Annotated in this window: 53 protein-coding genes and 1 tRNA gene (1 of these 54 running past the window's edge); 17 read left to right on the forward strand and 37 right to left on the reverse strand. The window is 69.8% G+C overall.

The window, feature by feature from the left end:
* On the forward strand, window positions 1-399 hold the end of the coding sequence (gene cysC / locus AUL34_RS02765; protein ID WP_156420750.1) for an adenylyl-sulfate kinase. 1272 nt of this gene lie to the left of the window's left edge; the window shows 399 of its 1671 coding nt (coding positions 1273-1671); its start codon lies beyond the left edge, outside the window; its stop codon occupies window positions 397-399.
* A 7-nt stretch (window positions 400-406) separates the two neighbouring features.
* Here cysC and AUL34_RS02770 read toward each other — a convergent pair whose 3' ends face one another.
* The 6 genes from AUL34_RS02770 to AUL34_RS02790 form a co-directional block, all read right to left on the reverse strand.
* Window positions 407-589, reverse strand: a complete 183-nt coding sequence (locus AUL34_RS02770) for a hypothetical protein (protein ID WP_061930853.1) — start codon at window positions 587-589, stop codon at window positions 407-409.
* A 54-nt stretch (window positions 590-643) separates the two neighbouring features.
* Window positions 644-1345, reverse strand: a complete 702-nt coding sequence (gene trmD / locus AUL34_RS02775) for a tRNA (guanosine(37)-N1)-methyltransferase TrmD (RefSeq protein ID WP_061930856.1) — start codon at window positions 1343-1345, stop codon at window positions 644-646.
* A gap of 16 nt (window positions 1346-1361) precedes the next feature.
* The gene (locus AUL34_RS02780) at window positions 1362-1664 is read right to left on the reverse strand and encodes a putative quinol monooxygenase (protein ID WP_061930994.1); all 303 of its coding nucleotides are present in this window, start codon (window positions 1662-1664) and stop codon (window positions 1362-1364) included.
* A gap of 110 nt (window positions 1665-1774) precedes the next feature.
* Window positions 1775-1930 carry a hypothetical protein gene (locus AUL34_RS22125; protein WP_156420751.1) on the reverse strand — a complete coding sequence of 52 codons (156 nt, stop codon included), beginning with the start codon at window positions 1928-1930 and terminating at the stop codon, window positions 1775-1777.
* A gap of 124 nt (window positions 1931-2054) precedes the next feature.
* On the reverse strand, window positions 2055-2645 hold the full coding sequence (locus AUL34_RS02785; protein ID WP_061930859.1) for a hypothetical protein: 591 nt from the start codon (window positions 2643-2645) through the stop codon (window positions 2055-2057).
* A 36-nt stretch (window positions 2646-2681) separates the two neighbouring features.
* The gene (locus tag AUL34_RS02790; protein ID WP_061930861.1) at window positions 2682-3518 is read right to left on the reverse strand and encodes a PhzF family phenazine biosynthesis protein; all 837 of its coding nucleotides are present in this window, start codon (window positions 3516-3518) and stop codon (window positions 2682-2684) included.
* Window positions 3519-3714: 196 nt separating this feature from the next.
* On the opposite strand from AUL34_RS02790, the gene AUL34_RS02795 reads away from it, so the two are divergent.
* Window positions 3715-5637 (forward strand): methyl-accepting chemotaxis protein, encoded by a 1923-nt coding sequence (locus tag AUL34_RS02795; protein WP_061930863.1) that lies wholly within the window; start codon window positions 3715-3717, stop codon window positions 5635-5637.
* 18 nt (window positions 5638-5655) lie between these two features.
* On the opposite strand, the gene AUL34_RS02800 is transcribed toward AUL34_RS02795, so the two are convergent.
* Complete coding sequence (locus tag AUL34_RS02800) at window positions 5656-6102, reverse strand: cupin domain-containing protein (protein WP_061930866.1); 447 nt, start codon at window positions 6100-6102, stop codon at window positions 5656-5658.
* The gene (gene gloB / locus AUL34_RS02805) at window positions 6099-6869 is read right to left on the reverse strand and encodes a hydroxyacylglutathione hydrolase (protein WP_061930869.1); all 771 of its coding nucleotides are present in this window, start codon (window positions 6867-6869) and stop codon (window positions 6099-6101) included. The genes AUL34_RS02800 and gloB overlap by 4 nt, the downstream gene beginning before the upstream one ends.
* 74 nt (window positions 6870-6943) lie before the next feature.
* On the opposite strand from gloB, the gene AUL34_RS02810 reads away from it, so the two are divergent.
* Both AUL34_RS02810 and AUL34_RS02815 read left to right on the forward strand, forming a co-directional pair.
* Window positions 6944-7714, forward strand: coding sequence for a methyltransferase domain-containing protein (locus tag AUL34_RS02810; RefSeq protein WP_061930997.1), 771 nt, complete (start codon window positions 6944-6946; stop codon window positions 7712-7714).
* Between the two features lie 33 nt (window positions 7715-7747).
* A complete protein-coding gene (locus tag AUL34_RS02815) occupies window positions 7748-8731 on the forward strand; it encodes an aldo/keto reductase (RefSeq protein ID WP_061930872.1) in 984 nt (327 codons plus the stop codon).
* A gap of 22 nt (window positions 8732-8753) precedes the next feature.
* Here the strand turns inward: AUL34_RS02815 and metW are convergent, their stop codons facing one another.
* Complete coding sequence (gene metW, locus AUL34_RS02820; protein ID WP_156420752.1) at window positions 8754-9416, reverse strand: methionine biosynthesis protein MetW; 663 nt, start codon at window positions 9414-9416, stop codon at window positions 8754-8756.
* Window positions 9413-10594: a homoserine O-acetyltransferase gene (locus AUL34_RS02825; RefSeq protein ID WP_061930875.1), complete on the reverse strand. Its 1182-nt coding sequence runs from the start codon at window positions 10592-10594 to the stop codon at window positions 9413-9415. The genes metW and AUL34_RS02825 overlap by 4 nt, the downstream gene beginning before the upstream one ends.
* A gap of 137 nt (window positions 10595-10731) precedes the next feature.
* Here AUL34_RS02825 and hisC point away from each other — a divergent pair, with 137 nt between their 5' ends.
* Window positions 10732-11835, forward strand: a complete 1104-nt coding sequence (gene hisC, locus AUL34_RS02830; protein WP_061930878.1) for a histidinol-phosphate transaminase — start codon at window positions 10732-10734, stop codon at window positions 11833-11835.
* The gene (locus AUL34_RS02835) at window positions 11832-12785 is read left to right on the forward strand and encodes a prephenate/arogenate dehydrogenase family protein (RefSeq protein ID WP_061930881.1); all 954 of its coding nucleotides are present in this window, start codon (window positions 11832-11834) and stop codon (window positions 12783-12785) included. Before hisC ends, AUL34_RS02835 begins: the two co-directional genes overlap by 4 nt.
* Before the next feature lie 3 nt (window positions 12786-12788).
* On the opposite strand, the gene AUL34_RS02840 is transcribed toward AUL34_RS02835, so the two are convergent.
* Entirely contained in the window at window positions 12789-13823 is a 1035-nt protein-coding gene (locus tag AUL34_RS02840) for a DUF2125 domain-containing protein (RefSeq protein ID WP_061930884.1), read from the reverse strand.
* A gap of 69 nt (window positions 13824-13892) precedes the next feature.
* Between AUL34_RS02840 and AUL34_RS02845 the strand changes: the two genes are divergently transcribed.
* The gene (locus AUL34_RS02845; RefSeq protein WP_061930887.1) at window positions 13893-14405 is read left to right on the forward strand and encodes a gamma-glutamylcyclotransferase; all 513 of its coding nucleotides are present in this window, start codon (window positions 13893-13895) and stop codon (window positions 14403-14405) included.
* A gap of 4 nt (window positions 14406-14409) precedes the next feature.
* Here AUL34_RS02845 and AUL34_RS02850 read toward each other — a convergent pair whose 3' ends face one another.
* The 4 genes from AUL34_RS02850 to ftsE form a co-directional block, all read right to left on the reverse strand.
* Window positions 14410-15234 (reverse strand): 1-acyl-sn-glycerol-3-phosphate acyltransferase, encoded by an 825-nt coding sequence (locus tag AUL34_RS02850; RefSeq protein WP_061930890.1) that lies wholly within the window; start codon window positions 15232-15234, stop codon window positions 14410-14412.
* An 89-nt stretch (window positions 15235-15323) separates the two neighbouring features.
* Window positions 15324-16028, reverse strand: coding sequence for a YdcF family protein (locus tag AUL34_RS02855; RefSeq protein ID WP_082653119.1), 705 nt, complete (start codon window positions 16026-16028; stop codon window positions 15324-15326).
* Between the two features lie 2 nt (window positions 16029-16030).
* Window positions 16031-16996, reverse strand: a complete 966-nt coding sequence (locus AUL34_RS02860) for an ABC transporter permease (protein ID WP_061930893.1) — start codon at window positions 16994-16996, stop codon at window positions 16031-16033.
* The gene (gene ftsE, locus AUL34_RS02865) at window positions 16989-17648 is read right to left on the reverse strand and encodes a cell division ATP-binding protein FtsE (protein ID WP_061930896.1); all 660 of its coding nucleotides are present in this window, start codon (window positions 17646-17648) and stop codon (window positions 16989-16991) included. The genes AUL34_RS02860 and ftsE overlap by 8 nt, the downstream gene beginning before the upstream one ends.
* A gap of 207 nt (window positions 17649-17855) precedes the next feature.
* On the opposite strand from ftsE, the gene AUL34_RS02870 reads away from it, so the two are divergent.
* From AUL34_RS02870 to AUL34_RS02885, 4 genes are all read left to right on the forward strand, one after another.
* Complete coding sequence (locus tag AUL34_RS02870; protein WP_156420753.1) at window positions 17856-18191, forward strand: hypothetical protein; 336 nt, start codon at window positions 17856-17858, stop codon at window positions 18189-18191.
* A complete protein-coding gene (gene hpt, locus AUL34_RS02875) occupies window positions 18188-18724 on the forward strand; it encodes a hypoxanthine phosphoribosyltransferase (protein WP_061930902.1) in 537 nt (178 codons plus the stop codon). Before AUL34_RS02870 ends, hpt begins: the two co-directional genes overlap by 4 nt.
* 99 nt (window positions 18725-18823) lie before the next feature.
* Window positions 18824-19954 carry a L,D-transpeptidase gene (locus tag AUL34_RS02880; protein ID WP_192845679.1) on the forward strand — a complete coding sequence of 377 codons (1131 nt, stop codon included), beginning with the start codon at window positions 18824-18826 and terminating at the stop codon, window positions 19952-19954.
* Between the two features lie 196 nt (window positions 19955-20150).
* Complete coding sequence (locus AUL34_RS02885; RefSeq protein ID WP_061930906.1) at window positions 20151-20561, forward strand: response regulator; 411 nt, start codon at window positions 20151-20153, stop codon at window positions 20559-20561.
* 4 nt (window positions 20562-20565) lie between these two features.
* Here AUL34_RS02885 and tam read toward each other — a convergent pair whose 3' ends face one another.
* The 5 genes from tam to argH all read right to left on the reverse strand — a co-directional run bounded on the left by tam (window position 20566) and on the right by argH (window position 27267).
* On the reverse strand, window positions 20566-21354 hold the full coding sequence (tam, locus tag AUL34_RS02890; protein ID WP_061930908.1) for a trans-aconitate 2-methyltransferase: 789 nt from the start codon (window positions 21352-21354) through the stop codon (window positions 20566-20568).
* 143 nt (window positions 21355-21497) lie between these two features.
* Window positions 21498-24113: a TIGR02302 family protein gene (locus AUL34_RS02895; protein WP_061930911.1), complete on the reverse strand. Its 2616-nt coding sequence runs from the start codon at window positions 24111-24113 to the stop codon at window positions 21498-21500.
* A 169-nt stretch (window positions 24114-24282) separates the two neighbouring features.
* Entirely contained in the window at window positions 24283-25548 is a 1266-nt protein-coding gene (gene lysA / locus AUL34_RS02900) for a diaminopimelate decarboxylase (RefSeq protein WP_061930914.1), read from the reverse strand.
* A 3-nt stretch (window positions 25549-25551) separates the two neighbouring features.
* Window positions 25552-25809: a hypothetical protein gene (locus AUL34_RS02905; RefSeq protein ID WP_156420754.1), complete on the reverse strand. Its 258-nt coding sequence runs from the start codon at window positions 25807-25809 to the stop codon at window positions 25552-25554.
* Window positions 25810-25890: 81 nt separating this feature from the next.
* Window positions 25891-27267, reverse strand: coding sequence for an argininosuccinate lyase (argH, locus tag AUL34_RS02910; protein ID WP_061931006.1), 1377 nt, complete (start codon window positions 27265-27267; stop codon window positions 25891-25893).
* 43 nt (window positions 27268-27310) lie between these two features.
* Between argH and AUL34_RS02915 the strand changes: the two genes are divergently transcribed.
* Window positions 27311-27988 carry a TlpA disulfide reductase family protein gene (locus tag AUL34_RS02915; protein ID WP_061930921.1) on the forward strand — a complete coding sequence of 226 codons (678 nt, stop codon included), beginning with the start codon at window positions 27311-27313 and terminating at the stop codon, window positions 27986-27988.
* Between the two features lie 18 nt (window positions 27989-28006).
* On the opposite strand, the gene AUL34_RS02920 is transcribed toward AUL34_RS02915, so the two are convergent.
* From AUL34_RS02920 to AUL34_RS02945, 6 genes are all read right to left on the reverse strand, one after another.
* Window positions 28007-28885 (reverse strand): 3-hydroxybutyryl-CoA dehydrogenase, encoded by an 879-nt coding sequence (locus AUL34_RS02920; RefSeq protein ID WP_061930924.1) that lies wholly within the window; start codon window positions 28883-28885, stop codon window positions 28007-28009.
* Window positions 28886-28906: 21 nt separating this feature from the next.
* Window positions 28907-29836 carry an electron transfer flavoprotein subunit alpha/FixB family protein gene (locus AUL34_RS02925; protein WP_061930927.1) on the reverse strand — a complete coding sequence of 310 codons (930 nt, stop codon included), beginning with the start codon at window positions 29834-29836 and terminating at the stop codon, window positions 28907-28909.
* 49 nt (window positions 29837-29885) lie between these two features.
* Entirely contained in the window at window positions 29886-30632 is a 747-nt protein-coding gene (locus AUL34_RS02930; protein ID WP_061930929.1) for an electron transfer flavoprotein subunit beta/FixA family protein, read from the reverse strand.
* A gap of 173 nt (window positions 30633-30805) precedes the next feature.
* Window positions 30806-31378: a cob(I)yrinic acid a,c-diamide adenosyltransferase gene (locus AUL34_RS02935; protein WP_061931009.1), complete on the reverse strand. Its 573-nt coding sequence runs from the start codon at window positions 31376-31378 to the stop codon at window positions 30806-30808.
* Window positions 31379-31447: 69 nt separating this feature from the next.
* Complete coding sequence (locus AUL34_RS02940; protein WP_061930932.1) at window positions 31448-31636, reverse strand: twin transmembrane helix small protein; 189 nt, start codon at window positions 31634-31636, stop codon at window positions 31448-31450.
* A 72-nt stretch (window positions 31637-31708) separates the two neighbouring features.
* Window positions 31709-32605, reverse strand: coding sequence for a DMT family transporter (locus tag AUL34_RS02945; RefSeq protein ID WP_244492420.1), 897 nt, complete (start codon window positions 32603-32605; stop codon window positions 31709-31711).
* A gap of 166 nt (window positions 32606-32771) precedes the next feature.
* Between AUL34_RS02945 and AUL34_RS02950 the strand changes: the two genes are divergently transcribed.
* Window positions 32772-33725 carry an AEC family transporter gene (locus AUL34_RS02950; RefSeq protein ID WP_061930934.1) on the forward strand — a complete coding sequence of 318 codons (954 nt, stop codon included), beginning with the start codon at window positions 32772-32774 and terminating at the stop codon, window positions 33723-33725.
* Here the strand turns inward: AUL34_RS02950 and gluQRS are convergent.
* Complete coding sequence (gene gluQRS, locus AUL34_RS02955) at window positions 33697-34596, reverse strand: tRNA glutamyl-Q(34) synthetase GluQRS (protein WP_061930938.1); 900 nt, start codon at window positions 34594-34596, stop codon at window positions 33697-33699. The two genes, AUL34_RS02950 and gluQRS, sit on opposite strands and share 29 nt — an antisense overlap.
* 44 nt (window positions 34597-34640) lie before the next feature.
* Here gluQRS and AUL34_RS02960 point away from each other — a divergent pair, with 44 nt between their 5' ends.
* Window positions 34641-35312, forward strand: a complete 672-nt coding sequence (locus tag AUL34_RS02960; RefSeq protein WP_061930941.1) for a DNA-3-methyladenine glycosylase — start codon at window positions 34641-34643, stop codon at window positions 35310-35312.
* A 165-nt stretch (window positions 35313-35477) separates the two neighbouring features.
* Entirely contained in the window at window positions 35478-36038 is a 561-nt protein-coding gene (locus AUL34_RS02965; RefSeq protein WP_061930944.1) for an HNH endonuclease, read from the forward strand.
* 37 nt (window positions 36039-36075) lie between these two features.
* Here AUL34_RS02965 and AUL34_RS02970 read toward each other — a convergent pair whose 3' ends face one another.
* Window positions 36076-36606, reverse strand: coding sequence for a disulfide bond formation protein B (locus AUL34_RS02970; protein ID WP_061930948.1), 531 nt, complete (start codon window positions 36604-36606; stop codon window positions 36076-36078).
* A gap of 115 nt (window positions 36607-36721) precedes the next feature.
* Between AUL34_RS02970 and AUL34_RS02975 the strand changes: the two genes are divergently transcribed.
* Window positions 36722-36808: transfer RNA gene (locus AUL34_RS02975), tRNA-Leu, on the forward strand.
* A 54-nt stretch (window positions 36809-36862) separates the two neighbouring features.
* Here AUL34_RS02975 and otnI read toward each other — a convergent pair.
* The 7 genes from otnI to AUL34_RS03010 form a co-directional block, all read right to left on the reverse strand.
* Window positions 36863-37639 (reverse strand): 2-oxo-tetronate isomerase, encoded by a 777-nt coding sequence (gene otnI / locus AUL34_RS02980; RefSeq protein ID WP_061930951.1) that lies wholly within the window; start codon window positions 37637-37639, stop codon window positions 36863-36865.
* A gap of 23 nt (window positions 37640-37662) precedes the next feature.
* On the reverse strand, window positions 37663-38313 hold the full coding sequence (otnC, locus tag AUL34_RS02985; protein WP_061930953.1) for a 3-oxo-tetronate 4-phosphate decarboxylase: 651 nt from the start codon (window positions 38311-38313) through the stop codon (window positions 37663-37665).
* Window positions 38310-39581 (reverse strand): 3-oxo-tetronate kinase, encoded by a 1272-nt coding sequence (gene otnK, locus AUL34_RS02990; protein WP_061930956.1) that lies wholly within the window; start codon window positions 39579-39581, stop codon window positions 38310-38312. Before otnK ends, otnC begins: the two co-directional genes overlap by 4 nt.
* 3 nt (window positions 39582-39584) lie before the next feature.
* The gene (ltnD, locus tag AUL34_RS02995; RefSeq protein WP_061930959.1) at window positions 39585-40493 is read right to left on the reverse strand and encodes an L-threonate dehydrogenase; all 909 of its coding nucleotides are present in this window, start codon (window positions 40491-40493) and stop codon (window positions 39585-39587) included.
* A gap of 115 nt (window positions 40494-40608) precedes the next feature.
* Entirely contained in the window at window positions 40609-41190 is a 582-nt protein-coding gene (locus AUL34_RS03000; RefSeq protein WP_061930962.1) for a DUF1349 domain-containing protein, read from the reverse strand.
* Window positions 41191-41384: 194 nt separating this feature from the next.
* Entirely contained in the window at window positions 41385-42698 is a 1314-nt protein-coding gene (locus AUL34_RS03005) for an MFS transporter (RefSeq protein ID WP_061931015.1), read from the reverse strand.
* A gap of 207 nt (window positions 42699-42905) precedes the next feature.
* A complete protein-coding gene (locus AUL34_RS03010) occupies window positions 42906-43487 on the reverse strand; it encodes a transglycosylase SLT domain-containing protein (RefSeq protein WP_061930966.1) in 582 nt (193 codons plus the stop codon).
* Between the two features lie 306 nt (window positions 43488-43793).
* Here AUL34_RS03010 and AUL34_RS03015 point away from each other — a divergent pair, with 306 nt between their 5' ends.
* On the forward strand, window positions 43794-43937 hold the full coding sequence (locus AUL34_RS03015; protein ID WP_082653122.1) for a DUF1127 domain-containing protein: 144 nt from the start codon (window positions 43794-43796) through the stop codon (window positions 43935-43937).
* Window positions 43938-44226: 289 nt separating this feature from the next.
* Here AUL34_RS03015 and AUL34_RS03020 read toward each other — a convergent pair whose 3' ends face one another.
* Together AUL34_RS03020 and AUL34_RS03025 are read right to left on the reverse strand one after the other, a co-directional pair.
* The gene (locus tag AUL34_RS03020; protein ID WP_061930972.1) at window positions 44227-44415 is read right to left on the reverse strand and encodes a hypothetical protein; all 189 of its coding nucleotides are present in this window, start codon (window positions 44413-44415) and stop codon (window positions 44227-44229) included.
* Between the two features lie 96 nt (window positions 44416-44511).
* A partial coding sequence (locus AUL34_RS03025; RefSeq protein WP_244492421.1) for a methyl-accepting chemotaxis protein occupies window positions 44512-45097 on the reverse strand: 586 nt, incomplete at its 5' end.

Consider the following 45097-nt stretch of genomic DNA (forward strand, 5'->3'; position numbering starts at 1 on the left):
GATCTCGGCTTCACAGCGGAGGATCGTGTGGAGAACATCCGGCGCGTCGCCGAAACGGCCAAGCTCATGGTGGATGCCGGGCTGATCACGCTCGCGTCGTTCATCTCGCCCTTTCGGGCCGAGCGGCGGCTGGCGCGCGACCTCCTGGCAGCGGGGGAGTTCATCGAGGTGTTCGTGGATGCGCCGCTCGGCGTCGCCGAGGCGCGGGATCCCAAGGGGCTCTATGCCCAGGCCCGGGCGGGCCGCATTCCGAACTTCACGGGCATCGACAGCCCCTACGAGGCCCCGGAAGCGCCGGAATTGCACCTGGAGACCGACCGACGGTCGGCCGAGGCGCTTGCCGACGAGGTCGTCGCCTATCTCGAGCGCGCCGGCTTCCTCGCCCCTGCGAGCGGTTGAGCGGCGCTCACGCCATCAACGCGAGATTGACGACGGTCAGCCAGAGGATCGCCGACAGCGCGAGGCCGACGGCCAGACCGCGCGCCGGGCGCAGGATATCAGGGCATTCCACGTAGGCCCTGGCGGCTGCCCGCCGCAGAAGGGCGGCGATTTCGAGCGATCCCGTCATGGCAAAGGGCCTCATCTTCATGTGTTCCGATCCGACCGTAGCCGAACGTCCGATCGCTGTCGCCTAAACTCGCGTTCAGGATTTGGTCACCCGCGCCTTGGCCCAAAGGTCGGGGCGTCGGTCCGCGGTGAGCCGCTCGGCTTCCTCCCGGCGCCAGCGCTCCACCGCGCCGTGATGGCCCGACAGGAGCACAGGGGGAATCTCGCGTCCCTCCCAGACGGTCGGACGCGTATAGTGCGGGTGCTCGAGAAGGCCGTTCTCGAAGCTTTCCGTCTGCCCCGACTGCGCGTTGCCCATGACGCCGGGCAGAAGACGCACGACGGCGTCGAGAAGCACGAGGGCCGCCATTTCGCCGCCCGACAGGATGTAGTCGCCGATCGAAACCTCTTCGAGCCGCCGCGCCTCGATCACGCGTTCGTCCACTCCCTCGAACCGACCGCAGACGAGAAGGACGCCCGGTCCAGCGGCGAGGTCACGCACTTGGGCTTGATCGAGCGGGCGGCCGCGCGGGCTCAGAAGCAGGCGCGGACGCCCGTCGTCCGGCGCGCTCGCCGCATCGATCGCCTCGGCAAGGACATCCGGCCTCAGCACCATGCCCGGCGAGCCGCCGGCCGGCGTGTCGTCCACGGTGCGATGACGACCGATCCCGTGGTCGCGGATCTGGCGCGCCTCGAGGCTCCAGTCGCCGCGCTCCAGAGCGCGGCCGGCGAGGGACACCCCGAGCGGACCGGGAAACATCTCGGGATAAAGGGTCAGCACGCTGGCGCGGAACGGCATCCGGCAGGCCTTCCCGTCAGGCGAAGGGTTCGACCGAAGCGGTCTCGACGAGCTTGAGGTCCAGGCCCTGGACCTCGACGGTCTTCAGGGCGTCGCGCCAGACGGTCATGTGCGGCGCACGGCCATGGGCGTCCAGCGCCTCGCGGCTTTCCCATTCCTCGTAGATGCGGATCAGGCCGGGCTCACGCAGATCCTCGGCGAAGGCGTAGACGATGCAGCCGGCCTCGGCATTGGTCGCCGTCACGGTGGCGCGCGCCACCTCGCGCACGGCGGCCAGCCCTTCGGGCGTCAGTCTCAAGGTTCCGGCAACGACGATCATTTGGCCCATCCCTTTTCCGGTCGAGGCTAAACTGCCTTCGGACCGTGCGGGTCTGGCCTATCGCGGCGGCAACGCCGGCGCAACGCCCGGCCTGGCCGGAACGATCGGTGTCAGCGCAGGAAAAACGCGCCGATGCTGGTCCAGAGCAGGGCGGACAGGCCGAGCCCGACCATGATGCCGCGTGCGGGATTGGTCGCATCCTGCTCACGGGACGTGGTGCGTGCGCGGCGGCGGGACGAGCGGGCGGGAATGGCGGTGACGGTCATGGCAGGTTCCCCGGTCGGATCTGCCGGGATCATGCGAGGGGTGCCCTAAGGATCCCCGAGGGGATTCCTTCGAATTCGAACGAACCCGCATTTTTCCGCCGGGGGGGAGCGATAAGCCTCGCCGTCAGCCGCCATCCGGCGCCATCGCGCCGAACCAGGCCAGCATGCGGGCGCGCCCCGCCGCCGACCAGAGCCCGTCCAGCTCCGGCCGGTCCCGTCCGCAGCGAAACAGCGGCGCGCGCCGGTCGGCGAACGCGGCGGCACGGTCGGGCGCCGAGCCCGACGGGCCGCCGGTATCCTCCACCGCGCCCACGAGGCACCCGGGTTCGTTGCCGCGCGCCGGCTTGAGAGCGAGAAGGACGTCCGCAGCGCCACCGGCGGCATCGGGAAAGCGATAGCGCAGGAGGGCGGCGACCGGTCGGTCGCCAAGGATGCGCCAGACCACGGAGCGACCGAGCCGGCCGCCGTCCGGGGGCGCCGGCAGAAAACCCTCGGGGCGCGCAAGCGCCAGTTCGCGCGCGTCCTCGGTTCCGCGAAGGAACACGTCGGTTCCCACAAGCCCGGCACAGCGCAGGACACCCTCGCCGCCGGCGCTCGCGTCCACGGGCCGGCAGAGGCTCGGCAGGAGCGGCGAGACCGCTCCCGTCGTCTCGGAAGCGGGCGGCGGGGCGGCGGGAGCCGAGAGCACGGCCAGAACCAGGAGAAAGGGATGCATCGGCGGTCCTCCGAAAGCCGGGTGCGGGCCTTGCGGCTACAGGGTGAGCGTTCCCTCGATCAGGATCGTCACGGCGCCGCCGATCAGGACGCGGCCTTCGCCGGCGGCCCGCACATGGACCCGTCCGAGCCGACCGATGGCCGTCCCCTGCGCCGCGACATAGGCCGAGGCCATGCGGCCTTCGCTTTCCATCCAGCGCGCCAGAGCGGCGTTGAGGGAGCCGGTGATGGGATCTTCCTTGAGGCTGTCGGAAATCGCCAGCATGCGCACCTCGACATCGGCCTCGCCGCCCGGCGCGTGGGGACCGATCAAGCCGATCCGTCGCTCGGGGGCAAAGCTCGCGCCGCGCGGATCGACGGCGAGCACCGCTGCCGCGCTTCGCAGTTCGATCGCATCCCATGTCGGACCGTTGTCGAGCCGGGCCGCGCGCACGACGTCGGCCGGGTCGATCCGCAGCGCCGACAGGGTCTCGGCAAGGCGATCGGGCTCCATAGGCGCGATGCGGGTCTGCGGCGCCACGAAGGCGGGAAGTGGACCGCTCCTGTCGATCTCGACGATCCCGATCGCGCATTCCTGGCGCACCGTGGACGCGTCCTGCGGAACACCGCCCGCATGAAGCCAGGCCGCGCAGCTACCCAGCGTCGGATGGCCGGCGAAGGGCAGCTCGCCCGCGGTGGTGAAGATGCGCACCCGGTAGTCGGCGGCGGGGTCGCTCGGCGGCAGCAGAAACGTCGTCTCGGCCAGGTTCGTCCATGTGGCGAAGCGCTGCATCGCCGCATCGTCCAGTCCCTTGCCGTCGAGAACGACCGCAAGCCCGTTGCCGCGCGTCGGCACGTCCGAGAACACGTCGCACTGGATGAACCGTCTACGCATCGCTGCACTCCCCTGTCGCCGCCAGGTTTATGCGCCGCCGGCCGGATCGCGTCCAGCCGAACCGTTGCCCCGAGCTTCGCCTCGTCAGGCGCTGCAAAGCCGCGGCCATCACGCGTCCGTCATCGTAAGACAGTCAGAGTATTAAGGGGCCGGGTCTAGGGTCGACGCCATCCACGTCAAGGGAAGCGTCCATTCCATGCGTCTTACGATCTCGCGCAAGCTCGCCATGCTCATCGCGCTGGCGGCTCTCGGCAGTCTTGCCGTGATGGCGGTGCAGCTCATGGAACTGCGCTCCAGCATCTGGGCGGATCGGCAGCACATGCTGCAGATGCAGGTCGAATCGGCGGTCTCGGTGATGAAGCACTTCGCCGGAGAAGCCGATGCCGGCCGAATGACGCAGGCCCAGGCGCAGACCGCCGCCCGCGAGGCGGTGCGCAACATGCGCTACGGCCAGGGCGAGTATATCTTCGCCTTCCTGCCGGACGGCACGCGCATGATCCACGGCGACAGCAAGCTCGAAGGCAAGAGTGGCTGGGACGAGCGGGACAACAACGGCCTATACCATATCCGGGCGCTCATCGCGAACGCGGCCGGCGGCGGCGGCTTCACGAGCTACTACCGCACGCGCGTCGGCGAGGATGTGGCGCAGCCCAAGCTGTCCTTCACCACGCAGTTCGCCCCCTGGAACTGGACGGTCGGCACCGGCGTCTATGTCGACGACCTCGACACCCTGTTTCGCCATTCGGTCTACCGCGCGGCCGGCTGGAGCACGGGCATCCTGATGGCTCTGTGCGCGGCGGCCTTCGCCATCGCGCGCTCGATCTCCAAGCCCGTGATCCGCCTCACGGCGGACATGCGCAAGCTGGCATCGGGCGACAAGACGGTCGAGGTGTCGGGCCTCGACCGACGCGACGAGATCGGCGCGATGGCCGAGACGGTTCAGGTCTTCAAGACCGCCGCGATCGAGAAGGAGCGCCTCGAGGCCGAGGCGGAGACCTCCCGCCTGGCGCAGGCCACCAGCCGCGAGCGGCAGGCTGCGATCGACAGCGCCCGCGCCGAGGACCTGCGCGCCTTCGTGCATCTCGTGGAGACGAGCTTCGAGCGTCTGTGCGCGGGTGACCTCACGGTGCGCATGGACACGAGCGTCGCGGCCGAGTTCGAGCCGATCCGCGAGACGTTCAACGCTTCGGTGGAGTCGCTGGAGACCACGATCGGCGCGGTGGTCGGCGCGATCGGCACGATCCGCCTCGGGCTTGGCGAGATCTCCAATGCGTCCAACGATCTCGCGCAGCGCACCGAACAGCAGGCCGCCAATCTCGAGGAGACCGTGGCGGCGCTGGGCGAGGTGACGCGTGCGGTCAACGGCACGGCCGAGGGCGCCGCCAAGGCGCAAGGGTCGGCTGCGTTGACGCAGAAGAACGCCGAGGCCGGCGGAACCGTGGTGGCGCGGGCCATGGAGGCCATGGCCGAGATCGAGGACTCATCGGGCAAGATCGGCCGCATCATCGGCGTCATCGACGAGATCGCCTTCCAGACCAACCTTCTTGCGCTGAACGCGGGCGTCGAGGCCGCGCGCGCCGGCGAGGCGGGCCGAGGCTTTGCGGTGGTGGCGCAGGAGGTGCGAGGCCTTGCCCAACGCTCGGCCGAGGCGGCGAAGGAGATCAAGACGCTGATCTCGGCATCGGGCACCCAGGTCGAGGCGGGCGTCGAGCTCGTCACCGCTTCGGGCCACAGCCTCGAGGAGATCGTCGGCCAGGTCTCGGAGATGAACCGGATCGTCGCCCGGATCGCGGGCTCGGCCAAGGAGCAGGCGGTGGCGTTGCGCGAAGTGTCGACGGCGGCCGACCAGATGGACAAGGTCACCCAGCAGAACGCGGCCATGGTGGAACAGACAACGGCCGCCGCGCAGGCGCTCACGGTGGAAACCGATCAGCTCGCCGCGCTCACGCGTCGCTTCCGCACCCGCGTCGGGGACACCAGCCAGCGCGCCGTGCCGATGCCGGCGACGCGTCGTCCGGCTGCCGCCGCACCCCGTCCGGTGGCGCAGCTGCGCACCGCCGGCCATGGCGGCGCAGCCCCTCGCCCTGCGTCCGTCGACGACAGCTGGGAAGAGTTCTGAGGCGTTCGTCCGCCAGCTCTATTGCGAGCGGGGCGGGCGCGGCGTCGGGCGCCAGTCGGGCGGCGCCATCTCGAAACTCTCGAAGCGAAAGCCCGGTGCGACCGTGCAGGTGACGAGCGTCCATTCGCCGAGGCTCGTCGCCGTCTGCCACCACCCGGCCGGCACGGTGAACTGCGGGACCTCGCCGGTCAGGACCCCGACGCCGAGACGCTGGGCCGACGCGTCATGGCCGTTCGGCGAAACGGTGATCACGAGCGGCGCCCCGGCGTGCCAGGCCCAGGTCTCGGCGGCATCCGTGACACGGTGCCATTTGGAGGTCTCGCCGAGGTCGAGGAGGTAGTAGATCGCGGTGGAGCGGGGCCGGCCGGTTTCGTCCACCGCGGTGTCGCGGAAGGTCTCGCGATACCAGCCGCCTTCGGGATGCGGTGCCAGCTTCAGGGCCGCGATGACGTCGTGCGATCTCAATAGCCGTTCCTCTTCTCGCGCAGCGCCGCGAAGACGGCGACCGGATCCTGTCCGGTCCTGTCGAAAGCCGCCTGGAGTTCGGGATCGTCCGCCCGCAGGAACGGGTTGGTCCGTTTCTCGCGACCGAGTTCGACGGGCAGCGTCGCCTCCCCTCGCACGCGCAGCCCCTCCACCTCCTTGACCCGCTCCTGCAAGAGGAGGTTGCCGGGATCGACATCGAGCGCGAAGCGGGCGTTGGTCGCCGTGTATTCGTGGCCGCAATAAAGCATCGTCTCGTCGGGAAGGACGCGCAGGCGCTGGAGGCTGTCCCACATCGTGGCGGCATCGCCCTCGAACAGGCGCCCGCACCCGAGCGAGAACAGCGCGTCCGCCGCAAACAGGGCGTTTGCGCCCGGCACGAAATAGGACACGTGGCCCGCCGTGTGGCCGGGCGTGTCGATCACCTCGATGGCGAGGCTGCCGATCGTGAAACGGTCGCCCCCTCGAACGCCCCGGTCGATGCCGGGAATGCGGGCGCGCTCGGCTTCCGGACCGATGATCTCGACCCCGAACCGGTCCTTGAGGGCAAGGTTCGCCGCGACGTGGTCGTCGTGGTGATGGGTCGTCAGGATATGCGTGAGGCGCCAGCCCTCGCGCTCCAGCGCTTGGAGGATGGGCGCCTCCTCCGGCGCGTCGATCGACAGGGTGTTGCCGGTGGCCGCGTCGTGCAGGAGCACGCCGAAATTGTCGCGGCGGCAGCCGAACTGCCGAATCGGATAGGATGTCATCGCAAACCTCGCGCCTTGGCCGTGACCGCGCTAACTAGAGCCCGAAGCCTTCGCCGGGAGAGCGGATGACCACCGTGAACGCCGACATCGTCGATCTGCGCGATTTCTACGCCTCGCGGCTCGGCGACGCCTGCGTTCGCTCGCTGGCGCCGGCGCTCGGCTCGGTGTGGAAGCCGATCCGCGACGAGCGTCTCGTCGGCCTCGGCTACGTCACGCCCTATCTCGACCGGTTGACGGGCGAGGCCGAGCGCACCCTCGCCTTCATGCCGGCGACGCAAGGGGCGGTGAACTGGCCGCTCGGGCGCCCTTCGCTCGCCGCCCTCGTCCACCCGACGGATCTGCCGCTCGGCGACGCCTCGGTCGACCGCATCCTGATGGTGCATGCCCTCGAGTTCGCCGAGGACCCGGCGGAGATGCTGGGAGAGGCCTGGCGCGTGCTGGCGCCCGGCGGGCGGCTCGTCATGGTGCTGCCGAGCCGGCGCGGCGTCTGGGCGCGGTTCGAGCATACGCCGTTCGGATCGGGGCGCCCCTGGTCCCGCCCGCAGGCGACGCGTCTCCTGCGCGACACGCAGTTCACGCCGGCCGGCTTCTCGGAAGCCCTGTTCTTCCCGCCGTTCCGCCGCGAGCGGCTTCTCAATCTCGCCGGGCCCTGGGACCGCGTGGGCCGGCGGTTCTGGCCGATGTTCGCCGGCGCCATCGTGATCGAGGCGGTGAAGCTCGTGTATCGCGGCATTCCCGTCACCAGCCGCGAGCGCAGCCGCATCCGCGCCATGCGCCCCGTCCTGGTGCCGCAAGGCGCGCCCTCCCCGGCCCTCAACCTCGAAAAGCCAGCGAGGGCGCCTTAACTCCAGCGCCTGTCCAACGATCAGGAGCGCCCCATGCAACAGCGCAAGCTCGGCCCAGACCTTTCCGTTTCCGCCCTCGGCCTCGGCTGCATGGGCATGTCCGAATTCTACGGCGAGGGGGACGAGGGTGAGTCGCTCTCGGTCATCCACCGCGCCCTCGACCTCGGCGTATCCTTTCTCGACACCGCCGACATGTACGGCGTCGGACGCAACGAGGAACTGGTCGGGCGCGCCTTGAAAGGTCGGCGCGACCGCGTGGTGCTCGCCACCAAGTTCGGCAACGTGCGCGGCCCCAACGGCGAGCGGCTCGGCATCAACGGCCGGCCGGACTACCTGCGGCGCGCCTGCGACGACAGCCTCAGGCGCTTGCGGAGCGACCACATCGATCTCTACTACCAGCACCGGGTCGATCCGAACGTGCCGATTGAGGAGACCGTCGGCGAAATGGGCCGCCTCGTGGACGAGGGCAAGGTCCGCTTCCTCGGCCTGTCGGAAGCGGGACCCGCCACGATCCGACGCGCCCATACCACGCATCCGATCGCAGCGCTCCAGACCGAGTATTCGCTCTGGAGCCGCGATCCGGAAGCGGAGATCCTGCCCACCTTGCGCGAGCTCGGCATCGGCTTCGTGCCCTATTCGCCGCTCGGCCGCGGCTTTCTCACCGGGCGGTTCCAGAAGCCGGAAGATTTGCCCGACGACGATTTCCGAAAGTCGAGCCCTCGCTTCTCCGGCGAGAACTTCGCCAAGAACCTGAAGCTCGTGGATACGGTGAAGGCCATCGCCAAGCGCCGGAACGCGACGCCCTCGCAGCTCGCGCTCGCCTGGGTGCTGGCGCAGGGGGACGACGTCGTGCCGATCCCCGGCACCAAGCGCATCCGCTATCTCGAGGAGAACGCCGAGGCCGTGCATGTCGAGCTGACCGCCGACGACCTCGCCGAGATCGACGAGGCCTTCCCGGCCGGGGTCGCGGCGGGCGAGCGTTATGCCGAGGGCGGCATGAAGACGGTGAATCTGTAGCGTCAAGCCGAGGCGGCGCGCCTCAGCGCCGCCTCAGCACGAACACGGCCTGCGCGCCGAGGAGGTTCCACACCGCCCAGGGCAGGCGCATCCCGACGCGCTGGCCGGCGGAATCCAGCGCGATGGCGCTTTCCACCTCGGCGCCGACCTCGCGCGTCAGTTCCACGAAGTCGCGAATGGTGCAGAAGTGGATGTTGGGCGTGTCGTACCAGGAGTAGGACAGGCTCTTCGTCACCGGCATGCGCCCCTTGAAGAACAGGGACGAGCGCACGGACCAGTGGCCGAAGTTGGGAAACGAGACCACCGCCCGGCGACCGATGCGCAGGAGTTCGGCGAGCACGAGCTTCGGGTTCTCCGTCGCCTGGATCGTCTGCGACAGGATCGCGTAGTCGAACGCGCCGTCGGGATAGTGGACGAGGTCGCGGTCGGCATCGCCCTGGATCACCGACAGGCCTCGGCGCACGCATTCGTTGACGCCGGGCTGGCTGAGCTCGATGCCGCGCGCGTCGACGCCGCGACGCGCCTGGAGGATCTCCATCAGCGAGCCGTCGCCGCAGCCGACGTCGAGAACGCGGGCGCCCGGTTCGACGAGATCGGCGATGGTGCGCAGGTCGACGCGCGCGCCGCCCTCCTCGACCGCGACCACGCTGCTGGTCGGCTTCGGTGCCGTCTCGATCGCGCTCACAGGAGCCCCCTCGCGCGTGCCGCCGAGGACAGGAAGCCCTGCACCGCGCCGGTGAACTCCGGCTCGTCGAGCAGGAAGGCGTCGTGGCCCTTGTCGGTCTCGATCTCGACGAAGGAGACGGAGGCGGCGTTGGCGTTCAGTGCATGCACCACGGCGCGGCTCTCCTGCGTCGGGAACAGCCAGTCGGAGGAGAAGGACACGAGGCAGAAGCGCGTCTTGGCGCCCCGGAAGGCCTCGGCGAGACGCCCGCCGTGCTCGGCCGCGATGTCGAAATAGTCCATGGCGCGCGTGAGGTAGAGATAGGCGTTGGCGTCGAAGCGGTCGACGAAGGTCATGCCCTGGTGGCGCAGGTAGCTCTCGATCTGGAAGTCCGCCTCGAAGCCGAAACCGAGCTTCTCGCGGTCCTGCAGGTTGCGGCCGAACTTGCGGTGGAGAGCGGCCTCCGAGAGATAGGTGACGTGCGCGGCCATGCGCGCGACGGCCAGCCCCTTGTGCGGCCGCGTGCCGTGCTGGAGATAGTGCCCGCCGCGCCAGTCGGGATCGGCCATCACCGCCTGCCGGCCGACCTCGTGGAAGGCGATGTTCTGCGAGGAGTGGCGCGCGCCGGTGGCGATCGGCAGCGCCGCGAAGACGCGCTCGGGATAGGCCACGGTCCATTGCAGGACCTGCATGCCGCCCATCGAGCCGCCGATCACGGCGAAGAGCTGGTCGATGCCGAGACGGTCGATCAGCATGGCCTGCGCCCGCACCATGTCTCCGATGGTCAGAACCGGCAGATCGAGCGCATAGGGGAGCCCCGTCGACAGATCCACCGAGGCCGGTCCCGTCGAGCCCATGCACGAGCCGATGACGTTGGAGCAGACGACGAAGAACCGGTCGGTGTCGACCGGTTTGCCGGGACCGATCAGGCTGGACCACCAGCCGGGCTTGCCCGTCACCGGGTTGGGGCTGGCGGCATACTGGTCGCCGGTCAGCGCGTGGCAGACGTAGATCGCATTGGATTTGTCGGCGTTGAGCTCGCCGTAGGTCTCGAAGGCGATGTGGAACGGCGACAGGGTGCGCCCGGCGTCGAGCCGCAACGGCTCGTCCTCGCCGAAGAAGGCGACCTTCGAGGACGGCTGGCGCGCCTCGCGCGCGCTCAAGGTTTCTTCGATGGCGGGATCTGCGATGATCGACATGGCTCGTGCTAGCCCCAAGCCTCCCGCAGCGCAACGGAATGTTGCGCCTTCCCTCGACAGCCACGGCGGCGAAGAGTATGCGCGGGCGCATGCTCCCTACCGGCAGCCCCCTTGCCCGCAGATTGCCAGGACCCGCCATGACCAGCCTTCCCGTGCGCCCCCAGCCCAAGCCCGGCGTCCTCGACATCGAGGCCTATGTGCCCGGCAAGAGCAAAGCACCGTCGGGCGTCACGCTGCACAAGCTCTCGTCGAACGAGACGCCCTTCGGCGCCTCGCCCGACGTGCAGGCGGCACTGCGGGACGTCGCGACCAGGCTGGAGCTCTATCCCGACGGCCAGGCGAACGCGCTGAAATCGGCGATCGCCGAGGTGCACGACCTGCCGGTCTCGCGCATTCTGTGCGGCAACGGGTCGGACGAACTCCTCGGGCTCCTGGCGCAAGCGTTCCTGTCGCCCGGCGACGAGGCGATCCACACCGAGCACGGCTTCCTCGTCTACGACATCTATATCCGCGCGGCCGGCGCGACGCCGGTGGTCGCCCGCGAGCGGGACGAGCGCGCCGAGGTCGACGCCGTTCTCGCCTGCGTCTCTGAGCGCACCAAGATCGTCTTCCTCGCCAATCCCAACAACCCGACCGGCACCTACCTGCCGGCCTCCGAGATCCGCCGCCTGCACGCGGCCCTGCCCCCGCACGTCCTCCTGGTGCTCGACGCCGCCTATGCCGAATATGTCCGGCGCGAGGACTACGAGGCGGGCGCGGCGCTGGTGGCTTCGAGCGACAACGTCGTGATGACGCGCACCTTCTCCAAGATCCATGGCCTTGCAGCGCTGCGCATCGGCTGGATGCTGGCGCCGGAAGCGATCGTCGACGCGCTCGACCGCATCCGCGGGCCGTTCAACCTCAACGCCATGGCGATCGCCGCCGGGGCGGCGGCGATCCGCGACCGGGCGCATGTCGAGAAGTCCGTTGCGCACAACGAGGCGTGGCTGGAGCGCCTCGGCCGTGAGTTGTCCGCGCTGTCGCTGCGCGTCACGCCGTCGGTCGGCAATTTCGTGCTGGTTCACTTCCCCGACGAGGCCGGCCGCACGGCGGCGGACGCCGACGCGTTCCTGACGCAGCGCGGCTTCATCCTGCGCCGCGTGACGGGCTACGGCTTCCCCAACGCGCTGCGGCTGACGGTCGGATCCGCAGAGGCCAACGAGGGCGTCCTTGCTGCCTTGAAGGACTTCCTCGCGAAATGACCGAGCCGCTCTTCGATAAGATCGCGCTGATCGGCATCGGCCTGATCGGCTCCTCCATCGCGATCAACATCCGCGACCGGGGCCTCGCACGCGAGGTGTCGATCGCCACACGCCGCGAAGCGACACTTGCCCGCGCGCAGGAACTGCGGCTCGGCACGAGCTACCATCTCGATCCGGCGGATGCGGTGCGCGACGCCGATCTCGTGATCCTGTGCCTGCCGGTCGGCTCCTGCGGCGCGGCGGCGGCTGCCATCGCGCCGCACCTCAAGGCCGGCGCCATCGTCTCCGACGTCGGATCGGTGAAGGGTGCGGTGGTCGACCAGATGCGCCCCCATCTTCCGGCGCATGTGCATTTCGTGCCCGGCCATCCGATCGCCGGCACCGAGCAGTCGGGCCCGGACGCCGGCTTCCTCGAACTCTTCGAAAACCGCTGGACGATCCTCACCCCGCTCCCCGAGACGGACGAGGCGGCGGTGGAAGCCTTGCGCGCCCTGTGGCTGGCCACCGGCGCGAACGTCGAGGTGATGACGCCCGAGCACCACGACCTCGTGCTCGCCATCGTCTCCCACGTGCCGCATCTCATCGCCTACAACATCGTGGGAACGGCCGCCGACCTCGAGACGGTCACGCAGTCCGAGGTCATCAAGTTCTCGGCGTCCGGTTTCCGCGACTTCACGCGCATCGCCGCGTCCGACCCGACCATGTGGCGCGACATCTTCCTGACCAACCGCGAGGCGGTGCTGGAAATGCTGGCGCGCTTCTCCGAGGATCTTGCATCGTTGCAGCGGGCCATCCGCTGGGGCGACGGCGATGCGCTCTTCGATCTCTTCACCCGCACCCGCACCATCCGCCGCTCCATCGTGCAGGCGGGGCAGGACACGGAGGAGGCCAATTTCGGCCGCCTCAAGCCGCGCAAGGACCCCTGGAACGAGAAGGCACCGGGGGAGTGAGCCTCAGATCCTCGGCAGCCGCCCGAGCGGGATGAAACCGAGCCGAGCCTCGCCGTCGCGCACCGCGACGTCGAGGACGGTCTGTCCGTTCTCCTGCCGTCCGACGAGGCCGATGCCCCCTGCGATCGCCGAGGCAACGCCGCCGCTGCCGGGAACGAGTACCGTGACGAGCGTGGCGATCGCCTGCGGGTTCTCGACGCCGAGCCGGAAGTCGCCGGAAATCTCGCCCGCCTCCGACACCCGGAACGGACCCGACACATCGACGCTCGCCCCCACCGAGGAGACGAGGCGCAGCGAGCGGATCATGCCCGCCTCACCCCGAAGGGCCGGCCCGACCTGCCCGCCCGGCACGCCGTCCTGCAGCCAGCCGGCGGCGCCGTCCACGGTGAGGTCGGCCGACAGGTCGAAGGCGGGAATGTCCCCGATCGGCGGGATCGTGGCGACGACGCCGGCATCCGACAGGGCGAAGTCGAGTGCCGCCCCGTTCTGGCGGGCATGCGTCTCCAGCCGAACCGAGCGGGCGAGAGGGGTCAGCGCCCCGGCTTCTCCGACGAGCGACAGGACCGCGTGGTCCACCGCGATCGACACGCGCTCCAGGCCCTCCGTCCAGAGGCTCGTCGAGGCTTGGGCCAGCGCCCAGTTCATCTCCAGCGGCGGCAGGTCCGGCACGGTGGCGCGCAAGGGCCCGCCAAGTTCGGCGACGATGTGCGAGGGCTGGTAGATCTGCGCCGCCGTGCGCAAGGACCCGGCGGAAAGACGGATGCCGTTCGCGGGCGCGTCGACGCCGACGGCATCGCAGGACAAGCCGATCCGGAACGGGTAGCCGAAGACCTCGCGCCCGTCGCAGGCGATCGCGGTGCCGCCGCCGCCCGCCGCATCGAGCGCCGAGACGACGCGGCGGTCGAGTTCTCCCGCCAGATAGTACCAGACGCCGGTGAGGGCCGCCGCCAGCACCACCACGAGGATCGCGACACCCGCGAAGACGCGGCCCGCCGCCGAACTGCGGCCCGTTTCGCCTTCCGCCCTTGACCTTGCCATGCGGGCATCCTTTCTGCGCAGCCGAACCGGCGCCTTCATGAAGCGCCGGAGACGGGAATGGCAAGAGCGATGGACGATTTGTGGGTCTTCGCCTACGGCTCGCTGATCTGGCGACCGGGGTTCGAATACGAGGAGCGGGCCAAGGCGCGGCTCGCGGGCTTCCACCGATCGCTCTGCATCTATTCGCACGTCCATCGCGGCACGCCCGAGCGGCCGGGCCTCGTGTTCGGCCTCGACCGGGGTGGCTCCTGCGTCGGCATGGCGTTTCGGGTGGCGGCGGAGAAGGCGGAGGCGACGACCGCCTATCTTCGCGCGCGCGAACTCGTCACCAGCGTCTATCTGGAAACGACGCTCCCCGTCCGCCTCCTCGATGGGCGACCGGTGCGCGCGCTCGCCTATGTCGTGGATCGCGGGCACACCCAGTATGCCGGCCGGCTATCCGTCGAGACGGCGGCTGCGCTCGTCGCCCGTTCGCACGGGCAGTCGGGCGCCAACCGGGACTACGTCCTGTCGGCGCTCGGGGAGATCCGCGCGCTCGGCCTCAGCGACCGCTGGCTGGAGAGCGTCGCCGCCCGGATCTGAGGCGTCAGAGGCCCTGCGTGCCCTCGGGCGCGCGCTCCTGCTCCACCGGATGCGGATCGGGATCGGCCAGCAGCTGTGCGACGAGCGCGCTCTTGGCCAGGTCCGGCCGTTCGGCATAGGCGGCCTTGACGAGACCGAGCGACCGCTCCTCGATCCGGTCGCGCAACTCGGCGATGAAGGGATCGCGCTCCAGGCCCGGCGGGATCGGCTCCAGGAACTCCGCCTGGATCGTACCGGGCTCGCGGCGCACCGCCTGGCGCGGCCAGAACAGGCCGGAGTTCAGCGCCACCGGCACGGTGGGTATCCTCAGCTCGGCATAGAGATAGTGGATGCCGGGGCGGTAGTTCGGCGCGGTGCCGGGCGCCGAGCGGGTGCCTTCGGGATAGATCACGATCTGGCGTCCCTCGGCCACCGCCTTGCGCGCCCCGGCAAGGAGCGACGGCAGGACGGCGGCGCGGCGCGAGCGGTCCACCGGGATCATGCCGAGCGTGCGGGCGTACCAGCCGAACACCGGAATGCCCATCAGCTCCTTCTTGAGGATGAAGGTCGGCCGCTCCACGACGAGGAGCAGCGCGATCACGTCCCAGAAGGACTGGTGCTTGGCGGCGACGATGCACGGGCCGGCGGGCACGCGGTCCGCATGCTCCACCACCGAGCCCGTCCCGGCGACGTGGCGCAGCAGCCAGAGGCTGTTGCGCGCCCATCCCTTGACGATGCGCCAGCGCGCCTCCTCGGAACGCAGGAAGAAGAACGGCAGGTTCAGGAGAAGCTGCCCGATCAGATGGACGTAGAATAGGACCTGGAACAGGACGGAGCGCAGGAGGATCATCGGGCGAACGGCTCGGACAGCTAGGCGGCCCTTCGGTGGGCCGGTTCCTCATACGGGGCCAAGGGCGGGAGGGGAAGGCGCAAGGCGCCCTACTCCTCGCGCCCGGCGACGCGATGGTGCCAGCCGCCGAAGGCCGACAGGTCGAACCCGGTCGCCAGCCGCGCCTTGACCGCCAGCACCTTGGCGTATTCCGTCACGAGGAGGCGCAGGCCGAGCCGCGTCGGCCAGCCGTCGCGCCGCCAGAGCTTGTCCGGCGAGACGGGATAGGGAACGATCGCCGGCGCGTCGGCGACCCCGCTCATTTCGAGGAGCGAACGGGGGATGTGGTAATCGCTGGTGACGAGCAGGAGACGGTCGAAGCCGTGCGCCTTGGCCCAGCGCGCCGTCGCCTCGGCGTTCCCGATCGTGTCCATCGCCTCGTAGTCGAGATCGACGCAGCAGTCGATCAACGCCATCTCGGTGCCGGTCGCACGCGCGATGGCGCCTGCGCTCGTGTCCCGGTTCACGCCGCTGATGAGGAGCCGGCGCCCCTCTCCCTCGCGCAGGAGCGCGATCGCCTTGCGCAGCCGCTGCTCGCCGCCGGTGAGCACCACGATGCCGTCGGCATGGGCCGCCTCGGGCGGTGCCGACAGGGCGGCGACATCGCTGGCGAAGCGCGCGAAGCCGCCGACGAGATAGGCCGCGCCCGCAAGCGCCGCGAAGAGGCCGACCCAGGCGATACGGCGCGGCCAGCGTCGACGCCTGCGCGCCTCGTACGGCGTCCCATCGCCGTCGCGGCGGCCATTCCGGTTCATTCTCATCCGTCCACCGGCGACAGCATGTCGATCGCGGCCAATTGGCTGGTGACCGTGATGCGGGACGTCAGCGCGGTCAAGACGCCGATGGCGACCACCAGCACCGCCGTTCCGACATAGCCCCATACACTGATGGCGAAGGAGCCGAAGAGGGCGCTGATCTGGTCGGCCTCGGGTGTCGCCTGGTTGGCCCTCGTCCATTGGCCGACGGCGAGGAACACCAGAAACGCGCAGGCGCCCCCCGTGAACGCGCCGATGAGGCCGAGCTTCAGGAAGTGGCGCTGGAACTCGCCGGCGATGAAGCCGCTGCGCGCGCCGACGAAATGCAGGACCTCGATGATGTGCCGGTTGCCCGTCATCGCGCCGCGCGTGGCGAAGACGACGGTGAGAACGGTGGCGATCATCACCAGTGCCAGGATCGCGATGCCGATCAGCACCGTGGCGTGCGCCATGGAGACGAGGCGGGAGACCCAGGCGCGGTGGTCGTCGAGGCTCGCCTGGGGCACGGCGGCACGCACCGCCTCGCGCAGGCGGGAGAAGTCGGGGGGCGAGCGCTCGTCGATCCCGACGATGACGAGGCGCGGCACCGGCAGTTCGTCGAGATCGAGCCCTTCGCCGAGCCAAGGCTCGAGGAGCCGACCGGTCGCAGCGTCGTCGAGCGGCACCGCCGACACGACCCCGGGCACCGCGGTCACCGTGGCGCGCACGGTTTCCAGCGCGGCCGCCATGTCCAGCCCCTCGTCCGGCCGGATCTGCACGGTCACCTCGCGCGCGATCTCGCTCTGCCAGTCGGCGGCCGTGTCGGCGACGAGGGTCACCGCGCCGAGCGTCAGGCTGGCGAGAAAGGTCATGATCGCGATCACGGTGAGAAGCGCTCGGCCCGCGACGTTGCCCGGGGGCACGATCGGATTGGGCCGCGCCTCTGCGCGCCTGCGCCACCAGTCGAGGAACGCGCGCGGATCAGTCATAGATCTCGAGCCGCCCGTCCGCGAGAATGAGACGCCGCGCCTCGACCTGGTCCATCAGGCCGAGATCGTGGGTGGCGATGACGACGGCGGTGCCGGTGCGGTTGAGTTCCATGAAGAGGCGCAAGAGGCGCCTGGCGAGCGGCGGGTCGACATTGCCCGTCGGCTCGTCGGCAAGGAGGATGTCCGGCCGGTCGATCAGCGCGCGCGCGATCGCCGCACGCTGCTTCTCGCCGCCGGAAAGGACCACGGGCGAGGCGTCGAGCCGTTCGCCGAGGCCGACCCACTTGATGAGGTCCTCCACGTCGCGCCGATAGCTCGCCTCCTCGCGACCGCGCACGCGAAGCGGCAGCGCGACGTTCTCATAGGTCGTGAGATGATCGAGCAGCCGAAAATCCTGGAACACGACGCCGATGCGCCGCCGGATGGCGGGCAGATCGGTCCGCTTCAGCGTCGAGGCATCCTTGCCGAGCACGGTGATCATGCCGCGCGTCGGCTTCAGCGCCAGGAAAAGCATGCGCAGGAGACTGGTCTTGCCCGCGCCCGACGGCCCGGTGAGGAACTGGAAGGACTTCGACCGGATCTCGAAGGTCAGGTCGCGCAGGACTTCCGGCCCCATGTCGTAACGCAGGCCCACGTTCTCGAACCGTATCAAGCCGCCTCGGCCTCCTTGATCCCCTGCGCCGTGCGACGCCAACTTCCGGACGCGCCCGGCAGCGCCGCACCTCGTCCCTGATCCATCATTCCGGCCGCATTCGGGCCGCCACCCGTATCCCACAAGCTTCCGTTAACCATAAGAGCTTACCGAATCCTGACCTTCGCGGTTTCCATGCCGCGATCCATCGATCGGAAGGAGGGCGGCATGGAGCCGAACCTTGGCCAGAGCCCGCGCAGCCGGCAGCACGACGTCTGGCGCGGCGCGCGCGGTCTCGTGATCGAAGGGCACGTCGTCGCACGCCGGACCGGGACCAGCCGTCCCGTGCAGGCGCCCATCGAGCCCCCGGCACCGCGCTGGGGCGCCGCGCTCGATGCGGCGGCGGCTCTTGCGCCGTCGAACCCGCATCTGGCGCGCATCGCCCTTCCGGCAGGCCTTGCGCTCGTGGCGTTCGTCGCCTTCGCCCTGTCGCCCGGCGGAGCGGAGCGCCACGGCGCGGCCGAGCCGACGGTGCGCGTGGCCGCCGCCCCGGTGATCCGATGATCTCGGTTCGCGGGCGCGAGCTCGAAACGCTGTTCTCCGAAGAGGAGATCGCGGGACAGGTCGACCGGATGGCGGCAGAAATCGCCGCCAAGAGGCCGGAGAACCTCCTCGTCGTCGCCGTCCTGAAGGGCTCCTTCGTCTTTGCCGCCGACCTCATCCGCGCGCTCCACCGCCATGGCGTCGCGCCGGAGATGGAGTTCATCTCGCTGTCCTCCTACGGCGCGGGAACGGTCGGCGGCGACGTGCGGATCGTGCGCGATGTGGAAGGGGCGATCGCGGGACGCAAGGTGCTGCTCGTCGACGATATCCTGGAATCGGGACGCACGCTCCTCTTCGCCCGCGACCTCATGCTGGCGCGCGGGGCGACCGGCGCCGAGATCGCCGTCCTTCTCGACAAGCGCATGAAGCGCGCCGCCGCGATCGAGGCCGACCATGTCGGCTTCGACTGCCCCGACGTCTTCGTGGTCGGCTACGGCATGGATGTCGGCCACGCCTTCCGCGAACTGCCCTTCGTCGGGCGCGTGGTGGATTGAAACGCCGCGCAAGATTTGGGGGCGCCGTCCCCTGAATCACCGGAGCCGCGGCGCCTTTCGCGCGTTCTTCCCTTCCTATCGTATCAGGGGAGTTAGACGATGACGAAGCCGTCCTGGATCACGCTGGCCCTGATCGTGACCGCGAGCGGGCCTGCGCTGGCCGCTTCCATGCCTGCCGACCTGTCGGAGACCGCGATCAACTCTGCGACGTTCGCCGATTGGACGGCACGGCAGGACGCGGCGGCGGACGCCGCGAGCGCGCCTGCGCAAGCCGCGCCCGAAGCGCCGGTCCAGGACGGCGACGAGCCGCCGCCCTCCGACGGCCAGACCCAGACGACGACTGATGACGCGGACACGCAGGCTGACGCGAAGTCGGAGGACAGCCCCGATCCCTTTCTGATCCGCGTCCAGGTCCTCCTCGACCGCGCCCATGCCTCGCCCGGCGTGATCGATGGACGGCCGGGCGGCAACACCGAGAAGGCGGTCCGCGCCTACGAGGAGGCGCACGACATGGCGGTCGACGGGGTGATCGACGACGCGCTCTGGACGGCGCTGTCGGCGGACGCCGGCCCGGCGATGAAGACCTACCGGCTGACGCGTGAAGACGTCGATCAGCGCTACGTCTCGAAGATCCCGTCGGACTATGGCGCCATGGCCAAGCTCGAATGCCTTTGCTACCGCGGCCCTTCCGAGATGCTCGCCGAGCGCTTCCACATGGACGAGAAGCTGCTTCTGGCCCTGAACCCCGGCGCCGACTTCCGGTCCGCCGATACCACGATCCTGGTCGCCGACCCGGGCGCCGGGCCCGAGGGTAAGGTCGACCACATCGTCATCGACAAGTCGAAAGGCGAGCTCTTCGCATTCGACGCCGAGGACCGCGTCCTGATGTCGGCGCCCGCCACCATCGGCTCCGACGACACGCCCTCCCCGAGCGGCACGATGAAGGTCAACGGCAGCGCCCCCGATCCGACCTACGAATACGATCCCGACAAGAACTTCCAGCAGGGCAAGAACCGCAAGAAGCTCACGATCCCGGCCGGCCCGAATGGTCCCGTCGGCTCGATGTGGATCGATCTGTCCAAGCCGACCTACGGCATCCACGGCGCGCCGGAGCCCTCGCAGATCGGCAAGACCGGCAGCCACGGCTGCGTTCGCCTGACCAACTGGGACGCCGAGGCGCTCGCCAAGCTCGTTCAGCCCGCCAAGACGACCGTGGAGTTCAAGGGTTGAGCGCGGCGGCGGCCTGACATGAAGGTGATCGCGGCGCGCACGGCCGGGTTCCGTGGGTGCCCGGTCGCTCCTTCACCAACGGTTAGCCCTGTTCGGTAAGGGTTCGCACAAGGATGGACCCGCATACTCCGTGCCACGGACCGGGCCTTGCCCTGTCCGGCCGGCACAGGCCGGCGTGTGCGAGGAGCAGGACACCATGGCCCGAATCTTGATCGCCGAGGACGACACCGGCATCCGGCTTCTGGTGGCGCGGGCTCTTCGCCTCGAAGGCCACGATGTGCTGGTCGCCGAGGACGGCGAGATGGCGGTGGACATCCTGGCCGAGGAGAACGGCGCCTTCGACCTTCTCCTGTCCGACATCCGCATGCCGGGGATGACGGGCATCGAGCTCGCCCATGCCGCCCACGCCACCTTTCCCGAACTGCCGATCCTGCTGATGACCGGCTATGCCGAGCAGAAGGAAGCGGCAGAGGACCTCTCCGCCTTCATTCTCGGCGTCGTCGAGAAGCCCTTCACCATCAGCGAGATCCGCCAGCGCGTCGCGCAGGCGCTCCGGGGCACCGCGGCCGGCGAAGCCGCCGTCGCGCCGCTTCGCCGCTACGCCTGATCCGTCAGGCCCGGCGCGCCACGAAGAACAGGCGCGGGAAGGCGAGAAGCCGTCGGCCGTCGGCGCGCGCGGGGTAGCGACGGTCCATTTCCTGCGTATATCGCGACCGGAAGAGCGCCCGGCCGTCCTCGTCCAGAGGATCCACGAACGGCTTCAACCCGGTCGACGAGAACCACTCCGTGATCGCCTCCGGCGAGGTCATCGGATGGTTGTAGATCGTGGTCCAGACGTCGACCTCGGAGGCCCCTGCCGCCGCCAGCCAGTCGTAGTAGGCCTCGCGCGCGGCGATCGGCTCGCGCGCTTCGTTCATGCGGTCGAGCGTTCGGGCAAACGGGTCCTCCCGCGCGATATCCTGCATCGCGACTTGCGACGGGTCGGCGAGATTATCGGGCACCTGCGCGGCCAGGAGCCCCCCCGGCCGCACATGCCGGAACAGCGCGGGGATCAGTTGCTCGTGGCCGAGAACCCATTGCAGCGCGGCGTTCGAGAAGACGAGGTCGAAGGGCTCCGCCGGATCCCACGTGCTGATATCGGCGCGTTCGAAACGCGCGCCCGGCAGCCGGGCCCGTGCCGCCTGCAGCATCGTCTCGGACGTGTCGAAGCCCGTGACCTCGGCCTGCGGAAATCGCTCCGCGAGAAGCGCCGTCGAGTTTCCCGGGCCGCAGCCGAGATCGGCGATGCGCAAGCCCTCCCCTTCGCCATCGCCGATCCGGCAGCGAGCCAGAAGATCACGCGCCGGCCGGGTGCGCTCGTCCTCGAAGCGGGAGTAGAGGGCTGGATTCCAGTCGGTCATCGCGGCGATCCTTACCGTGGGATGCCCGGCTTCTAGCGCATTTCCAGCGAAAGCCGAGCGGCTTTCCGCGATCGGACGATGCGCCGAACACGGACGTGCTCTGACCCCGCCACGCCGCTCCTGCCAGGGATGGATCCGAACGCTTACGGCGTGCGCAGCAACCGCTCGAGATACTCCCGTTCCTGCTCGGGCGAGAGCTGACGGCCGAGGCGGTCGCGGATCTGATCGAGGATGCGGCGAGCGCGCTGGATGTCGATTTCGTCGGGCACGCCGACATCCTGGCCGAAGTCGGGCCCCTGCGTCTGCCGCTCGCGGCCGAGCGGATCGCGGCCCGAGCGCTGCTGGCCGGGCCCCTGACCGAAGCGCCCGGGACCGCCGGGCTGCATGCCCTGGCCGGGCTGCTGCCCTTCGCCCCCGCCCTGCCCCTGCATGGCCTGCATCTGGTTCATCGCGTCCTGCGCGCCGCGCCGCAACGCGTTCATAGCCTCGCCCTGCTGGCCGACGGCCTCGCCGTCGTCGCCCTGCCCGATCGCCCCTTCGGCGCGACCCATGGATTCGCCGGCCTGGCCGAGATCGTCGCTCGGGTTGAGTCCCTGCCCCTTCATGGCCTCCTGGAGAGCCTGAAGGTCCTTCTGGAGCTGGCCCTGCTCTGCCTGGAGCCGCTCCTGCATGGCACGCAGCTCCTCCTCGGTCATGGGTTGGCGCTGGCCCTGACTGCCCTCCTGGCCTTGCTGCGCCTGCTCGGAAGGGTCGCCCCCCCGCTCGTTCTCCATCTGGCGCCGCATCTGCTGGCGGCCGAGCTCGAAGGTCTCGTCCATCAGCTTCTGCTGGCGCTGGAGCATTTCGCCGAGCTGGTTCATCTGCTGCTGCATCGGGCTCTGCTGGCCGGCCTGCTGCTGGCCTTGCTGGGGCCGCATCGCCTGGAGGCTGTCCATCATCTCGCGCAGCTCCGACAGGAGTTGCTGGGCGGCGTCCTTGGAGCCGGAGCGGGCCAGATCCTCGATCCGGTCGAGCATCCGGTCGAGGTCCTGCGGCCGGATCTCCTGGGTCTCTCCCATCTGCGACAGGCTCTGCGGCGGCATGTTGCGCATCGCCTCGGCCATCGCCTGCATGTATTCCTGCATGGCCTGGCGCAGCTCCTGCATGAGCTGGGCGATCTCCTCGTCGCTCGCCCCGTTCTCCAGCGCCTGGCTCAGCTGCTCCTGCAGATCGCGCAGCCGCCGCTCGGACGCGCCGAGGTCGCCGTCCTCGATGCCGAGGGCGATCTGCCAGAGGAAATCCACTGCCGAGAGCAGCGTCGCGTCGTCCGGCGCATGCGCGATGCGCTCGCGCACCGCCCGCAGGGCGAGATAGTGCGAGGGATTGGAAATGAACTCGTCGCCGCGCAGCGTGACGGCGTCGAGCATCGAGACGACCCGCGGCACGGCGTTGGCGTCGAGCGCCAGGATGCGCCGCTGCTCCACCACCGCGCGCGCCAGCGGGTCGACGAAGCGGCGCTCGGGCAGCGTCACCTCCAACGGCGGCGTTTCGCCGACCTGGCCGGCATCGTCGCGCACGCTCAACGTCAACGCCGCGCGCGTGCCGGCATAAGGGCTGTCGGCGAGCGCAAGGCTCGTGCGCCCCTCCGCGTCGCCGGCGCGTCTGCGCGGCAGAGTGAGCGAGGGCTCGGGTGGCGCGATCAGCGGCCGGGCACCGGGCGCCACGGGCTCGCGCGTCGCGAGCTTCGCTTCCCCGGCGGCCACGCCGTAATCGTCGCTCAGCCCGAACGCGAGGTCGAGCGAGCCGTTGCGGCCGGGCTTCGGCTCGCCGCGAAAAGCCACGGTGGGCGGGGTGTCAGGTGTCACCGCGAAGGTCCAGGCACCGAGGTTCCCGAACGTCGTGGCGATGCGCGCCGTGCCGCTCGCCTGGAGCGGCAGTTCGTATTCGCCCGCGACGGGGGCCTCCGCCTCCGCCTCTGCCACCGCGCCCTCGGTCGGCGCCTGCCCTTCGGGAACCGCGGGCGCGATTGGCGCGGCCTCGCCGCCGTCGGGCCGGAAGGTCACGTCGGCACCGCGCCGGTCGGACACGCGCAACGACAGAACCGTGCCCTGCGGCACCTCGATCGCTCCGGCCTGCGGCGCCTCGGCGGACAGGAGGATCGGGGCACGGCCGGTGTAGCCGGGGGGTGTCGCCCAGGCATCGACGCGCACGCCGGCGACAAGCTCGCCTTGGAGCGGCGCCAGCGCATCGGCGATCCGCCCGCCGCGCGGCCCGAAGGAATAGGCGAAGCCGGTGACGAGGAGGAGCGCAACGAGCGCGCGCAGGCCGTAGGGGTCGATCGCGTAGGTGCGCGTGCGCGGACCGGAAGCCTTGAGCCCGCGCAGCCGCTCGGCCATGCGTCGCTGGTGCTCGTGCCAGAGCGCGGCGGCGAAGTCGTCCGCCGCCGGCACGCGGTCCTCCTGCGCCTGCAGCGGTTGGTGGGCGAGCGCACTGTCGGCCTCGACGCGCCGCGCAACCTCCGCCCGCGTCGGCAGGCGAATGCGCCGCGCGCGCCAGAGGACCGCAAGCCCACCGACGCCAAGCACCACGAGAAGCGCAATGCGCAGCCAGTCGGACACGGCGGCGAAGACGCCGAACCAGGCGAGGATCAGAAAGAGGCCGAGGAGAGCTGCGAGCCGAACCAGAACCGGCCAGACCCGCTCCACGAGCAGGGCGGCGAAGGCCGCGCCGCGAACGGAGGCGGTGCGGGCCATGTCGAAGCCGGAGGTCTGGGGAACCATGAAGCCGCTTTCGGAACGGGCGGGCCGCGCCGCCGCCGGCTCGGGCTCCGCGCCTCATCGCGCGGGGCGCCGCCGATGGCCAGGCGCCCTTATGTCGTTGCGCAGACTAGCAGCTTTTGAGGCGAAGGCGAGGCGGTGACGCGGGCGTAATGCCGCGCCCTCTCGCGTGTCAGAGCCAGGGCGGCAACCGGTCGAGGGCGATGAGATCCTCGACGCCGACGCGCGGCCGCACCACGGCGAAGGCATCGTCGCGGACCAGCACCTCGGGCACGAGAGCCCGCGTGTTGTAGGTGCCGGACTGCACCGCCCCGTAGGCGCCGGCCGAGGCGACGGCGAGAAGGTCGCCCGCCTCGGCCACGGGGAGCGACCGGTCCTTGGCGAGAAAGTCGCCGCTCTCGCAGACCGGACCGACGACGTCGGCGGTCACGAAGTCGGTATCTCCCGTCGGCTCCACCACGGGACGGATCTCGTGCCAGGCCTCGTAGAGGGTCGGCCGGATGAGGTCGTTCATCGCCGCGTCCACGATCAGGAAGGTGCGCCCCCCCTCTTCCTTCCGGTAGATCACGGAGGTGACGAGGATGCCGGCATTGGCGGCGATCAGCCGGCCCGGCTCGAAGATCACCTTCGCGCCGAGATCGCGCACATGACGCTTCACGATTTCGGCATAGGCCGGCGGACCCGGCGGCAGCTCGTTGGATTGGCGATAGGGCACGCCGAGGCCGCCGCCGAGGTCGATATGGGTGATGTCGTGGCCCCGCGCCCGCAGGCGGCGCACCAGTTCGGCGAGCTTTGCGAAGGCGAGGTCGAAGGGCTCGAGCTCGACGATCTGCGAGCCGATATGCATGTCGATGCCCGACACCGCGATGCCCGGCAGCGTGGCGGCGAGATCGTAGACCTCTTCGGCCCGCTCGAAGGCGATGCCGAACTTGTCGGATTTCTTGCCCGTCGAGATCTTGGCATGGGTGCGCGCATCGACGTCCGGGTTGATACGGAACGAGACGTGGGCGGTGCGGCCGGACGCAGAGGCTCGGCCTGAGATAGCGTGGAGCTCGGGCTCGGACTCGACGTTGAAGCAGAAGATGCCGGCATCGAGGCCGGCGTCGATCTCGGCAGCCGTCTTGCCGACGCCGGAGAACATGATCCTGTCCGCCGGGATGCCGGCCGCAAGCGCCCGCGCGAGCTCGCCGCCCGACACGACGTCGGCGCCGGCGCCGAGCGAGGCCAGCGTCTTCAGCACCGCCTGGTTCGAGTTCGCCTTCATGGCGTAGCAGACCGTGGCGTCGATGTCGGCGAAGGCCTCGGCGAAGACGCGGTAGTGGCGCGTCAGCGTCGCGGTGGAATAGCAGTAGAACGGCGTGCCGACGGCGGATGCGATCTCGCTGATGTCGACGCCCTCGGCATGAAGGACGCCGTCCCGGTACTCGAAATGGTTCATGGCCTAGTTCAGGAGCTCGTCGAGCGCGAAACTCTTCTTGTCGGCGCCCGGGTTGGTGGTGATCTCGGTCGGCAGGACGGATCGGTCGTTGGCCAGCGGGGCGACCTTGGGCAGGCGCGCGGTGCCCAGCGCGTCGGGCACGACGGCGCGCGACACCTGTCCGTCGGCGCGCGTCGCCACGGGCACGGCCTTGCGCCCGCAGCCGGACAGCGCCAGGACGGCCACGAGGCCGAGACAGATCGCGTAAGCTGGTTTGGTCATCCTGTCCGGCATCCCGTCGTCCATCCGCCCGAGCGCGCGGGGCTCGGCTGCCTAGTGCTTACCCCGTCCGCGCGGCTTTCTCTAGCCTTCCGCGGCGAGCCGCTCGCGCCAGGCCTTCGCCTGCGCCCGCACGCCCTCCGGCGCGGTGCCGCCGAAGCTCGTGCGCGAGGCGACCGAAGCGTCCACCGACAGGACCGAATAGATCTCCTCGCCGATCAGCGCCTCGATCGACTGGAGATCGGCCAGCGCCAGATCCTCGAGCGCCACGCGCCGCTCCTCGGCCAGCGCCACCACACGGCCTGTCACGTGATGGGCCTCGCGGAAGGGCAGTCCGAGCTCGCGCACCAGCCAGTCGGCAAGGTCCGTCGCCGTCGAGAAGCCGGCGCCCGCCGCCGCGCGCATCTTGGCCGCGTTCACCTGGAGATCGCTCACCATGCCGGTCATGGCGGCGATCGCGAGAGCGAGGCTGTCGACCGCGTCGAAGACCTGCTCCTTGTCCTCCTGCATGTCCTTGGAATAGCTGAGCGGCAGGCCCTTCATGATCGTGAGGAGCGCCACCAGCGAGCCGGCGATGCGGCCCGTCTTGGCGCGCACAAGCTCGGCGGCGTCCGGGTTCTTCTTCTGCGGCATGATCGAGGAGCCGGTGGAGAAGGCGTCGGACAGGCGCACGAAGTCGAACTGCGGCGTCGACCAGATCACGATCTCTTCCGCGAGACGTGAGAGGTGCGTGGCGCAGATCGAGGCGGCGGCCAGGAACTCCAGCGCGTAGTCTCGGTCGGAGACCGAATCCAGGGAGTTGCGCGTCGGCTCGCGGAAGCCGAGCGCCTCGGCCGTGCGGTGGCGGTCGATCGGGAAGCCGGTGCCGGCGAGCGCAGCGGCGCCGAGCGGCGATTCGTCCATGCGCCGGATCGCGTCCTGCACACGGCCCCGGTCGCGTCCGGCCATCTCGACATAGGCAAGGCAATGGTGGCCGAAGGTCACGGGCTGGGCAGCCTGGAGATGGGTGAAGCCCGGCATCACGGTCGCCGCGTGCTCCTCGGCACGGGCGATGAGCGCCTCCTGCAGCGCCCGAAGCGCGCGGTCGAGGTCGCGCGCCGCGCCCTTGACGAACAGGCGGAAGTCCACCGCCACCTGATCGTTGCGCGAGCGCGCGGTGTGCAGGCGCCCGGCGGCCGGACCGATCAGCTCGGCGAGGCGCGCCTCGACGTTCATGTGGATGTCCTCGCGCGCCTTCGAGAAGGAGAAGCGGCCCTCCTCGATCTCGGCGCGGACGAGTTCGAGCCCCCGCCTGATTTCCGCCGCGTCGGCGGCCGAAATGATCCCTTGCGCGCCGAGCATCTCGGCATGGGCGATCGACCCGGCGATGTCTTCCCGGTAAAGGCGCTTGTCGAAGTCGATCGAGGCGTTGATCGCTTCCATGATCGCGCTGGGACCGGAGGCGAAGCGTCCGCCCCACATCTCGTTGCTCGTCGTCTTGTCCACGAAAAGGCCTTTCCTGCCGATGTCTGACCGCAAGCCCACCCCGCCCCCCGCCCCACGGCCGTGGGGCACCAAGCGGATCCTGAGCCTGGCGCTCGCCGGCGGACTGCTCGCCGGGGCCTTCGGCGTATACGTGATGGAAACGCGCTCTGGCAACGAAGCGGTGGCCTCCTGCCCGGCGGCGAAGGGCCTGGCATCGGCGCTGGATGCAGCCGCGCAGGGCGAGGTCGCCGCGATGCGCCCGCTCGACGCGCCGTTCGACGTCTCCACCCTCGCCTTCAAGGACGGCGGCGGCAAGGACACGAGCCTTGGCGCGATGAAGGGGCAGTCGCTCCTCGTCAACCTCTGGGCGACCTGGTGCGCGCCCTGCCGCGCCGAGATGCCGGCGCTGGACGAGCTGGAACGGGAGGCCGGCGACGAAAGCTTCGCGGTGGTGCCGATCAACGTCGACATGGGCGACGACGCCAAGCCGCGCGGCTTCTATGCCGAGACGGGCCTGAGATCCCTGCCCTATTTCCGCGACGAGACGATGGGCGTCTTCAACGACCTGAAGCGGCAGGGCGTGGCGCTCGGCCTGCCGGTGACCCTGCTGGTGGACGGCGAGGGTTGCGCGCGGGCCGCGATGAACGGCCCGGCGGAATGGGCAAGCCCCGACGGGCTTCGCCTGATCGACGCGCTGAAGGGCGGCGGCGGGGCCTGAGCCCCGGCCCCGAATCGATCAACGCGTCGGGACGGGCGTCTCGCCGCGATAGTCGTAGAAGCCGCGCTTCGTCTTGCGACCGAGCCATCCGGCCTCGACATATTTCACGAGAAGCGGGCACGGCCGATACTTCGAGTCGGCCAGCCCGTCGTGCAGCACCTGCATGATCGACAGGCAGGTATCGAGGCCGATGAAGTCGGCGAGCTGGAACGGACCCATCGGGTGGTTGGCGCCCAGCCGCATGGAGGCGTCGATCGACTCCACCGAGCCGACGCCCTCGTGGAGGGTATAGATCGCCTCGTTGATCATCGGGATCAGAACGCGGTTGACGATGAAGCCCGGGAAGTCCTCCGAGATCGTCATCGTCTTGTCGAGGCTGCCGACGAAGCGCTTGGAAATCTCGAAGACCGCGTCGTCGGTGGCGATGCCGCGCACGAGCTCGACGAGCTTCATGACCGGCACCGGGTTCATGAAATGGATGCCGAGGAAGCGCTCCGGCCGATCGGTGCCGGACGCCAGCCGCGTGATCGAGATGGACGAGGTGTTGGAGGCGAGGATCGCGTCGGGACGCAGGACCGGGCAGACCTGCGCGAAGATGCGCCGCTTGATCTCCTCCTTCTCCGTCGCCGCTTCGATCACGAGATCGGCGGGCGCGAGGTCGCCCGCCCCGTCGGCGGGCTTCAGACGCGCGATGGTGGCGTCGCGCGTGCCCGCGTCGAGCTTGCCGGCCGACACGAGACGCTCAAGACCGGCCGCGACCTTCTCGACGCCCTTGGTGGCAAGGTCCAGGCTGACGTCGTAGAGCACGACGTCGTAGCCCGCCTGGGCGCTGACCTGCGCGATGCCGGCGCCCATCTGCCCGGCGCCGATGACGCCCACCGTCCGAATCTCAGCCATGATCGATCACCCGCCCTGCGGTCAGAGCTTGTTCGTGAGTTCAGGGATGATCTGGAAGATGTCGCCCACCAGCCCGTAGTCGGCGACCTGGAAGATCGGGGCGTCCTCGTCCTTGTTGATGGCGACGATGACCTTCGAGTCCTTCATGCCGGCGAGATGCTGGATCGCGCCCGAGATGCCGCAGGCGACGTAAAGGTCGGGCGCCACGACCTTGCCGGTCTGGCCGACCTGCCAGTCGTTCGGGGCGTAACCCGCGTCGACCGCCGCGCGCGACGCGCCCACCGCCGCGCCGAGCTTGTCGGCGAGCGGCAGCATGACCTCGTCGAACTTCTCCTTCGACCCCAGCGCCCGTCCGCCCGACACGATGACCTTGGCGCCCGACAGTTCGGGACGCTCGGAATGGGCGACCGCTTCAGAAACGAACCGCGAGACGGCCGGGTCGCTCGCAGCCTCGACGCTCTCGACCTGCGCGGAGCCGCCCTCGCCCGTCGCCGCAAAGGCCGCGGTGCGCACGGTCAGCACCTTGATCCGGTCCGCCGAGCGCACGGTCTCCACCGCGTTGCCGGCATAGATCGGCCGCTCGAACGTATCCGCGCCGTGCACCGCGATGACGTCCGACACCTGCATCACATCGAGGAGCGCGGCCGCGCGCGGCAGGGCGTTCTTCAAGGCGGCGGTCGCCGGCGCGACGATGGCCTCGTAACTCGGGGCAAGCTGCACGACGAGCGCGGCCAGCGGCTCGGCGAGGTGGTGGCCGAGGCCCGGGGCGTCGGCATGCAGCACCTTGGCGACGCCCTGAAGCTTGGCGGCGGCCTCGGCCACAGCCGAGGACCCCGCGCCGGCCACGAGAACATGCACCTCGGCGCCGAGCTGGGCAGCGGCGGTCAGCGCCTTGGCGGTCTCGCCCGAAAGCGTCGTGTTGTCGTGTTCGGCGATCAGAAGCGTGGTCATGGAACGGATCTCGCGAAAAAGAGGAACGGGGCTGTGAGGCGCTGGCGGATCAGACCAGCCCGGCGCCCTTCAGCGCCGACACCAGCTCGTCCACCGAGCCGACCTTGACGCCCGCCATGCGCCCCTTCGGCTCGGCGACCTTCACCACTTCCAGACGGGGGCTGAGATCGACCCCGAACTCGGCCGCATCCCGCTCCTCCAGCGGCTTCTTCTTCGCCTTCATGATGTTGGGGAGCGAGGCATAGCGCGGCTCGTTGAGGCGAAGGTCCGTGGTGATGATGGCGGGCAGCTGGAGGCCGACCGTCTGCAGGCCGCCGTCCACCTCGCGCGTTACGGCCAAACCGCCGTCCGCCACCTCGACCTTGGAGGCGAAGGTGCCTTGCGCCCAGCCGAGAAGCCCCGCCAGCATCTGGCCGGTCTGGTTGCAGTCGTCGTCGATCGCCTGCTTGCCGAGGATCACGAGGTCGGGCTTCTCGGCTTCGACGACGCCCTTCAGGAGCTTGGCGACGGTGAGCGGCTCCAGCCGTCCTTCCGCCTTGACGAGGATGCCGCGGTCGGCGCCCATCGCGAGCGCGGTGCGGATCGTCTCCTGCGCCTGGGGCACGCCCGCCGACACGACCACGATCTCGGTCGCCACACCCTTCTCCTTCAGGCGCAGCGCCTCTTCCACCGCGATCTCGTCGAACGGGTTCATCGACATCTTCACGTTGGCGAGCTCGACGCCCGTCCCATCCGCCTTCACCCGGACCTTCACGTTGTAGTCGACGACACGCTTCACGCAGACGAGGATCTTCATGCGGCGGGTTCCCTGGCTTGGCCCTCCGAGTCGCGCTCGGGGACGGTCTTCTCGGTCGCTCCCTTCTTACGAAGAGGGCGGCGTCGGTTCAAGCAAGCGGGCGGCAGTGCCGCTCCGCCCGGCGCCAGCGCCGCCATCGCGTTTCGACGCAGGCAACGCGACTCGGGGCTCGTCTAGCGGTTGGCGCCGGGAACCCAGAGAACGTCGCCCCGGCCCCCGTCGTTGGCATGGCGCGCGGCCACGAACAGGTAGTCCGACAGGCGATTGATGTATTTTAAGGCTGGCTCCGACACGCGCTCGCCGTCGCGTCGGGAGAGTTCGACCATATGTCGCTCGGCCCGGCGCGCCACGGTCCGCGCGACATGAAGATGGCTCGAGGCGGGCGTTCCCGCCGGCAGCACGAAGGAATTCAGCGGCTGGAGGTCGGCGTTGAGCCGGTCGATTTCCCGCTCCAGCCAGTCCACCTGCGATCCGGTGATCGCCAGCCGCTCGAAGGGCAACGGTTTGTCCGTTTCGGGCGTCGCGAGATCGGCACCGAGATCGAAGAGATCGTTCTGAATTCGCGAAAGGGCGGCGTCCAGGTCGGGTCCGGCATGCAGCCGCGCGACGCCGATCAGTGCGTTCGTCTCGTCCACCGTGCCGTAGGCCTCGATGCGCAGGTCGCTCTTGACGCGCCGCTCGCCGCTGCCAAGCGCCGTCGTGCCCTTGTCGCCCGTGCGCGTGTAGATCTTGGTCAGTCGCACCATGGTCTGCGGATCCCCCGTTGCTTCGTGCGGCCCCATCTAGGACGGCTCGGCCCGAGGGAAAACTCGCGCTCAGCGCGCGAAGTAGAGGGCGCCCACGATCACGGCGACGGCGATCGCCTGCAGCATGACGCGGGCGCGCATCAGCTTCTGCGAGGTGTTGCCGGGGCCGCCGCGCATCATGTTGGCAAGGCCCATCACGAGGACCACGGCGACCGCGATCATGAAGACTACGGCGAGGATGGTGAAAAACGTCGACATCTGGCTCTTTCCGGCGAGGAACCGCTGCGGCTGATATAGGATTTCCGGGCCCGTTGCGCGAGCGCCGCGACCTCATGCCTCGCGTCGGCGTCGCCCGAACCCGAGGGCTCCGGTCGCCGCCGCGACGCCACCCGCCGCGAGCGCCATGCCCAAAAGCTGCACCGGGGTCAGCGCCTCGCCGAAGAGGACAAAGGTCTGAAGGGCGGTCACGGCCGGCACGAGGTACATGAGCGAAGCGACGCGCGACACCGCCCCCTCGCGGATGAGATAGAGCAGGAGAAAGATCGCCCCGATCGAGAGCATCAGCGTCAGCCAGAGAAGCGCGAAGGCGAGTTCGCTCGTCCAGTCGACGCGCATGGTCTCGAAAGCGTAGGCCGCCATAAAGGTCGGCAGCAGCGCGCCGACATACTGGACCGCCGTGCCGATGCGCAGATCCAAAGTGCCGACGAACCGTTTCTGCCAGACCGTGCCGAGCGAGATGCCGGCGACCGCGAGCAGCGCCGGGGCGAGCTGGCCGAAGGAGAAGCCGCTGGCTTGGCCGAGCTTGGGCGCGACCACGAGCGCGACGCCGAGGAGCCCGACGCCCAGCCCCAGCCCGTGTCGCGCGGTGAGACGCTCGCCGACCAGCGAGGACGCCAGGAACGCGGTCAGGAGCGGCTGGAGGCCGGCCACGAGCGCGGCGACGCCGGCCGGAAGGCCGTGGCGCACCGCATAGAAGACACCGCCGAGATACAGGCCATGGATCAGGCTGCCGGCGAAGGCAGCGTGGGCGAGTCGCGGTGCGGTGACATCCCTCGCGCCGCGAAGCGCGAACGCCGCGATCGGCAGGAGGATGACGAGCGCCAGCGCATACCGCATCGCCAGGAACGTGAAGGGCTCGGCATGGGGCATCGCATAGCGTGCACCGACGAAGCCGGTGGACCACAGAAACACGAAGATGGCGGGAAAGAAGGGCAGAAACCGGCGCAACGCCTCGAGTCCTTTCGAATGCCGCCGGGGGCTCCAGGGAACCCCGCACGTGTGCCCCGCGATACCAGCAGCATCGCTCGCGTCAAGACCCGGCCGCGTCCGCGCGCCTCGCCTCGCCATCCCCGCTGGTCTATGCGGGGGCACGAACCGACCTCGCCGAGAAACCATGACGCTTGTTCTTTCCGTCGTCGCCCCGATCTTCCTCCTGATCGCGCTCGGAACCCTGTCGGCGAAGTCCGGCTACCTGCCGGCTTCGACGGGCGATGCCTTGTCCGGCTTCGTGTTCAAGGTCGCGGTGCCCGCCCTGATGTTCCGCACCGTGGCGACCGCCCATTTCGGCGAGGCCAACCCGCTCTTCCTCTGGATCGCCTATTTCGCGGGCGTCGCGCCGGTCTATGCCGCCGGCATGTGGATCGGTCGCCGCATGGCCGGCACCGATCGGCGTGGCGCGGTGATCGCCGGCGTTTCGGCGAGCTTCTCCAACCTCATCTTCGTCGGCGTGCCGATGACCGAGCGCGCCTTCGGGCGCGAAGGGCTCGATAGGCTGGCGCTGCTCCTGGCGATCCACCTGCCGACCATGATGCTGGTCTCGACGCTGCTTCTGGAGCACGCGGGGCTGGGGGATGCGCGCGACAGGGGCGAGACGGCCAGCTTCTCGCCGCGCCGCGTCGTCGGGCAGGTGATGCGCAATCTGTCGCGCAACGCCCTGGTGGCGGGCCTGGCGCTGGGGGCCTTGTGGCGCTGGACGGGTCTGTCCCTCGAGGGGCCGCACGGCGAGGTCGTGCGCCTCGTCGCGGGAACGGCAGGACCGACGGCGCTGTTCGCGCTCGGCATGTCGATGGTGCGCTATCCCGTCGGCGGGAACCTCGCCGCCCCCCTGGCGCTGAGCGCCCTGGCGCTCCTGGTCCAGCCGCTCGTCGTCTACGCGATCGGCTCCGCACTCCTGCCGCCGCTGTGGCTCGGCGTCGCCGTCGCGGCGGCCGCATGCCCGGTCGGCGTCAACGCCTTCCTGTTCGCCACCCACTTCCGCACTGGCGAGCGCCTTGCGGCCGGCGTCATCGTCCTGTCGACGCTTCTGGCCGCCCTGACCCTCACGGGGTGGCTTGCGCTTCTGCGGTGAGCCCGACCATGCGGCGGATGTCGACCGGCGTCAGCCCCGCCTCGCGCAGCGCGCGCAGCGACACGTCGCCCCGGCTCTTGGCGAGCTTCTGCCCGTCCGGCCCGAGGATCAGGTCGTGATGATGGTAGACCGGCACGGCGAGGCCGAGAAGCGCCTGGAGCACCCGATGAACGGAGGTCGCGGCCAGGAGGTCGCGCCCGCGCACTACCCGGGTGACGCCCTGGATCGCGTCGTCCACCACGACCGACAGGTGATAGCTCGTCGGCGTGTCGCGGCGCGCCAGCACAACGTCGCCCCAGAGAGCGGGTTCGGCCGGGACATCCGCCGGCTCGCCGCCGCCCGTCTCGCGGAAGGCAAGCGGCGCGGCCAGCCGCTGGAGGGCGGCCTCCATGTCGAGCCGCCACGCGAAGGGCTCGCCGGCGGCGATTCGCGCCCGTCGCTCCGCCTCGGACAGAAGACGGTCGAGGCCGGGGTAGAGCGGCGCACCGTCGGGGTCCACGGCCCAGGGTCGCCCCTCCGCTTCCTCGAAGGCGGCGGCATGGCGCCGGATCTCGCCGCGCGTCATGAAGGCGGGATAGGCGAGCCCTTCTCCCACCAAGGCGTCGAGCGCCGCGCGGTAGCAGTCGAAATGCTCAGATTGGCGGCGTACGGATCCTTCATGAGCGAACCCGAGCCAGTCGAGATCCTGAAGAAGCATGGCCTCCAGGGCCGGTGTGCAGCGCGCGGGGTCGATGTCCTCCAGCCGCAGAAGGAGACGTCCCCCCTCCGCCCGCGCCAGATCGGCGTTGAGAAGCGCCGAGTAGGCATGGCCGAGATGCAGGAGCCCGTTGGGGCTGGGCGCGAAGCGGAAGACGGGCGGGTCGGCGGCCATGCCCTCCTATCTCATGCGGCCGGCCCGGCGCATAGGAGGGGCGGATGATCCGCACACAGGACGATGTGGACCGAGGCCTCGCCCGGCTTCTCCGGATCGATCCACGCCTCGTGCCGATCGCACGATCGGCAGGCCATGTGCCGCTGCGCCCGGGCTCGGCGGACCTGCCGGGCCTCGTCGCCACCGTGATCGCGCAGCAGGTTTCGCGGGCCAGCGCCACGGCGATCCTCGGCCGGCTCGCCGCCCTCGTGGACCTTTCGGATGCCGCCGCCCTGCTGCGTGCGTCCGACGAGACGCTGCGGCAGGCGGGCCTGTCGGGCGCGAAGGCCCGGACCCTGCGCGCGCTCGCCACCGCGATCGTCGCGGGCGGCCTCGATCTGCCCAGCATCGCGCGAGAGCCGCCGGAGACAGCGATCGGGTCCTTGACGGCCATACCCGGGATCGGCCCGTGGACCGCCGAATGTCATCTTCTGTTCGGGGTCGGTCATCCCGACATCTTTCCGGTGGGCGATCTCGCCCTGCGCGTCGCGGTCGGTCGGGGTCTCGGCCTCGGGGAGCGACCGTCCGAACGCGCCGTGGCGCAGGCGGCCACCCTGTGGTCGCCGCTCCGCTCCGTCGCCGCGCGGTTGTTCTGGGCCTATTATGCCGCGCTCCTGCGCCGGGATGCCGCGCCGCCCGCCGCGCCGGCCGCGCCCTTGCCGACGGAGGGCGGCTAGCGGCGCCTGTGCATGGCGTTTTGCCAGCAGCGCCAACGGCTTCACAAAGGCGACACGATAGGCCACGATAGTGTCGACGCATATGAAACGTGCATGAGCATACGGTTTCGCAAAACCAAGCTCCCGTTCTTGCGAAGCCGCTGCCTTGCGTGAAGGAGAAGCTCCTTGACGATCGCAGTGCCGTCTTCCTTGTCCCCGGCGCTTGTCCTGAACGCCGACTACCGGCCGCTCAGCTACTATCCGCTGTCCCTCTGGTCGTGGCAGGACGCGATCAAGGCCGTGTTCCTCGACCGCGTGACGATCCTCGCCGAATACGACCGTGCGGTTCACAGCCCGACCTTCTCCATGCGGCTGCCTTCGGTCGTCTGCCTGAAGTCCTACGTCAAGCCGGCCCGGCACCCGGCCTTCACCCGCTTCAACGTCTTCCTGCGCGACCGATTCCAGTGCCAGTACTGCGGCTCGCCGCACGAACTCACCTTCGACCACGTGATCCCGCGCTCGCGCGGCGGCCTAACCACCTGGGAAAACGTCGTCGCCGCCTGCTCGCCCTGCAACCTCAAGAAGGGCGGCCTGATGCCGCGCGACGCCGGCATGCATCCGCATCAGACGCCGTTCCAGCCGACGGTGCACGACCTGCACAACAACGGTCGTCAATTCCCGCCGAACTTCCTCCACGAGAGCTGGCTCGACTATCTCTACTGGGACACCGAGCTGGAAGCCGAATAGCGGCCCGCACGAGCGTCCCGGCCAAGCGGCTTCCGGTTCAGGCGAATCGGTCGCCGCGCGTCAGGGCACTGCGAAGGGCGAGCGCGGCGAGGCCCGCCGCGATCAGCGCGTTCCAGCCGGCGAGCGACACGCCGAGGATGCGCAGCGCCGCCTCCGAGCAGGACGGCGGACGCACTGCGTCGATCGACGACAGGAGGTCGCCCGACAGGTCGATCGCGGCGCCCGCCGCGCAGTCGGTCGGGCCGGGCCAGAAACCCCATTCGACGCCGGCATGGTAGACGCCGAGCCCGGCCGCCCAGATCATCAGTAGGCCCACGGCGACAAGCAGCGCGCGGGTGAGAAGCGGCGGCGCCCGGAACTTGGAGGACAGAAGCGCCGTGATCGCCACGGGAATGCCGATGTAGTAGGGCGTGCGCTGCTCGAGGCACAGCGCGCAGGGCATGTAGCCGCCGACGTGCTGGAACAGCAGCGCACCGCCCACCGTCGCAGCCATCCCGACCGCCAGAAGCGCCGCGGACAGGGTTTGGCGGAAGCCGGTGGCCCCTGCGAACGTGACATGCTGCGCCATTCTCGTCCCCGTTTCCGATCCCGGCCCGGACGACGGGCCGGACACGCCCCGCGCTATGGACGCTTTCGCGCTTTTCTGGCAAGAGGATCGCGGCGCCACCAAGGCGGCGCCCGTCGCGGGCGTGGCGGAATTGGTAGACGCAGCGGACTCAAAATCCGCCGTCCTCACGGATATGTCGGTTCGAGTCCGACCGCCCGCACCATCTCTTTTCTTCGTCGCAGCTGGCAAGGTCGGGTTCAGCCCCCAGCGGCGCCCGTCACCGTTGCGGCGCGAACCAGCCGAGCCCGTCGAGCGTGTCGCCGCGCGGCCGGTATTCGCAGCCGATCCAGCCATCGTAGCCCGCCGCGTCGAGCTTCTCGAACAGCCAGGGGTAGTTCACCTCGCCCCGATCGGGCTCGTGACGCTCCGGCACCGAGGCGATCTGGATGTGCCCGACCGTGGCCTGCGTCGCCTCGAACAGCCGCCACAGGTCGCCGTCCATGATCTGCGCGTGGTAGAGGTCCATCTGGACCTTGAGATTGGGGAGGCCGATCTCGGCGACGATCGCGTGCGCCTCGCGCTGGTGGTTCAGAAGATAGCCCGGCATGTCGCGTGTGTTGATCGGCTCGATCAGGAGGGTCAGCCCCTCGTCGGCGAGACGGCGTGCGGCGGACGCGATGTTGCGGCGGTAGAGATCGAGGGCGCGCTCGCGCTCCGTCCCCATGGGAACGAGGCCGGCCATGGCGTGGAGCCGCTCGCACCCGAGCGCCTTCGCGTAGGCGACGGCTGTCTCGACGCCTTGCGCGAACTCCGCATCGCGACCGGGCAGACACGCCAGGCCGCGCTCGCCGGCCGACCAGTCGCCGGGCGGCATGTTGAAGAGGGCCTGCGCGATGCCGCTCTCGCGCAGCCGTTCAGCGATGGCTTCCGCCTCCCATTCATAGGGGAACAGGAATTCGACGCCGGTGAAACCGGCCTTGGCGGCCTCCGCGAACCGATCGAGGAACGGCACCTCGTTGAACATCATGGTCAGGTTGGCGGCAAAGCGCGGCATGCGATGTCCTCGGGTGAAACGGGCTACCAGACGGCGCCGAAGGTTTCGCGTAGCGGCTGGATCTCGGCCTCGCTCAAGGTCCGCACCGGACGGCCCTGGAGAAGGAGCGAGAGGCGTGCGGTCTCTTCCAGCTCTTCCATCGCGGCGCAGGCGAGGCCAAGCGACGCCGCGGAGACGACCGGGCCGTGATTGGCCAGAAGCACGCAGGCGCGCTGCGGCGCGACCCCGGCCACCGCCTCCCCCATCGCCGGATCGCCCGGGCGGAAATAGGGCAGGAGCGGCAGGCGCCCGACGCGCATCACGAAATAGGGGGTGATCGGGGCCATGCAGCTGTCCGCATCCAGCCCGTCGAGACAGGACAGGGCGACGGCGTGCGGCGCGTGGAGATGGACCACGGCGCCGGTGCCCGGTCGGTTCTCGTAGAAGGCGCGGTGAAGGACGGCTTCCTTCGTCGGCTTGTCCCCGGACAGGAGGTTGCCCTCCCAATCGAGCTTGGAAATGCGCTCGGCCACGAGATCGCCGAGCCCGACATTGGTCGGCGTCATCAGCCAGCCGTCCTCCAGCCGGGCGCTGAGGTTCCCCGAGGTGCCGGGCGCAAGGCCCAGCCCGCGAAACGCCCGGCCGGCCGCGACCAGTTCCTCGCGAAGGCGCGTTTCGGCGGATCGCATCGTCATCGCACCATCCCGAAGGCGCGGGTCATGATGTCGGGTCCGCCGAAGTTGCCGGACTTCAAGGCGAGCGCCAGCGGCGCCCCGCTGCCCGCGCTCTGCGTCCAGGGCACGCCGGGATCGATGGTCGGCCCGATGCGCAGGCTCGTGACGCCGAGCGCGCCGACGACGGCTCCGGAGGTTTCGCCGCCCGCGACGAGAATGCGCCGCACGCCGCCCTCGTCGACCAGTCGGCGGGCGACCGTTGCAAGCGCTCGCTCCACCGTCTCGCCGGATTCTCCCGTGCCGTAGCGCGACTGGACCTCCTGCAGGCGCTCGGGTTCCATGCTGGCATGGACGAGAACGGGGCCCTCACTGACCCCCGACGTCGCGAAGGCGACAAGCGCATCGACATGCGCCTCGAAACCGGCAAACAGCGCATCCACATCGACCGCCATCGCCGGCATGCGGGCCTTGGCATGCCCGACCTGCGCCAGGGTCGCCCGCGAGCAGCTTCCGGCGAGCACCAGGGCATGGCCACCGACGGCATCGAGGTCGGCGGCATCCCGGCGCGGCGCGAAGCCTGGAAAGGTCGCGGGCACCGTCAGGCCGAGGCCGGAGCCGCCGGTCAGAAGCGCAAGATCGGCCGAGCCTTCGGCGATCGCGGCGAGATCGTCGTGGTCCAGCGTGTCGCAGACGGCGATGCCGACCCCCTCCCTCTTCAGCTCGGCGATGCGGGCGCGCACGCCCGCAGTCCCCTTCGCCAGCGCGTGATGGCTGAGAAGACCGACCCGGCGGCGCGTCTGCGGCTGGAGGACGCGCGGCAGAAAGGCATCGCGCATCGGTGTCAGCGGATGGTCCTGCATGCCGCTTTCGTTGAGGAGGACGTCGCCGGCAAACAGATAGCCGTTGTAGACGGTGCGCCGGTTGGCGGGCAGCGAGGGCACGGCCAGCGTGAATTCCTCGCCGAGGTCGTCGAGGAGCGCGTCCGCCACGGGGCCGATATTGCCGTCGGGCGTCGAATCGAAGGTCGAGCAATACTTGAAGTAGAAGCGCTCGGCGCCTTCCCGGCGCAGCCAGTCCAGCGCCTGCAACGACAGGCGCACGGCCTCCTGCGGCGCGACGGTGCGCGATTTCAGCGAAACGACGACGGCGTCGCAATCGGCATCGAGCGGGCCCAAGGGCGTGCCGATCGTCTGAACCACGCGCATGCCGACCGAGACGAGCTGGCTGGCGAGGTCCGTCGCGCCGGTGAAGTCGTCGGCGATGCAGCCGAGGCGGGGAGCGGCAGTCATGGCTCAGCCCTTGTCGCCGCGCGCCGGCAGCGCCACGCCGGGGAATATCTTGACCACCGCCGCGTCGTCCTCGCGCCCCAGCCCCATGGCGGAGGCCTGCGTGAACATCTGCAGCGCCTGCGCGGTCAACGGCAGCGGGAACTTGCGGGCGTGAGCACTGCCGTGGACGAGGCCGAGATCCTTGACGAAGATGTCCACCGCCGAGCGTGGCGCGTAGTCGTCGTCGAGGATATGCGGCACGCGGTTCTCGAACATCCAGGAATTGCCGGCGCTCGCCGTGATGACCTCGAACAGCGCCTTCGGATCGCAGCCGCCCGATATGCCGTAGGCCATGGCCTCGGCCGCAGCGGCGATATGGACCCCGGCAAGGAGCTGGTTCACGAGCTTGACCTGCGAGCCCGCCCCGATCTCCGGCCCGAGGTCGAAGACGCGCGCGGCCACCGCATCGAAGGCAGGCCCGGCCTTGGCGAAGGCCTCGGGCGCGCCCGACGCCATGACCGTGATCTCGCCCGTCGCGGCCTTCGCCGCGCCGCCGGAGATCGGGCCGTCGATGAAGTGCAGCCCGGCGGCGAGGATCGGCTGACTGAGCGCCCGAACGGCATCCGGCGCACAGGTGGCGCATTGCACGACGACGGTGCCCGGCCGCATCGCGGCGACGGCCCCGGCTTCGCCGAGGAGCGCGGTGTGCGCCTGTTCGGCGTTGACCACGACGCAGAAGAGGACGTCCACCGCCGCGCCCACCTCGGCGGGCGAGCCGCAAGCGCGGCCACCCTGCCGTGCGAAGGCCTGCGCAGCCGACGAATTCGGATCGAAACCCGATGTCTCGATGCCGGCACGCACGAGGGAAGCGGCCATGCCGAGCCCCATGGAGCCGAGGCCGACGACGCCGGCGCGGATCGATGCTGTGGTCATCTCTCGGGTCCTCCCCCCTTGAGCCGGAATGCGCCGGGCGACGCGCTAGCGAATCGCGGCCCTTTCCCGGCGGACCGACCCTAGCCGTCATGCGCCGCTCTGGCGACATGGCGGTTCACGACAGATCGTGCAGTTCCCTCCCGAGGTGGGGGACGAGCAAGAAGTCTGAGAAGCGGACGTCGAGACCGCCGCGCTCCGGCGTGCAGCACATCGGGCCGACGTGGTAGCGGGGCGCTTCGGGAAACGGGCAGAGCCGCAGCAGCGGCCAGCGAACCCCGTCGGTGGAAACCTGCAGCCGCAGGACGCCCCGGCGCAGCGAAGCGCGCAGCCGAAAATCCGACGCATCGCCGGCGAACGGCCCGGTCGCCCAATCCGATCGACCATCGGTGACGACGCTTCCAGCCAGGGCCTCGCCGTCCGAGACTTCCACGCCGAACTTCACCCAGCGACGCTCGTCGACCCGCACCATCAGCCCGGCCTGGTCGTAGAGCTTCTGGAACCCCGCCCGCACCCGAACCTCGGCGGTGAACCCGTCACCGGTCTCGAGACCCAGGAAATGCCCGCTGTCACGCGTGAAGCCGTAATGCGTCTCGCGCCAGAAATCGGTCCCCTCGCCGGTGGTCACGTCGAGAGTGCCGTCGATCAGCGCATGGACGGGCGGCTCGTTCAGCCATCGTCCGGTCGACAGGTCGCTCATTCGTCCTACCCCTCCCCCCGATTGAAAACCTTTGCCGTCCGCCAAGCGGATGGTGATGCAGGCTTTCCCTGTTTCAAAGGCCTTTGAGGAGCCTGCACTATCGCGGCGACGGATGTCCGCGCTGCGCCGCGAGCCACGCCGGCTTGGCGCTCACGCGGGTGCGAAGGGCAGCGGACGGCTGACGACCCGCACCCTTAGTCCAGGCTCTGCTGGCGCGATTCCACATCCACGAGACGGATCGCAAGGGCCGCCAGGACCAGAAGCGCCGACAGGGCGCCGAGCGCCGCCGTGAAATCGGCGGCCATCAGCGGCGCCACGATCGAGGGCGCGAGAAGTCCGCCGAGGCGTGCCACGGCGCCGGCCGTGCCCATGCCGGTCGCGCGCAGCGGCGTGGGATAGATCTCCGGCGTGAAAGCGTAGATCGCCCCCCACGTGCCAAGGAGCGCGAACGACAGAAGCAGCGTCGACCCGACCACGAGGGCCGTCGCCGAACCGAGGCTGAACAGCATGCACCCCGCCGCGCTGAGAAGGAGAAAGCCGATCAGCGTCGGCCTGCGGCCCCATCGCTCCACGCCATAGGCGGCGAGCGCATAGCCGGGAAGCTGCACCAGCGCGATCAGCACCAGGAACTCCGGCCCGCGCAGGAACCCGAAGCCTTCGCCTGCGAGGCGCACCGGAAGGTAGACGAAGACGCCGTAGTAGGAGACGGAGATCAGCGCCCAGGCGAGGAGAACGAAGGTCGTCCGGCGGCGAAGCACGGGAGAGAACAGGGCCGCGAGCGGCGGCTTCGTCGCCGCTTCGGCGCGGAGCGCCTCGATCGTGGCAGCGGAACCATTGGCGCGCGCCACCCGCTGCAGCACCTGTCGGGCCTCCGCCGCCCGGCCGGACTTGGCGAGGTACAGCGGCGTCTCGGGCACCGAGAAGCGCAGCACGAGGCCGAGAAGCGCCGGCAGGCCGGTGCACAGGAAGATAGTCCGCCAGGCTTCGCCGCCGTGGCTTCCCGCAAAGAGGGCGATGATCGCGAGTGCGATCGTGCCGACCGCCCAGAAGGATTCCAGCATCACCAGCCAGCGGCCGCGCCGGTCGGAAGGCAGGAACTCGGCCATCATCGTGTAGTCCACCGGCAGCGTGCCGCCGACGCCGACGCCCGTCAGAAAGCGCAATGCGAGGAGCGTGGTCGGGTCGGGCGCGAAGGCGGAGGCGATGCCGAAGATCGCATCGATCAGCACGGAGACGATCAGCACCGGGCGGCGGCCGAACCGATCGGCGAGACGCCCGAACACGAAGGCGCCGATCAGCATGCCGACGAAGAACAGGGTCCCGGTCTGGAGCGCCTCCGGAACGGAGATACCGAAGCTCGCGGCGATCGACGGCGCGGTGAAGCCGATGGCGAGCACCTGCATCGCATCGGCCGCCCAGACGAGACCGAAGACGGCGAACAGGCGATACTGGAACCGCCCGACACCCGCCGCCCGGATGCCCTCCTCGACCGTCATGGTGTCCGGCATGCGCATGGTCCCCTGCCGACAGTGTGCGGGATCGGCGGATGCACCGTCGCCGCCCTCACCGATCCCGCTCGGATGGCGAGCGGCGTCTTTTCTCGCCTGCGCCGCCTCTGGCATGCAACGCATAACGGGCCGCGCCGGTGCATCCTGGCAGGATTTGCACAGGCCGTCGTCCCCGTCCGCGGTCCGCTGCCGGCCCCAGCGCCGAGTTCAGCGGCAGCGGGAAAGCTGCGCCGCGTAGCGCCGCGACATGTCCTGCGCCCGCTTGGCGCCCCGCAGTGCCTCCGGCCGTTTCCGCCAGACCCCGCGCTCGAACCCGGCATGGCCGGAATGGTAGGCGAGATACAGGCGGTAGGCATCGCCCTTGTCGATGCCGAGCCGTCGGCTCGAATCGGCATGGTACCAGCCGATGAAGCGGACTGCGTCGGCGAAATCGTTGCGCCGGTCGGCATGACGGCCGGTGCGGCGCTGGTAGTCGTCCCATGTTCCGTCGAGAACCTGAGCGTAGCCGTAGGCGGTGGAGATGCGCTTGCCGGGAATGAAGCCGAGGATCCAGCGCCGCGGCGGCCGGGCACGGGCCTCGAAGTTCGACTCGGCCTGGATCGTCGCCATCAGGACATGGACGGGCACGCCGAACTCGGCCGACGCCCGTTCGGCATCCCGGCGCCAGTCGGCGAGCAGCCCGTCGCGCTGACTGAAGATGGCGCAGGCGTTGCCGGTGCTCTTGGGCGCCGAAGCGCAGCCCGCGAGAGCCAGGACGGCCAGAAGGCCGGGGATCGCAAGAACGCGCATGAACTGTCCCCCTTTCGCGGGGGACGCTACGGGGCGGCTGTTAACGGAGCGTTATCCCAACCGTCCCTCCCTGACCCATGATCGGCGCGCCGCCATCGGCCTTGCACCGGGTTCGGCTTCGATGAAGTTCCGTCCCCTGCGTCGGCTGCAGGGCTGCCTTGCGCCGTCGAGATAGCGAGAGGCTGCAAGTCTGGCATGCGGTCTTAGCGCTCCTGTTCCCGCTGCCGACCGCCTATGTTCAGCCTGTCGAAAGAAACCGAAAACGCGGCCACCACCGACGAGAGGCCGCACAGAAAGGACGATCCCATGCGCTTCGCCAATGCCCTCCGCTCCTTCCGCAAGGCTCGCGAAACCGCCAGCGAGTTGAATAGGCTTTCCAACCGCGAGCTCGCCGATCTCGGCATCTCGCGCTCGGACATCCCGGCTCTGGCCCGCCAAGCCAGCCGCTAAGAGTTTTCACGAGTTTCGCCTCGGCCAACCTCCTCCCAAAGGCCGTAGCGGATCGAAGCCCGCGATCCTCCCTCGCTGGCTTTACCCATGACGCCCTGCCGGTCCTCCCCCGGCGGGGCGTTCTGCGTTTGGGGGCGCTCTGACTGCCGAGGTGTTGGGTAGGGTGTGCCGAAGACGGCGGGAGAAGACATCGGCATGGGCGATCCTCCCCGCGTCCTTGGTTCGGCTTCGCCGCCAAGCGCTTGATCCCTGCGCATCGAACTGATGCCGGAGACCCTCTCGGGTTCCCTCAGTCCGCCGGCAGCGCGGCCGACTGGAGGCCGATGAGGAGATCGCGGATGGCGGCCGGTTGCACCGTCAGGGCGACGGCGTCGCCGGATCCGGTCATGCCGAACACGGCGATCGTGCCGTCCTCGTGGGGCTCGACGCGCTCGACACGGGCCAGGGTGACGCTCCTGAAGCGACGATCCTTCACCATTGCACTCCCTGCTTCACGCCATCGATCATCGATCGTGCTCGTTCATGAAAGGCGAAGCCGGCGGAAAGCCGCCGGCCCCGCGACGGTTCGAACCGCTCAGAACTCTTCCCAGTTGTCCTGGAGGGTTGCGAGGGCGGCGTTGCCCTGGGCGGTGGGCTTCATCTGGACGGCGGGCCGCGGGTTAGCGCGCCGGGCGATGCCGGCCGTGCGCTGGTGGGCACGCTCGCTCTGGCGGGCATGGTTGGCGGTGGCCGCCGTCCGGAACTCGGCGATCAGGCGGGCCAGCTCGTCGGTCTCGGACGCCAGCGTCTGCGCCGCCGCCGTCGCCTGTTCCACCATCGCCGCGTTCTGCTGGGTCACCTTGTCCATCTGGTCGGCCGCCGTCGACACCTCGCGCAACGACACCGCCTGCTCCTGCGCCCGGCGCGCGATCTCCGACACGACCCGGCTGACGTCGCCGACCTCCAGGATGATCTCCGACAGGCTCTTGCCCGACGCGGTGACGAGCTCGACGCCCGACGCCACCTGGTCGCCCGACGCCTGGATCAGGTCCTTGATCTCTTTTGCCGCCTCGGCCGAGCGCTGGGCAAGGCCGCGCACCTCCTGCGCCACCACCGCAAAGCCCCGGCCCGCCTCGCCGGCGCGCGCGGCCTCGACGCCGGCGTTCAGCGCCAGGAGGTTG

This window comes from Aureimonas sp. AU22, from assembly GCF_001463745.1.
Taxonomy (GTDB): Bacteria; Pseudomonadota; Alphaproteobacteria; order Rhizobiales; family Rhizobiaceae; genus Aureimonas.

Excerpts from the sequence above, each read along its gene's own strand:
- lysA (WP_061930914.1), bottom strand. The coding sequence starts at position 25,548 with ATGAACCATTTCGAGTACCGGGACGGCGTCCTTCATGCCGAGGGCGTC.
- otnC (WP_061930953.1), bottom strand. The coding sequence starts at position 38,313 with ATGACGATGCGATCCGCCGAAACGCGCCTTCGCGAGGAACTGGTCGCG.
- AUL34_RS03000 (WP_061930962.1), bottom strand. The coding sequence starts at position 41,190 with ATGAGCGACCTGTCGACCGGACGATGGCTGAACGAGCCGCCCGTCCAT.
- trmD (WP_061930856.1), bottom strand. The coding sequence starts at position 1,345 with ATGCCGTTCCGCGCCAGCGTGCTGACCCTTTATCCCGAGATGTTTCCC.
- otnI (WP_061930951.1), bottom strand. The coding sequence starts at position 37,639 with ATGCCGCGCTTTGCCGCCAACCTGACCATGATGTTCAACGAGGTGCCG.
- AUL34_RS03005 (WP_061931015.1), bottom strand. The coding sequence starts at position 42,698 with ATGCCGGACACCATGACGGTCGAGGAGGGCATCCGGGCGGCGGGTGTC.
- AUL34_RS02915 (WP_061930921.1), top strand. The coding sequence starts at position 27,311 with ATGTCTGACCGCAAGCCCACCCCGCCCCCCGCCCCACGGCCGTGGGGC.
- AUL34_RS02960 (WP_061930941.1), top strand. The coding sequence starts at position 34,641 with ATGATCCGCACACAGGACGATGTGGACCGAGGCCTCGCCCGGCTTCTC.
- gluQRS (WP_061930938.1), bottom strand. The coding sequence starts at position 34,596 with ATGGCCGCCGACCCGCCCGTCTTCCGCTTCGCGCCCAGCCCCAACGGG.
- AUL34_RS02880 (WP_192845679.1), top strand. The coding sequence starts at position 18,824 with ATGACGAAGCCGTCCTGGATCACGCTGGCCCTGATCGTGACCGCGAGC.
- hpt (WP_061930902.1), top strand. The coding sequence starts at position 18,188 with ATGATCTCGGTTCGCGGGCGCGAGCTCGAAACGCTGTTCTCCGAAGAG.
- AUL34_RS02970 (WP_061930948.1), bottom strand. The coding sequence starts at position 36,606 with ATGGCGCAGCATGTCACGTTCGCAGGGGCCACCGGCTTCCGCCAAACC.
- AUL34_RS02935 (WP_061931009.1), bottom strand. The coding sequence starts at position 31,378 with ATGGTGCGACTGACCAAGATCTACACGCGCACGGGCGACAAGGGCACG.
- ltnD (WP_061930959.1), bottom strand. The coding sequence starts at position 40,493 with ATGACCACAGCATCGATCCGCGCCGGCGTCGTCGGCCTCGGCTCCATG.
- AUL34_RS02930 (WP_061930929.1), bottom strand. The coding sequence starts at position 30,632 with ATGAAGATCCTCGTCTGCGTGAAGCGTGTCGTCGACTACAACGTGAAG.
- AUL34_RS03010 (WP_061930966.1), bottom strand. The coding sequence starts at position 43,487 with ATGCGCGTTCTTGCGATCCCCGGCCTTCTGGCCGTCCTGGCTCTCGCG.
- AUL34_RS02850 (WP_061930890.1), bottom strand. The coding sequence starts at position 15,234 with ATGATCCTCCTGCGCTCCGTCCTGTTCCAGGTCCTATTCTACGTCCAT.
- AUL34_RS22125 (WP_156420751.1), bottom strand. The coding sequence starts at position 1,930 with ATGACCGTCACCGCCATTCCCGCCCGCTCGTCCCGCCGCCGCGCACGC.
- AUL34_RS02905 (WP_156420754.1), bottom strand. The coding sequence starts at position 25,809 with ATGACCAAACCAGCTTACGCGATCTGTCTCGGCCTCGTGGCCGTCCTG.
- AUL34_RS02895 (WP_061930911.1), bottom strand. The coding sequence starts at position 24,113 with ATGGTTCCCCAGACCTCCGGCTTCGACATGGCCCGCACCGCCTCCGTT.
- AUL34_RS02840 (WP_061930884.1), bottom strand. The coding sequence starts at position 13,823 with ATGGCAAGGTCAAGGGCGGAAGGCGAAACGGGCCGCAGTTCGGCGGCG.
- AUL34_RS02770 (WP_061930853.1), bottom strand. The coding sequence starts at position 589 with ATGAAGATGAGGCCCTTTGCCATGACGGGATCGCTCGAAATCGCCGCC.
- AUL34_RS02845 (WP_061930887.1), top strand. The coding sequence starts at position 13,893 with ATGGACGATTTGTGGGTCTTCGCCTACGGCTCGCTGATCTGGCGACCG.
- AUL34_RS02860 (WP_061930893.1), bottom strand. The coding sequence starts at position 16,996 with ATGACTGATCCGCGCGCGTTCCTCGACTGGTGGCGCAGGCGCGCAGAG.
- AUL34_RS02825 (WP_061930875.1), bottom strand. The coding sequence starts at position 10,594 with ATGTCGATCATCGCAGATCCCGCCATCGAAGAAACCTTGAGCGCGCGC.
- AUL34_RS02925 (WP_061930927.1), bottom strand. The coding sequence starts at position 29,836 with ATGACCACGCTTCTGATCGCCGAACACGACAACACGACGCTTTCGGGC.
- argH (WP_061931006.1), bottom strand. The coding sequence starts at position 27,267 with ATGTGGGGCGGACGCTTCGCCTCCGGTCCCAGCGCGATCATGGAAGCG.
- AUL34_RS02855 (WP_082653119.1), bottom strand. The coding sequence starts at position 16,028 with ATGAACCGGAATGGCCGCCGCGACGGCGATGGGACGCCGTACGAGGCG.
- AUL34_RS02940 (WP_061930932.1), bottom strand. The coding sequence starts at position 31,636 with ATGTCGACGTTTTTCACCATCCTCGCCGTAGTCTTCATGATCGCGGTC.
- gloB (WP_061930869.1), bottom strand. The coding sequence starts at position 6,869 with ATGACATCCTATCCGATTCGGCAGTTCGGCTGCCGCCGCGACAATTTC.
- hisC (WP_061930878.1), top strand. The coding sequence starts at position 10,732 with ATGACCAGCCTTCCCGTGCGCCCCCAGCCCAAGCCCGGCGTCCTCGAC.
- AUL34_RS02950 (WP_061930934.1), top strand. The coding sequence starts at position 32,772 with ATGACGCTTGTTCTTTCCGTCGTCGCCCCGATCTTCCTCCTGATCGCG.
- AUL34_RS02795 (WP_061930863.1), top strand. The coding sequence starts at position 3,715 with ATGCGTCTTACGATCTCGCGCAAGCTCGCCATGCTCATCGCGCTGGCG.
- tam (WP_061930908.1), bottom strand. The coding sequence starts at position 21,354 with ATGACCGACTGGAATCCAGCCCTCTACTCCCGCTTCGAGGACGAGCGC.
- AUL34_RS02785 (WP_061930859.1), bottom strand. The coding sequence starts at position 2,645 with ATGCATCCCTTTCTCCTGGTTCTGGCCGTGCTCTCGGCTCCCGCCGCC.
- AUL34_RS02870 (WP_156420753.1), top strand. The coding sequence starts at position 17,856 with ATGGAGCCGAACCTTGGCCAGAGCCCGCGCAGCCGGCAGCACGACGTC.
- AUL34_RS02835 (WP_061930881.1), top strand. The coding sequence starts at position 11,832 with ATGACCGAGCCGCTCTTCGATAAGATCGCGCTGATCGGCATCGGCCTG.
- AUL34_RS02885 (WP_061930906.1), top strand. The coding sequence starts at position 20,151 with ATGGCCCGAATCTTGATCGCCGAGGACGACACCGGCATCCGGCTTCTG.
- AUL34_RS03020 (WP_061930972.1), bottom strand. The coding sequence starts at position 44,415 with ATGGTGAAGGATCGTCGCTTCAGGAGCGTCACCCTGGCCCGTGTCGAG.
- AUL34_RS02780 (WP_061930994.1), bottom strand. The coding sequence starts at position 1,664 with ATGATCGTCGTTGCCGGAACCTTGAGACTGACGCCCGAAGGGCTGGCC.
- AUL34_RS02790 (WP_061930861.1), bottom strand. The coding sequence starts at position 3,518 with ATGCGTAGACGGTTCATCCAGTGCGACGTGTTCTCGGACGTGCCGACG.
- AUL34_RS02920 (WP_061930924.1), bottom strand. The coding sequence starts at position 28,885 with ATGGCTGAGATTCGGACGGTGGGCGTCATCGGCGCCGGGCAGATGGGC.
- AUL34_RS02815 (WP_061930872.1), top strand. The coding sequence starts at position 7,748 with ATGCAACAGCGCAAGCTCGGCCCAGACCTTTCCGTTTCCGCCCTCGGC.
- otnK (WP_061930956.1), bottom strand. The coding sequence starts at position 39,581 with ATGACTGCCGCTCCCCGCCTCGGCTGCATCGCCGACGACTTCACCGGC.
- AUL34_RS03015 (WP_082653122.1), top strand. The coding sequence starts at position 43,794 with ATGCGCTTCGCCAATGCCCTCCGCTCCTTCCGCAAGGCTCGCGAAACC.